Origin of the sequence: Pseudomonas sp. A2, assembly GCF_023100865.1 — a bacterium.
GTDB lineage: Bacteria > Pseudomonadota > Gammaproteobacteria > Pseudomonadales > Pseudomonadaceae > Aquipseudomonas > Aquipseudomonas asiatica.
The window spans coordinates 1-51421 of record NZ_CP039131.1 but is presented as its reverse complement, the minus strand read 5'-3'; the positions used below and the strand labels follow the sequence as shown (position 1 = coordinate 51421).

At 57.7% G+C, this 51421-nt stretch carries 36 protein-coding genes, 10 pseudogenes and 1 riboswitch; of the genes and pseudogenes, 23 read left to right on the top strand and 23 right to left on the bottom strand.

Going from position 1 to position 51421, the window contains the following annotated elements:
* Positions 1-24: 24 nt before the first annotated feature.
* Positions 25-875 (bottom strand): annotated as a pseudogene (gene murI, locus E5221_RS28785) (glutamate racemase).
* Positions 820-2660: pseudogene (gene btuB, locus E5221_RS28780) on the bottom strand (TonB-dependent vitamin B12 receptor BtuB). Before btuB ends, murI begins: the two co-directional pseudogenes overlap by 56 nt.
* Positions 2661-2724: 64 nt before the next feature.
* Positions 2725-2912, bottom strand: a riboswitch (cobalamin riboswitch).
* 114 nt (positions 2913-3026) lie between these two features.
* Here btuB and trmA point away from each other — a divergent pair.
* Positions 3027-4128: pseudogene (gene trmA / locus E5221_RS28775) on the top strand (tRNA (uridine(54)-C5)-methyltransferase TrmA).
* A gap of 52 nt (positions 4129-4180) precedes the next feature.
* Here the strand turns inward: trmA and E5221_RS28770 are convergent.
* Both E5221_RS28770 and fabR read right to left on the bottom strand, forming a co-directional pair.
* Positions 4181-4540: a YijD family membrane protein gene (locus E5221_RS28770; RefSeq protein ID WP_002883021.1), complete on the bottom strand. Its 360-nt coding sequence runs from the start codon at positions 4538-4540 to the stop codon at positions 4181-4183.
* Positions 4541-4555: 15 nt separating this feature from the next.
* Positions 4556-5191 (bottom strand): HTH-type transcriptional repressor FabR, encoded by a 636-nt coding sequence (gene fabR, locus E5221_RS28765; RefSeq protein WP_004151856.1) that lies wholly within the window; start codon positions 5189-5191, stop codon positions 4556-4558.
* Positions 5192-5387: 196 nt separating this feature from the next.
* On the opposite strand from fabR, the gene sthA reads away from it, so the two are divergent.
* Positions 5388-6788: a Si-specific NAD(P)(+) transhydrogenase gene (gene sthA, locus E5221_RS28760; protein WP_002883016.1), complete on the top strand. Its 1401-nt coding sequence runs from the start codon at positions 5388-5390 to the stop codon at positions 6786-6788.
* Here the strand turns inward: sthA and oxyR are convergent.
* The 4 genes and pseudogenes from oxyR to argC all read right to left on the bottom strand — a co-directional run bounded on the left by oxyR (position 6771) and on the right by argC (position 11213).
* Positions 6771-7689, bottom strand: a pseudogene (oxyR, locus tag E5221_RS28755) (DNA-binding transcriptional regulator OxyR). The gene sthA and the pseudogene oxyR overlap by 18 nt on opposite strands.
* A gap of 259 nt (positions 7690-7948) precedes the next feature.
* Positions 7949-9324, bottom strand: a pseudogene (gene argH / locus E5221_RS28750) (argininosuccinate lyase).
* A gap of 99 nt (positions 9325-9423) precedes the next feature.
* Positions 9424-10202 (bottom strand): annotated as a pseudogene (argB, locus tag E5221_RS28745) (acetylglutamate kinase).
* Between the two features lie 6 nt (positions 10203-10208).
* On the bottom strand, positions 10209-11213 hold the full coding sequence (gene argC, locus E5221_RS28740) for an N-acetyl-gamma-glutamyl-phosphate reductase (protein WP_004181637.1): 1005 nt from the start codon (positions 11211-11213) through the stop codon (positions 10209-10211).
* Positions 11214-11326: 113 nt separating this feature from the next.
* Here argC and argE point away from each other — a divergent pair, with 113 nt between their 5' ends.
* Together argE and ppc are read left to right on the top strand one after the other, a co-directional pair.
* On the top strand, positions 11327-12478 hold the full coding sequence (argE, locus tag E5221_RS28735; RefSeq protein WP_004177969.1) for an acetylornithine deacetylase: 1152 nt from the start codon (positions 11327-11329) through the stop codon (positions 12476-12478).
* Positions 12479-12736: 258 nt separating this feature from the next.
* Positions 12737-15388 carry a phosphoenolpyruvate carboxylase gene (gene ppc, locus E5221_RS28730; protein ID WP_004181636.1) on the top strand — a complete coding sequence of 884 codons (2652 nt, stop codon included), beginning with the start codon at positions 12737-12739 and terminating at the stop codon, positions 15386-15388.
* Positions 15389-15431: 43 nt separating this feature from the next.
* Here ppc and zinT read toward each other — a convergent pair.
* Positions 15432-16084: pseudogene (gene zinT / locus E5221_RS28725) on the bottom strand (metal-binding protein ZinT).
* 24 nt (positions 16085-16108) lie between these two features.
* Here zinT and E5221_RS28720 point away from each other — a divergent pair.
* The 3 genes and pseudogenes from E5221_RS28720 to E5221_RS28710 all read left to right on the top strand — a co-directional run bounded on the left by E5221_RS28720 (position 16109) and on the right by E5221_RS28710 (position 19122).
* A pseudogene (locus E5221_RS28720) lies at positions 16109-17096 on the top strand (AraC family transcriptional regulator).
* A 205-nt stretch (positions 17097-17301) separates the two neighbouring features.
* The gene (gene fsa, locus E5221_RS28715) at positions 17302-17964 is read left to right on the top strand and encodes a fructose-6-phosphate aldolase (RefSeq protein WP_004177977.1); all 663 of its coding nucleotides are present in this window, start codon (positions 17302-17304) and stop codon (positions 17962-17964) included.
* 54 nt (positions 17965-18018) lie between these two features.
* Positions 18019-19122: a glycerol dehydrogenase gene (locus tag E5221_RS28710; RefSeq protein WP_004146274.1), complete on the top strand. Its 1104-nt coding sequence runs from the start codon at positions 18019-18021 to the stop codon at positions 19120-19122.
* 63 nt (positions 19123-19185) lie between these two features.
* Here the strand turns inward: E5221_RS28710 and E5221_RS28705 are convergent, their stop codons facing one another.
* The 3 genes and pseudogenes from E5221_RS28705 to E5221_RS28695 all read right to left on the bottom strand — a co-directional run bounded on the left by E5221_RS28705 (position 19186) and on the right by E5221_RS28695 (position 22236).
* Positions 19186-20067: a DMT family transporter gene (locus E5221_RS28705; protein ID WP_004177983.1), complete on the bottom strand. Its 882-nt coding sequence runs from the start codon at positions 20065-20067 to the stop codon at positions 19186-19188.
* A 143-nt stretch (positions 20068-20210) separates the two neighbouring features.
* On the bottom strand, positions 20211-21098 hold the full coding sequence (metF, locus tag E5221_RS28700) for a methylenetetrahydrofolate reductase (protein ID WP_002882952.1): 888 nt from the start codon (positions 21096-21098) through the stop codon (positions 20211-20213).
* 228 nt (positions 21099-21326) lie between these two features.
* Positions 21327-22236, bottom strand: a pseudogene (locus E5221_RS28695) (LysR family transcriptional regulator).
* Positions 22237-22326: 90 nt separating this feature from the next.
* Between E5221_RS28695 and E5221_RS28690 the strand changes: the two are divergent.
* Positions 22327-22698, top strand: coding sequence for a carboxymuconolactone decarboxylase family protein (locus E5221_RS28690; protein ID WP_002882947.1), 372 nt, complete (start codon positions 22327-22329; stop codon positions 22696-22698).
* A gap of 37 nt (positions 22699-22735) precedes the next feature.
* Here the strand turns inward: E5221_RS28690 and E5221_RS28685 are convergent, their stop codons facing one another.
* Positions 22736-24292: a bifunctional UDP-sugar hydrolase/5'-nucleotidase gene (locus tag E5221_RS28685; RefSeq protein ID WP_004901757.1), complete on the bottom strand. Its 1557-nt coding sequence runs from the start codon at positions 24290-24292 to the stop codon at positions 22736-22738.
* 138 nt (positions 24293-24430) lie between these two features.
* On the opposite strand from E5221_RS28685, the gene E5221_RS28680 reads away from it, so the two are divergent.
* Positions 24431-25567, top strand: coding sequence for a hypothetical protein (locus E5221_RS28680; RefSeq protein ID WP_032448130.1), 1137 nt, complete (start codon positions 24431-24433; stop codon positions 25565-25567).
* Here the strand turns inward: E5221_RS28680 and E5221_RS28675 are convergent.
* Positions 25542-27974: a bifunctional aspartate kinase/homoserine dehydrogenase II gene (locus tag E5221_RS28675; protein ID WP_004901750.1), complete on the bottom strand. Its 2433-nt coding sequence runs from the start codon at positions 27972-27974 to the stop codon at positions 25542-25544. The two genes, E5221_RS28680 and E5221_RS28675, sit on opposite strands and share 26 nt — an antisense overlap.
* 2 nt (positions 27975-27976) lie before the next feature.
* Complete coding sequence (metB, locus tag E5221_RS28670) at positions 27977-29137, bottom strand: cystathionine gamma-synthase (RefSeq protein WP_004150388.1); 1161 nt, start codon at positions 29135-29137, stop codon at positions 27977-27979.
* A gap of 267 nt (positions 29138-29404) precedes the next feature.
* On the opposite strand from metB, the gene metJ reads away from it, so the two are divergent.
* Positions 29405-29722 carry a met regulon transcriptional regulator MetJ gene (gene metJ / locus E5221_RS28665; protein ID WP_002882924.1) on the top strand — a complete coding sequence of 106 codons (318 nt, stop codon included), beginning with the start codon at positions 29405-29407 and terminating at the stop codon, positions 29720-29722.
* Positions 29723-29823: 101 nt separating this feature from the next.
* Here the strand turns inward: metJ and rpmE are convergent, their stop codons facing one another.
* The gene (gene rpmE, locus E5221_RS28660; protein ID WP_002882922.1) at positions 29824-30036 is read right to left on the bottom strand and encodes a 50S ribosomal protein L31; all 213 of its coding nucleotides are present in this window, start codon (positions 30034-30036) and stop codon (positions 29824-29826) included.
* Between the two features lie 252 nt (positions 30037-30288).
* On the opposite strand from rpmE, the gene priA reads away from it, so the two are divergent.
* The 7 genes and pseudogenes from priA to rraA all read left to right on the top strand — a co-directional run bounded on the left by priA (position 30289) and on the right by rraA (position 38242).
* A complete protein-coding gene (priA, locus tag E5221_RS28655) occupies positions 30289-32484 on the top strand; it encodes a primosomal protein N' (protein ID WP_004901742.1) in 2196 nt (731 codons plus the stop codon).
* A gap of 150 nt (positions 32485-32634) precedes the next feature.
* A pseudogene (cytR, locus tag E5221_RS28650) lies at positions 32635-33664 on the top strand (DNA-binding transcriptional regulator CytR).
* 93 nt (positions 33665-33757) lie between these two features.
* Positions 33758-34708: a cell division protein FtsN gene (gene ftsN, locus E5221_RS28645; protein ID WP_004901737.1), complete on the top strand. Its 951-nt coding sequence runs from the start codon at positions 33758-33760 to the stop codon at positions 34706-34708.
* Positions 34709-34799: 91 nt separating this feature from the next.
* Complete coding sequence (hslV, locus tag E5221_RS28640; protein WP_002882918.1) at positions 34800-35330, top strand: ATP-dependent protease subunit HslV; 531 nt, start codon at positions 34800-34802, stop codon at positions 35328-35330.
* 9 nt (positions 35331-35339) lie between these two features.
* On the top strand, positions 35340-36674 hold the full coding sequence (hslU, locus tag E5221_RS28635) for an HslU--HslV peptidase ATPase subunit (protein WP_029884101.1): 1335 nt from the start codon (positions 35340-35342) through the stop codon (positions 36672-36674).
* A gap of 69 nt (positions 36675-36743) precedes the next feature.
* Entirely contained in the window at positions 36744-37664 is a 921-nt protein-coding gene (menA, locus tag E5221_RS28630; protein WP_002882914.1) for a 1,4-dihydroxy-2-naphthoate polyprenyltransferase, read from the top strand.
* A gap of 92 nt (positions 37665-37756) precedes the next feature.
* A complete protein-coding gene (gene rraA, locus E5221_RS28625) occupies positions 37757-38242 on the top strand; it encodes a ribonuclease E activity regulator RraA (RefSeq protein WP_002882913.1) in 486 nt (161 codons plus the stop codon).
* Positions 38243-38303: 61 nt separating this feature from the next.
* Here rraA and pfkA read toward each other — a convergent pair whose 3' ends face one another.
* From pfkA to cpxP, 3 genes are all read right to left on the bottom strand, one after another.
* Complete coding sequence (gene pfkA, locus E5221_RS28620; protein WP_002882911.1) at positions 38304-39266, bottom strand: 6-phosphofructokinase; 963 nt, start codon at positions 39264-39266, stop codon at positions 38304-38306.
* A 196-nt stretch (positions 39267-39462) separates the two neighbouring features.
* Entirely contained in the window at positions 39463-40365 is a 903-nt protein-coding gene (gene fieF, locus E5221_RS28615; protein ID WP_002882907.1) for a CDF family cation-efflux transporter FieF, read from the bottom strand.
* Between the two features lie 158 nt (positions 40366-40523).
* Positions 40524-41027: a cell-envelope stress modulator CpxP gene (cpxP, locus tag E5221_RS28610; protein WP_002882903.1), complete on the bottom strand. Its 504-nt coding sequence runs from the start codon at positions 41025-41027 to the stop codon at positions 40524-40526.
* A 149-nt stretch (positions 41028-41176) separates the two neighbouring features.
* On the opposite strand from cpxP, the gene cpxR reads away from it, so the two are divergent.
* Positions 41177-41875 carry an envelope stress response regulator transcription factor CpxR gene (gene cpxR, locus E5221_RS28605; protein ID WP_002882901.1) on the top strand — a complete coding sequence of 233 codons (699 nt, stop codon included), beginning with the start codon at positions 41177-41179 and terminating at the stop codon, positions 41873-41875.
* Positions 41872-43245, top strand: coding sequence for an envelope stress sensor histidine kinase CpxA (gene cpxA / locus E5221_RS28600; RefSeq protein WP_002882898.1), 1374 nt, complete (start codon positions 41872-41874; stop codon positions 43243-43245). The genes cpxR and cpxA overlap by 4 nt, the downstream gene beginning before the upstream one ends.
* Positions 43246-43312: 67 nt before the next feature.
* Here cpxA and yiiM read toward each other — a convergent pair whose 3' ends face one another.
* Together yiiM and sodA are read right to left on the bottom strand one after the other, a co-directional pair.
* On the bottom strand, positions 43313-43987 hold the full coding sequence (yiiM, locus tag E5221_RS28595) for a 6-hydroxyaminopurine reductase (RefSeq protein ID WP_002882896.1): 675 nt from the start codon (positions 43985-43987) through the stop codon (positions 43313-43315).
* A 72-nt stretch (positions 43988-44059) separates the two neighbouring features.
* Entirely contained in the window at positions 44060-44680 is a 621-nt protein-coding gene (gene sodA / locus E5221_RS28590) for a superoxide dismutase [Mn] (RefSeq protein WP_002882894.1), read from the bottom strand.
* A gap of 289 nt (positions 44681-44969) precedes the next feature.
* Between sodA and rhaT the strand changes: the two genes are divergently transcribed.
* Positions 44970-46004 (top strand): L-rhamnose/proton symporter RhaT, encoded by a 1035-nt coding sequence (gene rhaT, locus E5221_RS28585; protein ID WP_002882892.1) that lies wholly within the window; start codon positions 44970-44972, stop codon positions 46002-46004.
* Between the two features lie 32 nt (positions 46005-46036).
* On the opposite strand, the gene rhaR is transcribed toward rhaT, so the two are convergent.
* Both rhaR and rhaS read right to left on the bottom strand, forming a co-directional pair.
* Positions 46037-46882, bottom strand: a complete 846-nt coding sequence (gene rhaR, locus E5221_RS28580) for an HTH-type transcriptional activator RhaR (protein WP_002882891.1) — start codon at positions 46880-46882, stop codon at positions 46037-46039.
* Between the two features lie 73 nt (positions 46883-46955).
* Positions 46956-47792 (bottom strand): HTH-type transcriptional activator RhaS, encoded by an 837-nt coding sequence (rhaS, locus tag E5221_RS28575; protein ID WP_002882888.1) that lies wholly within the window; start codon positions 47790-47792, stop codon positions 46956-46958.
* 310 nt (positions 47793-48102) lie between these two features.
* Between rhaS and rhaB the strand changes: the two genes are divergently transcribed.
* From rhaB to rhaD, 3 genes are all read left to right on the top strand, one after another.
* Positions 48103-49569, top strand: coding sequence for a rhamnulokinase (gene rhaB, locus E5221_RS28570; protein WP_029884102.1), 1467 nt, complete (start codon positions 48103-48105; stop codon positions 49567-49569).
* Positions 49566-50825 carry an L-rhamnose isomerase gene (gene rhaA, locus E5221_RS28565; protein WP_004150375.1) on the top strand — a complete coding sequence of 420 codons (1260 nt, stop codon included), beginning with the start codon at positions 49566-49568 and terminating at the stop codon, positions 50823-50825. The genes rhaB and rhaA overlap by 4 nt, the downstream gene beginning before the upstream one ends.
* 149 nt (positions 50826-50974) lie before the next feature.
* A partial coding sequence (gene rhaD / locus E5221_RS28560; RefSeq protein WP_247847782.1) for a rhamnulose-1-phosphate aldolase occupies positions 50975-51421 on the top strand: 447 nt, incomplete at its 3' end.

Genomic DNA, 51421 nt, shown 5'->3' with positions numbered 1-51421 from the left:
GTCTCTTTTTTGTGCAAAACGCCCTTAGAGCGGTAATTTTTCCAGCGTCGAGAAGCCATAGCGACGCAGAACGGGTAAAAGCTGTTCTGTTTCTGCCGTCAGCGCCATGCAGAATGCTTTATTCTCGTCGCTGGACTTCGCATCCGGCGCTTCATGCTCTAACAGCCAGGCGGTGCGACGGGCAATCGCCGCGCCAGAATCGATCAGCCGCGTGCCTTCCGGCAGAACGCGCTGCAGCTCCTCCTGTAAAAGAGGAAAATGGTGCAGCCCAGCACCACCGTATCCGGCGGCTCCTGCATCCGCAGCCACGGGCGCAGGATACGGCGCAGCTCTTCTAACGGCACAGGCTCGCCGTGCAGCTTCGCTTCCGCCAGCTCCACCAGCTCCGCCGACCCCAGCATTTCAATCCGACATTCATTGGCAAAGCGGTCGATCAGCTCACGGGTATAAGGACGCTTTACGGTACCGCGCGTCGCCAGCAGGCCAACAATGCCGTTCGCCGTTAAACGGGCGGCGGGCTTGATCGCCGGCACCACGCCAACGACGGGGAAAGCGAACTTTTCACGCAGGGCAGGCAGGGAGACGGTACTGGCGGTATTGCAGGCGATCACCGCCAGCGCCAGGGGATAACGCTGCTGGACAGCGGTGACGATTTCCACAACGCGCTCAACGATAAACTCCTCGCTCTTCTCGCCATAGGGGAAGGCAACGTTATCGAAAGCATAGATGTAATGCAGATTCGGCAGCAGCTGCCGAATCTCATTATAAACCGACAACCCACCGACGCCGGAATCAAACACCAGCACGGTGGGACGTGGATCAGAAGGTGTAGCTGCCAGACAAGGTGTATTCCCGTCCTGCAGATTGGTAGCCATAAACTGTCTCGTAATCTTTATCGAACAGGTTGGCTATTTTACCACGAACTGTCAGGTGTGAGGTGACGGGATACGATAAACCGACATCCCAGAGGCTCAACCCACCCATATTGACGGTACGCGAGTTGTCGTAGTCATAATCGTAACGCTTGCCGATGTAGTGATACGTCACATCCCACCCCAGATCGTAGACCTGGCCGTTCAGCTCGTATTTCACCTGCTGCTTCGCCCGGCGATAGAGGGATCTTATTGGTTTCATCATCGCGAGGGTCAACATACTGCAGCGTCAGATGGTGCTCCACCGGCCCGGTGGTTATATTCCCCGTCCACTCGAGCCCCTTAATCGTTGCCGACTTGACGTTGTAATAGGCGTTGTTGTCGTAATCGATGAGGTTTTGAATCTCATAGCGATACGCGGAGAGGCGCCAGTCGACCGGCCCCGTTAACCCTTCAAGGCCCGCTTCCCATTGCTTCGACTCCTCTGGCTTCAGATTCGGGTTAGAGGCGATGCCAAAGCGTTCTGCGCCGTACTGCTGCCCGAGGGAGGGGGCGAGGAATCCTGTGCCGTACGAGAGCGTTGTCCGATAAACCGTCGATAAATTCCCAGCCTGCGGCCGTCTGCCAGGTACCGTGCCAGCCAAACTGCTCGTCATGATCCTCACGGCCGGAAGCTTCCAGCGTCACGCTGTCAATCTGCTGCTGTCCCGTCAGATAAAGACCGGTGGTGTCACGCTTATACACGTCGGTACTGGTCGTTCCGCTGGATTTCAGCTTCTCTTGTTTCCAGTCAACGCCGCCGCTCACTGCCCCATGGCCTACCACAACATTATTTCCCCACTGGATATAGCGCTGTTCCATATCATCCAGGGTGGTGCCCGCGGCATAGCGGCCAGCGTCGCTGCTGTAGTTGTAATCTTTGATGCGCTGATAGTTAGCAATCAGCTGGGAGGAGTAAATTCCGGAGTGGTAGTGCAGACCGGTATCCCAGGATTGGGTATAGGATTGATCTTCATCGTTTCCACCTGCGTAGCCCCAGTTACCCTGGTCATAGTCAGCGTTGGCGGAATAACCATAGCCGCGGAAGAACCCCGAGAAGTTGTCATCGAACTGATGCTGTACCCCGCCCCACAGCATTTTATTGCGGTAGCCGTCGCGATCGCTGTCGCCGCTGTAAGAGGAATTCGGCTGGACGTTAAACCCTTTGGTGGTCTGATAGGCGCCAGCAGCGGTAACCAACGTATCGCCAAACCGCTTGTTAAAGGCGCCGTCATAGGACTGATAGCCGTTCGTACCCGCGCCGGCGTTGATCTGCGAACGCTCAGCGTCGGTCATGGTGATGATGTTCACCACCCCGCCGATCGCTCCGGAGCCGTACACCGCGGAGCGCGGGCCGCGGATGTATTCCACCCGCTGGACCAGTGAGATAGGGATCTGACTGATATCTACGCCGTTGGAGATCCCAGGACGCGCCATCGGCACACCGTCGATCAGCACCAGCACGTGGCGAGCCTCCGTCCCCCGGACATACAGCGAAGCACTCTGCCCCATGCCGCCGTTGCGGGAAATATCAACCCCGGGAAGACGACGCATCACATCGTTTAAATCTTTGGACTGCCAGCGGTCGATATCATCGCGCGTCACAATGTCGGTCGGCGCCAGCACGGTATTGACCGGTTGTTGAAAACGGTTTGCTGTCACCACTAACGTATCTGAATTGCTATCCTGCGCCCAGCCGGAAAATGCCGTGACGGATAAGGCCGTCATCAGCGAAGCTTTTTTAATCATTGTAAAAGCATCCGAAACAGAAAAAGGATGCCGCAGGTTTTATCATTTGCTCGCGACGATAAAACCCAGTGCGACGTATTCCGGCAGGTCTTCGGGCTTGGAGGCTGTTTCAAGAAATAATGACTTCCCACGGCTAGCCGCAGTGTCTGCACCGAGTGCGCTCATTTCTCACCTTCCTTACCGCTGCGCGTCAGCCCCAGATTTCCACTGGGTTCCCTTTTAACTCACAGGACCGGTAGGCGAATGCTACAATTAGACTCATATAGATGTCCAGACTGCTAATTATATTTCCCGCCACATTCGAGGCTGGACATCCCCGGCGCTTTCCCTACAATCCCCGCGTACTTATTTTATTCAGGATGCATCATGACCCCCGAACACCTTCCTACCGAACAATACGAAGCGCAGCTGGCAGAAAAAGTCGTCCGTTTGCAAACCATGATGGCGCCTTTTGCCGCGCCGGTTCCGGAAGTGTTTCGTTCGCCGGTCAGCCACTACCGCATGCGCGCCGAGTTCCGTCTGTGGCACGATGGCGACGATCTGTACCATATTATTTTCGATCAGCAGACCCGGTCGCGGATTCGCGTTGACAGCTTCCCGGCCGCCAGCGCGCTGATCAATCAGCTGATGACCGCCATGTTGGAGGGCGTACGCAACAATCCCGTGCTACGCCAGAAGCTGTTCCAGATTGACTATCTGACCACCCTCAGCAACCAGGCGGTCGTGTCGCTGCTGTATCATAAAAAGCTGGACGATGCCTGGCGATGAGCAAGCGGAGGCGCTGCGTGACGCCCTGCGAGCCCAGGGGCTCAATGTGCATCTGATTGGGCGGGCGACCAAAACCAAAATCGAGCTCGATCAAGACTATATAGATGAACGCCTGCCGGTTGGCGGGCGGGAGATGATCTACCGTCAGGTGGAAAACAGCTTTACCCAACCGAACGCGGCCATGAACATTCAGATGCTGGAGTGGGCACTGGATGTCACCAAAGGGGCGACTGGCGACCTGCTGGAATTGTACTGCGGCAACGGTAACTTCTCGCTGGCGCTGGCACGTAATTTCGATCGCGTATTGGCCACCGAAATCGCCAAACCGTCGGTGGCGGCGGCGCAGTACAACATCGCCGCTAACCATATCGACAACGTGCAGATTATCCGCATGGCGGCGGAAGAGTTTACTCAGGCGATGAACGGGGTGCGGCAGTTCAACCGGCTGCAGGGTATCGATCTGCATAGCTATCAGTGCGAAACCATCTTCGTCGATCCACCGCGCAGCGGGCTGGACAGCGAGACGGAAAAAATGGTGCAGGCCTATCCGCGTATTTTGTACATTTCGTGCAACCCGGAAACGCTGTGTCGCAATCTGGAAACGCTAAGCCAGACGCACAACGTTACCCGGCTGGCGCTGTTCGACCAGTTCCCGTATACCCATCACATGGAGTGCGGCGTCCTGCTGACCCGCAAATAGGCCCAAAAAAACCGGCAACTGTCATATTGCCGGTTTTTTTACCACTGGCGGCTTACTCGGCTGCGGTATCTTTGCGGTTACGCATCTTGTAGCCGATCCAGAAGACCATCGCGACGGACAGAACGGCCGGGAAGAAGTTAGAACCGATATCCGGGTACTCCGCACGCACGACGGTGCTGTACAACAGCACCCCGAGAATAAAAAAGGCGGCGGCCAGGCCCGGTAGCCCAACGGGCATACTGCGATTCTGATAGCGCTGATGCAGACAGTAGACCGTCAGCAGCAGGGATAAAATGGGGAAGACGGAAAACGGAACTATCGAACTGAACAGCGCCGCAAAGGCGCCATTAATGGATAACCCGGCAATCAGCGCCAGCAGCAGCGTACCTTTATCTTGAACTGAGTGTTTCATTGCTCGTCCTTCACGTTATTCGGAATGATGTGACATTTTTTCTTGTTCACGGCGATACCAGTAATACGCGCCTTTCGAGATCATTCGAAGCTGCAGTACCAACCGTTCCTCCAGCTGCCGGCGCTGCTCAGGGCCGACATCCAGCGCTTCCGCGCCAGCGCTAAAAACGATGGTGACCATAGCTTCAGCCTGCGCTTCGGTAAAGGCGCGCGGCATATGGTTTTCGAGTTCTAAATAGTCGGCGAGTTCCGCAATAAAGTGCTGGATCTCGCGTGCGACGGCGGCGCGAAACGCCGCAGAAGTTCCCGAGCGCTCGCGCAGCAGCAGGCGGAAGGCGTTCGGGTTGTTACCGATAAATTCCATAAAGGTGGAGACCGAGGTGCGGATCACGCTGCCGCCTTTGGCTATCCGCTGGCGCGCCTGGCGCATCAGCTGGCGCAGCATCAGTCCGCTCTCATCGACCATCGTCAGGCCCAGCTCATCGACGTCGCGAAAATGACGATAAAAGGACGTCGGCGCGATCCCTGCTTCCCGTGCCACTTCACGCAAGCTCAGGCTGGCGAAACTCCGCTCAGCGCTAAGTTGACTGAATGCCGCTTCCACCAGCGAACGGCGGGTTTTTTCTTTTTGTTGTGCTCTTACGCCCATCACGATGTATGAATCCTTCCAATAGCCCTGCTGGCACTATACCAGAGATTAAAACTAATCGGTTTGCCCTGGATTGTGAATGATTGTTTACGAGCCGTTTCTGCTTTTATGCTGCAAAAAAGCACAACGATAATTGGGTTAAAGCGCAGCGAATGTTATCATCGTGTTTATTTTATGTATAAAACAGGTGAGTAATGCCATGTCACACTCTTGGGATTATGATGCAATAGTGATTGGTTCCGGTCCTGGCGGGGAAGGCGCCGCCATGGGACTGGTGAAACAGGGAGCACGCGTTGCCGTCATCGAGCGCTACCATAATGTCGGCGGCGGTTGCACCCACTGGGGCACCATCCCGTCGAAAGCCCTCCGCCATGCCGTCAGCCGTATTATCGAGTTTAACCAAAACCCCCTCTACAGCGACCACTCCCGCCTTCTTCGCTCTTCTTTCGCCGACATCCTTAACCATGCCGACAGCGTCATCAACCAGCAGACTCATATGCGCCAGGGATTCTATGAGCGCAACCACTGTGAAATTCTGCAGGGCAATGCCCACTTCGTGGATGAGCATACTCTGGCGCTGGAGTGCCATGACGGCACGGTCGAGACTGTGACCGCGGAGAAATTCGTTATCGCCTGCGGATCGCGCCCCTACCATCCGGCGGATGTCGATTTCCACCACCCGCGCATCTATGACAGCGATTCGATTCTCAGCCTGCAGCATGAGCCGCGCCATGTGATCATTTACGGCGCCGGGGTGATCGGTTGTGAATATGCGTCGATCTTCCGCGGCATGGAGGTGAAGGTCGATCTGATCAACACCCGCGATCGTCTGCTGGCCTTCCTCGATCAGGAGATGTCAGACTCGCTCTCTTATCACTTCTGGAACAGCGGCGTGGTTATTCGCCACAACGAGGAGTATGAGAAAATTGAAGGGGTGGATGACGGGGTGATCATGCACCTGAAGTCCGGCAAAAAGCTGAAGGCCGATTGCCTGCTGTACGCTAACGGCCGCACCGGCAACACCGACACCCTGGCGCTGGAAAATATCGGTCTGCAGACCGACAGCCGCGGTCAGCTGAAGGTCAACAGCATGTATCAGACCGCCCTCCCGCACATCTATGCGGTTGGCGATGTCATCGGCTATCCAAGCCTGGCTTCTGCCGCTTACGATCAGGGACGCATTGCCGCCCAGGCGCTGGTGAAAGGCGAAGCCTCAGCGCATCTGATTGAAGATATCCCGACCGGGATCTATACCATTCCGGAAATCAGCTCCGTCGGGAAAACCGAGCAGCAGCTGACGGCGATGAAAGTGCCGTATGAGGTGGGCCGCGCCCAGTTTAAACACCTGGCGCGGGCGCAAATCGTCGGTATGAGCGTTGGTACGCTGAAGATCCTGTTCCATCGGGAAACCAAGGAGATCCTTGGCATTCACTGCTTTGGCGAGCGCGCGGCCGAAATTATTCATATCGGCCAGGCGATCATGGAGCAGAAAGGCGGTGGCAACACCATTGAGTACTTCGTCAACACCACCTTTAACTACCCGACCATGGCGGAAGCGTACCGGGTTGCCGCGCTGAACGGCTTAAACCGCCTGTTTTAACGCCTTGTCGAAATGGCCATCCATCGTGCCGCGGATGGCCTCCGCCAGATGTTCATAGCGGCTGCGCAGCGGGGAGCCCTGGACGATAAACCAGACCGATGGTGCGTCTTGGCTCTGGCTTAATGCACGGCAGGTAGACTACGCCATCGCGTTTTCTCTCCTGCGGCACCGCCAGCGCCGGCAGCAGGGTAATGCCGCTGCCTGCCGCCACCATATTGCGCAGCGTTTCCAGGCTGGTCGCGCGGAAGTGGGTATCCTCATCCGCCCCCGCTTCAAAGCAGAAGCCCATCGCCTGATCGCGCAGACAGTGGCCATCCTCCAGCATCAGCAGCTTTTCACCGGCCAGATCCGACATCGGCACCCGATCGCGGTTCGCCCACGGATGATCTTCATAGATAGCCAGCATCATCGGCTCATCGAACAGCGGCACCTCGATAAAGGCCTCGCTCTCTTTGACCAGCGCCAGGATGGCGCAGTCGAGCTTACCGCTGTCGAGCTGAGCCAGCAGCTGATGGGTCTGCGCTTCGTGCAGATACATTTCCAGCTTCGGGAAGGTCTGATGCAGCATCGGAATGATGTGCGGCAGCAGGTACGGGCCAATTGTCGGGATCAGGCCGATATGCAGCGGCCCGGACATGGTTTCCCCTTGTTGGCTTGCCATTTCCTTGAGCACTTTTACTTCGCGTAACACGGTACGCGCCTGATCCACCAGCAACAGCCCCGCCTGGGTAAACAGAACCTTACGGCTGGTGCGCTCCAGCAGCATGACGCCAAGCTCATCCTCCAGCTTGCGGATCTGTCCGCTGAGCGTCGGTTGGCTCACATGGCATGAGTCAGCCGCCCGCCGGAAGTGGCGGTGTTCGGCGAGCGCTACCAGGTATTCAAGATCGCGAATATTCATTATTCATCCTCCATCGCCACGATAGTCCATGGCGATAGATAGCATAGCAACGAACGATTATCCCTATCAAGTTTTCTGTTCAATAATACGCCCATAAAGACGGTCTACCTGTGAAAATCACTGACCCGTCACACTGTTTCTCTACCCGAACAACTAAAGCCAACGTGAACTTTTGCGGACCTTGCGTCCGCTTTTTTTTTGCATAAAAAACCCGGCGTCGCTGGGCTTGGCCGGGTCAGGGAGGGCAGATATCTAAGGATTAGCTTAAACGAGCCTTCGCCTCGTTGATAGCCTGGGCTACCTGCTGCGGCGAGACGCCGCCTTTCGCTGCGCGTTTCTCGAGGCAGGACTGCAGCGACAGGATCGGATACACATCGTCCGCAATCACCTGGGCTGAATTTCTGCAGATCGGCCAGGGTCAGCGCTTCCAGCGGTTTCCCTTGCGCAATGGCTTCCACTACCGCTTCACCGACAATATGGTGCGCCTCGCGGAACGGTACGCCTTTCGCCACCAGATAATCCGCCAGCTCAGTGGCGTTGGCATAGCCCTGCTGCGCCGCTTCCGCACAGCGCGGGACGTTTTACCTGAATGCCGTCCAGCACCAGGGCCGCCATATGCAGGCAGTCGAGCCAGGTATCCAGGGCGTCGAAAAGCCCCTCTTTATCTTCCTGCATGTCTTTGTTGTAGGCCAGCGGCAGTCCTTTCAGCGTCATCATCATGCCGGTCAGCGCACCCTGCACGCGGCCGCATTTGCCACGGATAAGCTCCAGGGCGTCCGGGTTTTTCTTCTGCGGCATCAGCGAGGAGCCGGAGGTCACGCGGTCGGAAAGCTCGACGAAGTTCGCCTCGCCGGAGTTAAAGAAAATCAGATCTTCCGCAAAGCGCGACAGATGCACCATACCGATAGCCGCATCGGAAAGCAGCTCCAGCACATGATCGCGATCGGACACGCTGTCGAGGCTGTTGCGGGTGGCGGAGGCAAAGCCCAGCCAGCCGGCCAGCTGCTCGCGGTCGATCTCATACGCCGTCCCCGCCAGCGCGCCGCAGCCCAGCGGGCTGACGTCGAGGCGCTTCAGCGCGTCCTGCAGACGGCTTTCGTCACGCGCCAGCATTTCAACGTAGGCCAGACACCAGTGCGCGAAGGTCACCGGCTGGGCGCGCTGCAGGTGGGTGTACCCCGGCATTACCGCGTCCTGATTCTGCTGGGCGGTCTCCACCAGCGCGCTCTGCAGCTGGCGGTTCGCCGAGAGCAGTTCGACAACGGTATCTTTGCACCACAGTTTAAGATCGGTGGCGACCTGGTCGTTACGGCTGCGCCCGGTGTGCAGTTTCTTGCCCAGCTGGCCCACTTTATCGATCAGCTTGCCTTCCACCCAGCTGTGAATATCTTCGGCATCGCTGGCGAGGATTTGCTGCGGATTGGCGCGCACCTCTTCCAGCAGCACGTTCAGCGCTTCTTCAAGCTGCTGCTGTTCAGCGGCACTCAGAACGCCGACCGTTACCAGCGCTTTCGACCAGGCGACAGAGCCAACGATATCCTGCTCCGCCAGACGATAGTCGAAGCGCAACGAGTCGTTGAACTGTTTGAACCGTTGATCTGCTGCCTGTGTAAAACGCCCGCCCCAAAGTGCCATAACATGCTTCCTTTATTCGTTAGTTCCGCCGGCGGCATTGTGCCGCCCGGCCTACGGTCTTGTAAGCCCGGCAGACGACGCGCCGCCGGGCATGAAATCTTAAGCCAGAATACGTGTGCCGATCGGCGTGCCGTTAAATAACGCCGGCAGCTGCTCGGCGTGACGCCAGGAGGCGATATCCACCGGACGGACCCAGAGCACGTGCGGCGTCAAGGGCCGCATTCACTTTAACAATCATGCCGTCGGTGATAATCCCCTGCTCGATCAGCTGCTCCGCTTTCTCGGCGGTCATCTCGGCAATGCGCTGCCCTTTACCGTCGAGGATACCGCTAACGTCAGACAACAGGATCAGATCCGCCCCCAGGGTGGCCGCCAGCGCTGTCGCCGCCTGGTCAGCGTTGACGTTCATCAGCTGGCCCTTCATCGGTCACCCCGATAGAGCTCACCACCGGCAGGTAACCGCCGGCCAACAGGGTGTTGATCAGCGTCGGGGAGCCCGGCTGCGCCAGCCCGACATGGCCCAGCTCAGCATCCAGCTGCGTCACCTTCACGCTATCGCCATCGCCGAGGAACAGGCCTACCGAGGAAATACCATGTTTTTTCGCCCACGCCAGCAGCGTCTTGTTGGCGGTTCCCGCCAGCGCGCCGGTGATGATGTCGATTTGCTCAGCCGGCGTAACGCGCAGGCCATTTTTCTTCTGCACCGGCAGGTTGAGCTGCTTCATCAGCTCATCCACCACGCAGCCGCCGCCGTGGACGATAATCAGCGGACGCTGGTGCGCTTCACGGTAGTTAACCAGCGCGGTAAACAGGCGCTCCAGCGCTTCTTCGCTATCGAGTAATACGCCGCCAAGTTTGATAATTAATGGGTTCATCATCACACCTTAAATAAGAGACTGCGTCTCAGCGAAGCCGAAACGAATATTCGCGCACTGCACCGCCTGCGCTGCGGCGCCTTTCAGCAGGTTATCCTCTGCCGCGACGACGATGAGATGATCGTCCTGCACGGCAAAACCGATATCACAGAATGGCAGGCCTTCGACGCTTTTCAAAGCGGGCACGCCTTTATCATATAAACGTACCAGTGGTTTATCGGCGTAAGCCTGCTGGTAAACCGCCGCGATCTGCGCATGGCCGACGCCCGGCTTCAGGCGGCAGGTGATAGTTTCCAGGATGCCGCGCTTAAAATTACCCAGGTGCGGGGTAAAAATTACCTTTGCCCCGAGGTGGCTGGCAATCTCCGGCTGATGGCGATGGTTAAATATGCCGTACGGCTGCAGGCTAACTTCACAGAAGCTGTTGCCGATCGCGGCCTTACGACCCGCGCCGCTCACCCCGCTGGTAGCGTTGATTACCGGCCACTGGTTGAGATCCAGCAGATTGGCCTCAATCAGCGGCTTCAGCGACAGCTGCGCCGCCGTCGGATAGCAGCCTGGCACTGCGATTAACTGCGCGTCTTTAAGCGCATCCGCGCTCCACTCCGCCAGACCATACACCGCCTGTTTGAGCAGGTCGGGATGCTGATGAGTGAAACCGTAATATTTTTCGTAGAACGCCCCATCGTTAACGCGGAAGGCACCGGAGAGATCGAACACCACGCAGCCAGCGGCAAGGAACTGCGGCGCCAGATCGTGACTCACTTCGTGCGCGGTGGCGAGAAACACCACGTCCACGCCAGCGCTGAATTCGCTGATATCGGACATCGGCTGCAGCGGCATATCGACAATGCCTTTGAGCTGCGGATGCAGGTCGGAAATTAATTTTCCCGCATCATTGCTTTGCGCGGAGACCGTCAAAGCGGTTATGTTCATATGCGGATGACGATTGATATAGGTCACCAGCTCTGCGCCGGCATAACCACTGGCACCCACAATCAGCGTATTTAACATTGGAAGCGCATCTCCTTACATTCGATGGGTTTTCTTACGCTCAACGATATTGTATTTTTATTCACAATAAATGCATGAATATTGATACTATCACGACCCAAGGTGTGTCAACAATGAAAAACAATTTACCGCCCTTTATCGAGATTTACCGCGCGTTGATCGCCACACCGTCCATCAGCGCGACCGAAGAGGCTCTCGATCAAAGCAATGAGTCTTTAATCAATTTGCTGGCAGGCTGGTTCCGCGATCTCGGCTTCAATGTTGAGATACAGCCGGTGCCGGATACGCGCCATAAATTCAACCTGCTGGCCAGCACCGGACACGGCGCCGGCGGCCTGCTGCTCGCCGGGCATACCGATACCGTGCCGTTCGATGATGGCCGCTGGACGCGCGACCCGTTCACCCTCACCGAACACGATAACAAGCTCTACGGTCTCGGCACGGCCGATATGAAAGGCTTCTTCGCCTTTATTCTCGACGCCCTGCGCGATGTCGACGTCACCACGCTGAAAAAGCCGCTGTATATTCTGGCCACTGCCGACGAAGAGACCAGCATGGCCGGCGCGCGCTACTTTGCCGAAACCACCCGGCTGCGCCCGGACTGCGCCATCATCGGCGAGCCCACCTCCCTGCAGCCGATCCGCGCCCATAAAGGCCATATGTCCAACGCGATCCGTATTCAGGGCCAGTCCGGCCACTCCAGCGATCCGGCGCGCGGGGTCAACGCGATTGAGCTGATGCACGACGCCATCGGCCGGATTATGCAGTTGCGCGATCTGCTTAAAGAGCGCTATCACTTCGAGGCGTTTACGGTCCCTTACCCAACCCTCAACCTGGGCGCTATCCATGGCGGCGATGCCTCAAACCGTATCTGCGCCTGCTGTGAACTGCATATGGATATCCGCCCGCTGCCGGGGATGACCCTAAACGATCTTAATGGTCTGTTGGGCGAGGCGCTGGCCCCGGTCAGCGAACGCTGGCCGGGCCGCCTGACGGTCTCTGAGCTGCATCCGCCGATCCCCGGCTACGAGTGCCCGCCGGACCATAAGCTGGTGCAGGTGGTCGAGAAACTGCTTGGCGCGCAGACCGACGTGGTGAATTACTGCACCGAAGCGCCGTTTATCCAGACGCTGTGTCCGACGCTGGTTCTCGGCCCGGGCTCCATCAATCAGGCCCATCAGCCTGACGAGTATCTGGAGACGCGCTTTATCAAGCCGACCCGGGAGCTGATTAGCCAGGTGGTTCATCACTTCTGCTGGCACTAAAATCGCCCTCTTTTTCCGCCCCGTTCTCCCGGGGCGGAACGGTGACGATCGTCACATTTCCATAAGCGATACTTATCCAGCGCTCCCTGAATTAAATTTCGCAAATTACGGCGATTTACTCGTTTGCTGAAGCGATTTCGCAGTAATTGACGTGGGGGTATTTACGTGGCTTTATAAAAGACGGGTTGCTTATCCGTTGCTCACGTTCCAGCGCAGCGGATATAACAAAATAAAATGAGATGGGGTGTCTGGGGTAACATGAACGAACAATATTCCGCATTGCGTAGTAATGTCAGTATGCTCGGCAAGGTGCTGGGCGATACCATCAAGGATGCATTGGGAGAAAATATTCTTGATCGTGTCGAAACTATCCGTAAGTTGTCCAAATCTTCACGCGCCGGCAACGAAGCTAACCGCCAGGAGCTGCTGACCACGCTGCAGAATTTGTCAAACGACGAACTGCTGCCGGTGGCCCGTGCCTTCAGCCAGTTTCTGAATCTGGCCAACACCGCTGAGCAGTACCACAGCATTTCGGCCAATGGCGAAGCGGCCAGCAATCCGGAAGTCATTGCGCGTACCCTGAGAAAGCTCAAAGACCAACCCAATCTCAACGAAGAGACCATCAAACAAGCGGTGGAATCGCTGTCTCTGGAGCTGGTGTTAACCGCCCACCCGACCGAGATCACCCGCCGGACGCTGATCCATAAAATGGTGGAAGTGAACAACTGCCTTAAGCAGTTGGACAACAAAGATATCGCTGACTACGAGCACCATCAGCTAATGCGCCGTCTGCGCCAGCTGATCGCCCAGTCGTGGCATACCGATGAAATTCGTAAGCACCGCCCTTCCCCGGTCGATGAAGCCAAATGGGGCTTCGCGGTGGTGGAAAACAGCCTGTGGGAAGGGGTGCCTAACTATCTGCGCGAGCTGAACGAACAGCTGGAAGCCAACCTTGGCTATCAGCTGCCGGTGGACTTCGTCCCGGTGCGTTTCACCTCGTGGATGGGCGGCGACCGCGACGGCAACCCGAACGTGACTGCCGACATCACCCGCCACGTGCTGCTGCTCAGCCGCTGGAAAGCGACCGACCTGTTCCTCAAAGACGTGCAGGTGCTGATCTCCGAGCTGTCGATGGTGGAGTGTACCGACGAGCTGCGCGCCCTGGCTGGCGCCGAGGGCGCTCAGGAACCTTACCGTTATCTGATGAAAAAACTGCGCTCTCAACTGATGGAGACCCAGGCCTGGCTGGAAGCGCGTCTGAAAGGTCAGAAGCTGCCGAAACCGGCGGGACTGATCACTCAGAACGAGCAGCTGTGGGAGCCGCTGTACGCCTGCTATAAATCGCTGCAGGCCTGCGGCATGGGCATTATCGCCAACGGCGAGCTGCTCGACACCCTGCGCCGCGTGAAGTCTTTCGGCGTACCGCTGGTGCGTATTGATATTCGTCAGGAAAGCACCCGCCATACCGAAGCGCTGGGTGAAATGACCCGTTACCTCGGGATCGGCGACTACGAAAGCTGGTCGGAAGCCGACAAACAGGCTTTCCTGATCCGCGAACTGAATTCCAAACGTCCGCTGCTGCCGCGCCAGTGGGAGCCAAGCGAAGAGACGCGTGAAGTTCTCGACACCTGCAAGGTGATCGCCGAGGCGCCGCGCGGATCGATCGCCGCCTACGTGATCTCGATGGCGAAAACGCCGTCCGATGTGCTGGCGGTTCATCTCCTGCTGAAAGAAGCCGGGATTGGCTTTGCTCTGCCGGTGGCCCCGCTGTTCGAAACGCTGGATGACCTCAACAACGCCAACGACGTCATGACCCAGCTGCTGAATATCGACTGGTACCGCGGCTTTATCCAGGGCAAGCAGATGGTCATGATCGGCTACTCTGACTCCGCTAAAGATGCCGGCGTGATGGCCGCCTCCTGGGCGCAGTACCAGGCGCAGGACGCGCTGATCAAAACCTGCGAAAAAGCCGGTATTGAACTGACGCTGTTCCACGGTCGCGGCGGCTCTATCGGCCGCGGCGGCGCGCCGGCCCACGCCGCGCTGCTCTCGCAGCCGCCGGGAAGCCTGAAAGGCGGCCTGCGCGTTACCGAGCAGGGCGAGATGATCCGCTTTAAGTACGGCCTGCCGGAAGTCACCATCAGCAGCCTGTCGCTGTATACCAGCGCCATTCTGGAAGCCAACCTGCTGCCGCCGCCGGAGCCGAAAGCAGAATGGCGCGACATCATGGCCGAGCTGTCCGACGTGTCGTGCAAGATGTATCGCGGCTACGTGCGTGAAAACAAAGATTTCGTCCCTTACTTCCGCTCTGCGACCCCGGAGCAGGAGCTGGGCAAACTGCCGCTGGGTTCGCGTCCGGCAAAACGTCGTCCAACCGGCGGCGTCGAGTCGCTGCGCGCCATTCCGTGGATCTTCGCCTGGACCCAGAACCGCCTGATGCTGCCGGCCTGGCTGGGCGCTGGCGCTGCGCTGCAGAAGGTGGTCGAAGGTGGAAAACAGAGTGAACTGGAAGCCATGTGTCGCGACTGGCCGTTCTTCTCTACCCGCCTCGGCATGCTGGAGATGGTTTACTCGAAGGCCGACCTGTGGCTGGCGGAGTACTACGATCAGCGCCTGGTGAAGCCGGAGCTGTGGGCGCTGGGTTCCGAGCTGCGCAAGCTGCTGGCTGCCGATATCAACGTCGTGCTGGCCATCGCCAACGACTCCCATCTGATGGCCGACCTGCCGTGGATCGCCGAGTCTATCCAGCTGCGTAATATCTATACCGACCCGCTGAACGTCCTGCAGGCGGAACTGCTGCACCGTTCACGCCAGGCTGAAGAAGAGGGCAAGGACCCGGATCCGCGCGTTGAACAAGCGCTGATGGTCACCATCGCCGGCGTCGCCGCCGGTATGCGTAACACCGGTTAATCTATCTCTCCCCGGCCGCCCGGCCGGGGGTTTTCCGCCCGTTCTAGTGGTGCAGCATCTCATCAACGATCTGTTCTTTATGCAGCGCATACGGATAATAGGTCGGCCAGTTATCCATCTCTTTCAGCAACGCCTCCTGTGATTCATTGCCCATGAAAATATGGAAATGCTGTGATTTACGCGGGCCAATGATATGGTCGCTGAATTGCACAAATTTCGGCGCGTTGGCATCGCCCTGCTGGCACTCGAACAGATAACGCACGCCCTTCTTACCGGAGGCGTAATGCAGAATTTTATAGCCTGAATAGCGGTATTTGCAGCTATTGACGGTCTGGCCAACGTGGAACTCAATCACGTCATCTTCAATGCCAATCTGCTCCACATCGGTGGCGTAGCCCTTCTTATAATAGGCGCGATACTCCTCCACGCTCTTGCCGCCGGGCTTTTTCGCCTTCTGCTCCAGCACCGGATCGAGGTCGCCGTTGAGCAGATACGGGTTCACCGACTGCCAGACGCCCTCCCAGTCGCTCAGCGCGCGGTTCCTGCACATCTTTATCCGCAAAAATGCCTTCGCTGGCCTGACGCTCCTACTTCGGTTAACGCCGGTCCATGGCTATGGTTGCCGTGGGCGAACGCCTGGGCGCTGGCTAAAGCCATGCCGAATCCTAAGGCCAGCAGGGGGATCTTTCTGGTCATTACTCTCTCCTGAGTTTGCTATCAATGGCGACAAATTGTTACGATATAACATATCTTATCTGGGAGGCAAGAGCGACAGGCAAGCGCTTTTACCGCTGGAATAATGTCCGGTATGATGAAAAGGGTGATGCGCTGAACGGAAGAATGATGGACAACGATATCAATCAACTTATTGATGCATTGCTAAAAAAGCAGACCAGCCTCGGCCGGGTTTATTTCGCCGGCGAGACGCGCTTGCCTGCTGAGCCGGTAGGTGCAGGTGGATTTTCCCCGTCTGAATATTCTCCTTGATGGGCAGTTGCCCGACCAGGCCCTCGGCGATAACGCCCCGCTCCTTGAGGCCCATGACGTGCTCTATATCCCTGGCGATAGCTGGAACTGCCCGCAGTGGCAAGCGCCCTGCCTGCTGTTAAGCATCCTGTTCGCTAAGCAGCAGCTGGAGTGCTCGCTGCAGCACTGGAATGGCAAGGCGATAACTGTTGTCGACAAGCGGCAGGCGCTGCGCCGCGGGCCGCGCGTCGGATCATTTCTGCTGCAGGCGCTCAATGAACTCCGGATGCAACCGCAGGAGCAGCAAACCGCCCGCAGCATCGTCGTCAGCCTGCTCAGCCACTGCCATGATCTTCTCGGCAGCCAGGCGCAAACCTCCTCGCGCAGCCAGGCGTTGTTCGAAGCGATCCGCCAATATATGGACATCCATTATGCGGAACCGCTGAGCCGGGAATCGGTGGCCCAGGCGTTCTACCTCTCTCCCAACTATCTTTCCCATCTGTTCCAGAAATGTGGGCCAATGGGCTTCAATGAATATCTAAACCATATTCGTCTCGAACAGGCCCGTATGCTGCTGAAGGGCCACGATATGAAAGTGAAAGACATCGCCCACGCCTGCGGCTTCGCCGACAGCAACTACTTCTGCCGCCTGTTCCGCAAAACTACGGAACGCTCGCCGTCTGAATACCGCCGCCAGTACCATAGCCAGCTGACGGAAAAAGCATCCCCGGTAAAAAACTAGATTTTTGTGTGTTAAACCTGACTTTTGTGCGCGCTATAGTTACCTCCCATCCCAGCCAGCGCCGATAAATGTGATCTAAATCATCCTTAATCACGATGCGTACATTTATCCAGTTTTTGGCAAATTTGTCATCTGGCTATCCTTCGAACGAAAGCCGTATGCTTACCTCAACGACAGCACCGAATTAAGCATTGAGGAAAACACAATGGAACTCTATCTGGATACCGCCAACGTCGCCGAAGTGGAACGCCTGGCCCGCATCTACCCGCTGGCCGGGGTAACCACCAACCCGAGCATTATCGCCGCCGGTAAAGTCCCGGTCTGGGATGTGCTGCCGCGCCTGCAAAAAGCCGTCGGTCCGGAGGGCACCCTCTTCGCGCAGACCATGAGCCGCGACGCGCAGGGCATGGTGGAAGAGGCCAAACGTCTGAGCAATGCCGTGCCGGGCATTGTGGTCAAAATCCCGGTCACCGCCGAAGGGCTCGCCGCTATCAAACTGCTGAAGAAAGAAGGCATCCCGACCCTTGGTACCGCCGTCTACAGCGCTTCGCAAGGCCTGCTGGCCGCGCTGGCCGGCGCAAAGTACGTCGCGCCTTACGTTAACCGCGTCGACGCCCAGGGCGGGGACGGCATCCGCATGGTGCAGGAGCTGCAATCCCTGCTGGAAATGCATGCGCCCGAGAGCAAAGTTCTGGCGGCAAGCTTCAAAACGCCACGCCAGGCGCTGGATTGTCTGCTGGCTGGCTGCGAAGCAATCACCCTTCCACTAGATGTAGCGCAACAAATGCTCGGCACCCCTGCGGTAGAGTCAGCCATAGAGAAGTTTGAACAGGACTGGAATAACGCCTTTGGCACGCTGAATCTGTAACCGGATCCGCGAGCCGCCTGCGGGCGGCGTCACGGTCATCGAGGAGGAATCGAAATGGATCGCATTATTCAATCACCAGGCAAATATATCCAGGGCGCAGGCGCCATCAAGCGCCTCGGCGACTATCTGAAACCGCTGGCCGAGCGCTGGCTGGTGGTCGGTGATAAGTTCGTCCTGGGGTTTGCGGAAGAGATGCTGCGTAAAAGCCTGGCCGACGCTGGCCTGGCGGCTGAAATCGCGCCGTTTGGCGGTGAGTGTTCGCATAATGAAATCAACCGCCTACGCGATATCGCCGGCAACGCGAAGTGCACCGCCGTGCTGGGGATCGGCGGTGGCAAAACCCTGGATACCGCGAAAGCGCTGGCCCACTTTATGAATGTGCCGGTGGCGATCGCCCCCACCATCGCCTCCACCGATGCGCCGTGCAGCGCGCTGTCGGTGATATACACCGACGAAGGGGAATTCGACAGCTACCTGATGCTGCCGCGCAACCCCAACATGGTCATTGTCGATACGCAGATCGTTGCCGGCGCGCCGGCCCGCCTGCTGGCCGCCGGGATTGGCGATGCGCTGGCTACCTGGTTCGAAGCCCGCGCCTGCTCCCGTAGCGGCGCCACCACCATGGCGGGCGGGAAGTGCACCCAGGCGGCGCTGGCGCTGGCCGAGCTATGCTACAACACCTTACTCGAAGAGGGTGAAAAAGCGATGCTGGCCGCCGAACAGCACGTGGTCACCCCGGCGCTGGAGCGGGTGGTGGAAGCCAACACCTATCTGAGCGGCGTGGGTTTCGAAAGCGGTGGTCTCGCGGCGGCGCACGCGATTCATAACGGCATGACGGCCATCCCTGACGCCCATCACTATTATCACGGGGAAAAAGTGGCGTTCGGAACCCTGACGCAGCTGGTGCTGGAAAATGCGCCGGTGGACGAAATAGAGACCGTCGCCGCGCTGTGCCACAGCGTTGGGCTGCCGATCACCCTGGCGCAGCTGGATATCAAAGGTGATATCCCGACCAAAATGCGTCTGGTGGCGGAAGCCGCCTGCGCTGAAGGCGAAACCATTCACAATATGCCGGGCGGCGTTGATTCCGACCAGGTCTACGCCGCGCTGCTGGTGGCCGACCAGTATGGTCAGCGCTTCCTGCAGGAATGGGAATAAACCAGAGCAAAACACCCGGCGACAGCCGGGTGTTTTTTATGCATCTCTGCAGGCCGGAGCAGGCTATGCCCCTCGTCTCTTGATACTGATCATCGCCAACGCCAGTACTATCAACGCAATGCCACAACCTTCCACCTTTCCTGGATTTTCATGTAGTAGCCACCAGGAAAATAGCACGCCACAGACCGGTACGGCCAGCGTACTCAGACCGGCTATACTTGCCGGTAAATTACGCAGTACAAAAAGCCACAGACTCCAGGCCAGCGCCGTTGCAAGGATTGCGCTGTAAGCCAGGGCCCAGAAAACGTCGGGCTGCCAGTCTACCGCCCGTTGCGGGACGAGCCAGGCCACTACGCTCATTACTACGGCGGCATATAGCATCTGCCATGTCGTTAGCGCCAGCAAATCAACCTGCGGATACCGGGTATACATACGCTTCGCGACGATCGCACCTGCCCCCCAGCTCACGCCAGAGAGGATCGCCAGCAAGGCGCTTTTCAGGGAAGTAAAGTCGAGTTGCCAAGGCTGAAGTACGAGTATCAGGCCCACGCATGCCACCCCGATGGCGATATACTGCCATCGCCGCATGCGCTCACCTAAGAATAACGCGGCCATCACCACTACCCAGAATGGCATGGTATAACTCAGGATCGCCACTTTACCGGCGCCACCGCTCATTAGCGCCCACTGTGCCAGACCGACCATGCCGCAGGTTTGCAATAACGCGATCGCCAGGGTGTAGCCGAAAGGCGTCGGCTTGAGCGCTTTACCGCGGATCAACATCACTATCCATAGCACCACGGCGCCAAAAATACAGCGCAGCGCCGTGAAGTCAAAAGCGCCGATATAGCTCGTCACTTGCTTCATCGCGATCCAGCTAAAGCTCCAGATCAGCGTTAATAACGCCAACCCGCCAAACGCCAGTGGATCGCTCTTCCTTGCCATTGCATAACCCATCCCTGTCAATTATCAGGCTGGCACTATACGCGCTTTATCTTCTGCTCTCCCCTGACCTGTATCAGCGTTTTGGGCAAAAAAAAGCGATGGCGAATACCGGCTTCGCCATCGCACTAAACGTTAATGAAAACTCAGGCCGGGCGTACGCCCAGCGTATGGCAGATGGCGTAGCTCATCTCGGCGCGGTTCAGGGTGTAGAAGTGGAAATCCTTGACCCCTTCCCGGCTTAAGATCTTCACCATGTCCATGGCGATATTCGCCCCCACCAGTTGACGGGTTTCGGCGTCGTTATCCAGCCCTTCGAACATTTTTGACATCCACACCGGGATACGGACGTTGGTCATATCCGCAAACTTTTTCGCCTGTTTAAAGTTGGAGACCGGCAGGATACCGGGAATGATTTCCACGTCGATGCCTGCCGAGACGCAGCGATCGCGAAAACGCAGGTAGCTTTCCACATCGAAGAAGAACTGGGTGATCGCGCGGTTGGCCCCTGCTTCTACTTTGCGCTTCAGGTTCAGTAAATCCGCCTGCGCGCTTTTCGCCTCCGGATGCACTTCCGGATACGCGGCGACAGAGATATCAAAATCGCCTACCTCTTTCAGCAACGTCACCAGATCGGCGGCGTACATATCCGGTTTACCGCTGCCCGGCGGCAGGTCGCCGCGCAGGGCGACGATATGGCGGATACCGTTGTTCCAGTAATCCTGAGCGATAGTGCGCAACTCATCGCGGCTGGCATCGATACAGGTCAGGTGCGGCGCTGCTTCCAGACCGGTTCGCTCTTTAATGCCTTTGATGATGCTGTGGGTGCGATCGCGCTCGCCAGAGTTCGCGCCATAGGTTACCGAAACAAACTTCGGTTTCAGACTGCTCAGGCGATCGATGGATTTCCACAGGGTTTGCTCCATTTCACTGGTGCGCGGCGGAAAGAATTCAAAAGACACATTAATCTGGCCCTGGACTTCCGCCAGGCTCTGATTCAGGGCTTCCCGCTGATTGGCGTGAAAAAAGCTCATACCTTACCTCATCAATCGCATGTAATGGCTGTTATATTGCGAACTTCTATACGTTTAGACGTCCAGATGTAAAAATGACGGAAAAGCGCGCGGGCGTCAATAGAAAAATCTGCGTAAAGAGTGAGGAATAGGTCACCTACTTGAAAAAAGTTCATCTTCCGATCACCTGACCACGCACAGGAAGCGGCTCGGTGGGCAATATAAGGTGGCTCGCGAGTCAGCCTGAGACTAGCCAGTCGCCAGAATGCCATCCAGCAGAGAAAGCCATTGCTGCACGGACTCTGCCTGGTGAGGCGGATAAATCACCCCAAGGCTTAACGGCATCGCGTCGCCCTCAGCCACCGGGCAGAACGCCACCCCCTGACGCTGAATCGCGGAAAAGGACGCCGGCAGCAGGATCATGCCTTCCCCGCGCGCAATACGCGCCAGCAGCACATCATGCTCGGCCGGCTCTTCCACATACGTCGGGGCATAGCCAGCCCGGTCGAAAATACGGCGCGTGTAGTCAAAGAAACCAGGATTACGCTCGCGTTTAAACCAGAACAGCGGCCGATGATTGAGCGCGCTTAACGTCAGCCCTGGCCTGGCGGCTTCCGGCCAGGAGGCAGGTAATGCCGCAATGAGCGGCTCATGATACGGCAATGGGTGCAGGTGCAGCCCTTCAGTATTGAGCGGCAACGCGACCAGCGCCGCATCGAGTTTGCCTTTGCGTACCTGCTGAGCCAGCGCCGGTGAGGCGTGGCGGGGTGATATGCAACGCGCGGGTATGTTCGCTCAGCGCAGCCTCAACGGCGGCGAAAATGCCCTGTTCGAAGGCCGTCGTCACGCCCAGACGTAGAGCCTGCGGCGAGTGGGCGGCGAGCTCACTCAATGCCGCCAGCGTGCGTTCCTGGAGCGCCAGCAGAGGTTGAATCATCTCCAGCACCTCTTTACCCGCGTCGGTCAGGATCAGGCCTTTGCTATGGCGCTGAAACAGCGTCACCCCCAGCTGCGCTTCCAGATGGCGGATATGGCGGGTCAGCGGCGGCTGCGAGATAAATAACCGCTGCGCCGCCCGGCTGATGTTATTTTCCTCCGCTACCACTGCAAAGGCGCGCAGCAGGCGAATATCCAGGGAATGTAATCGCGAAGTTGTCATACTGAAAAGGTATCACGAAAGGGTATTACTCAAGTCCGGCACACTTCCCTACCCTTCCTCTTAACGCACCATCACAGAGAGGAAAAAACGATGTCCAGCGAACGTTACATCATCGGTCAGGAAATGCTTCAGCGGGTGGATGGTAAGGGCGGGGAAGCCGTCGTCGACAGCCTGCGGGATATCGCCCCCGATTTCGCCCGCTATCTGATTGAGTTCCCCTTCGGCGATATTTACGCCAGGCCAGGGCTCGATTTACGCAGCCGGGAAATCGCCACCATCGCCGCGCTCACGGCGTTGGGTAACGCCGAGCCACAGCTGAAAGTACACATTGCCGCAGGATTAAACGTCGGCCTGACGCAAGAGGAGATTACGGAAGCGATCATGCAGATGGCAGTCTATGCCGGATTCCCGGCGGCCCTCAACGGCCTGTTTGCCGCCAGGGCGGTATTTGCGGCCCACTGATCGCTTAAGGCCGGGCTGACTGCCCGGCCTTAAAAACTTATTTCTTCACATCGACAACGCGCTGCCCGTTAAGCTGCTCATCCGTTATCTTTTGCCCGGCTTTGAAATAGTCTACGACCGCATTTGAAACGTAATAGCCGCCGGAGGTATTACGCGCCTGCCCCTCGGTAAACGCGACAAAACCATCGCCGCCATCTGCAAGGAAGCTGTTGGTGGCAATATGGTAAACCGTCGTATCGTCAATCGGTTTACCGTTTAGCCTGAATAACACAACGCGCTGGCCCACAGGTTTGCTGCTGTCATACTTCATTTCCAGTCCCCGGGAGACCTGCAGCACGCCGTTGCTCAACCCGGCGCCATGCTCCATCAGGCTACGCAACTGCTTCCCGGTTAGATCCATGGTGACCAGCTCGTTGGGAAACGGGAAGGTGCTGATAACGGCGCCCATGCTCACCGCCCCGGCGGGGATCTCATTCCGGATCCCGCCCGAGTTGGTTAACGCCATCTGCGTACTCCTACCTGCTGCCAACAGCAAGGCGTCAGCGGCAAGATTGCCCAGCGGCGAAGAGACGCCATAAGCGCGGGTCAGTTCGACTGGTGATTGCGTGACAACCTGCTGCACCAGTTGATCAAGTTGCTTATTCCAGCCGTCGATGACCTGTTTTGTCTGCGGATCAGGCTTCCACTCATCGGCATAAAGCGTCTTCAGCTCAAAGTGCTTCACCGTGAATTGGTGCGGTTTCTCCTGATAATCCAGCACCAGTTTACCCACATCGATGCCGCCGCTATCGGTAGAAAGAATCAACGTATTACCCACTTTAATGGGCTCCGGTGTGCCAACGTGAGCATGGCCGGTAATTAAAACGTCCAGGCCTTTCACCTGACCCGCAGTCTGAATATCTTTATCCAGCGCACGACGCACATCGGTTCCCCCCTGGCTCGACTGACGCGCCGGGACGCCTTCATGGATCAGGGCCACGGTCAGATCCACTTTACCGTTAAGTTCATCGATATAATGCTGTAGCCATTTCACCTCATCACGCGCTTCGATACCCACTCGCGTCGCGGCAGAAACGGTGTCATTAAAAGCAAACACGCCGTGCAGGCCAATCACGCCAATTTTCACGCCATCTTTTTCGATAATGGTATAGGGCTTATCCCAGAACGATTTATCGCTGTTCTGATAAAAAATATTGCCCTGAACAATCGGGAATGTCGCCTGGCTAAGCTGAAGCAACGTATTATCCCAGCCGTGATCGAACTCATGATTACCGATAGTCACCGCATCGTAGGACATCGTATTCATAATATCGATTATCGCTTTGCCCTTCGTCAGGCTACTGATGTAAGGCCCGGTAAAATAATCTCCGGCATCAAAAAACCAGGTCGCGTTATTTTTCGCTTTTTCCTGTTTCACCATCGTCGTGATATTCGCCCAACCACCAATATCTCGTTTACCATCCGCTATCCATGGCACTTTATAAGGTTCGACATGGGCATGAAGATCGTTGGTATAAATGATGGTGACATCTTTGGCGCAGGCCCAGAAAGGCAAAGTTAACAGAAGTGCTGCGCTCATTGTTTTTAGTTTCATCGGAGTTCCTTTCAGAGTGATAAAGAACCGCTAAGTTACGTTCTGAAAGACTTTTTTATGTGAGAGCATTCACAGTTGTATGCAACCTGAGCAGGACAAAATTAACGACCTGTAAAAATCGTTGGTATTGACCTGCCAGTGGATACTCTCTTTACCATTAACGCCTGTAAAACCTTTGGCTGCCGCAATTTAGGTTTACCGTCTGCGGCTGAGTATCATTTCCCGAATTTTCGGCTGGGCTACCCGGCGCTCCACTGCGCAGCCTGCGGCAGCTATCCCCCCCTGTTTAACGAACGGGAATTCCGCCCCTGGCTGGCGGCTTATCTGACGGATCATGCCCGCCGCTACGGCTATTTTTGCCCGGTATGCTATCAGCGGGATATTATTCGCTACGGCCGCAATCCGCTGGGTACGCAACGCCTTCAGTGCCGCCACTGTAAAAAGGTCTGGACGCCAAAATTCCCACACATCGCCCCAATTGAAGCCCCACGACGTATTTGCAGCGTACCGTTGATAGCGCCATTCCAGGGTAATGCCGCCGGGCAAAAGCTCTACTTTTTATTAAGCTTTGATGCCGTGCGCGGTAATGTTATTCATCTTACCTCTAATTTCACTCCTTTCGCGGTAGGCGAATCATTACGCTATCACTGGCGCGGCGGACAAGCCGACAGGGAGGAGACTGACGATATTATTCAACGTATTTCTCTCACTGAAATGCGCTTTTTACAACGCAGTCAGTTCGATGAAATCCAGTACGGCAGCGCAATGCAAAAGCGCCATGCCCGCGGCAATATATTGCGCCCGGTTATCGCCGCGCACGGTCATTTCAAACTGCTCAGCCAGCGGTTTCCAGAGGTGAAAACGCACGTTATTGCGCATGAATGCTTTTTACGCGGCGCGGCGATCGTTGCCTGGGCGCCGCTTTTTCGTCAGCGGCAAGGCGATCTATGGTATGTGGAAGAAGAGATAAGGAACCCAGCCAGCCCGGCTCCGTGGCAGCTACAGGGGAAAACCCATCATGGCTGGTGGCAAAACTCATGGCAGCGTTGGACGCAGGAAGAGAATCAGAAAATGGTCTGCCGGCTTGCCGGCACTGCAGAAGAGAACGCCTTTCTACCAGACCTTGCGGCCAGCCGACGGTTTACAATATGGCTGAAAAACAGACCCGCGTTTGCGCAGAGCGCCCTGTATTCCGCAGGGCGCGTAACGCAAATAGTGGCCTCACTGGTTCAAGAGTATAACGCGACGCTTACAGCAGCTGCGCCAGGCGGTTAATATCCGACTGGATCGCCCCGGCGGTCACATCGCGCCCGGCGCCGGGCCCGCGGATCACCAGCGGGTTATCGCGATACCAGCGGCTTTCGATGGCAAACACGTTATCGCACGGCAGCAGCGCCGCCAGCGGGTGCTCTTCGCGTACCGCTTCCACACCGACGCGTGCTTTGCCGTTGGCATCAAAGCGCGCCACGTAGCGGAGCACCAGCCCCATCTCGCGGGCCGCTTCCAGACGCTGCAGCATCTGCTCGTTCAGCTCTTCGCCATTCTCAAAGAAGTGATCGACCGACCCCTCTTCACAGTGCGCCGGCACCAGTGATTCCACACGCACCTGATCCGGTTCGATGTCATAGCCCGCTTCCCGCGCGAGGATCACCAGCTTACGCATCACATCCTTACCGGACAGATCGACGCGCGGATCCGGCTCGGTCAGCCCCTGCTGCCACGCCTGATCCACCAGGTCGGTGAACGGCACGGTGCCATCAAACTGCAGGAACAGCCAGGAGAGCGTTCCCGAGAAGATACCGCTCAGGCCGAGAATAGTATCGCCGCTGTCAATCAGGTCGCGCACTGTATGGTTCACCGGCAAGCCGGCGCCCACGGTGGCGTTATATAGCCAGTGGCGCCCCGTTTTCTCAAACGCGTCGTGGATCTGACGATATTTATCACTGCTGCTGGCGCCCGCCAGCTTGTTGGCGCTAATGACGTGGAAGCCATGGCTGGCGAAATCAAGATACTGGTCGGCCAGTTGTTCGCTGGCGGTGACGTCCAGCACCACTAAATCATCATACGGGTGCGCGCGCATCCACAGGAACAGCGACTCTTCATCCTGCTCCACCGCTTCATCGTTGAAGAAAGCCAGCGCCCGACTGGCATCCAGCCCGTCGTAATTCAGCAGGCTGCGTTTACTGTCGACTACGCCGGCGAGAATAAACTCGAAACCGGTACGCGCCGAGAGCGTAGTTTGTTCACGGGCGAAAAGCTCCAGCCAGCGGGAACCAATGTTCCCTTTGCCGAACAGCATCAGGCCAATACGCTTTTCGGCGCGAAACAAGGACTGATGCAGCCCCTGGATCAGGCTTTCCGTCGGCCCGGCGCGTAGCACCGCCACCAGACTGATCCCCTCTTCAGACTGCCAGGTGAACTCCACCGGCTGCCCTTTGAGCTGCTGCCAGAAACGGTGGCAGTGCAGCGGGTTACGGGTGACTCCCGCGCCCACCATCGCCACCAGCGCCAGCTTCTGACGCAGACGCAGCTCGCCCGGCAGACCGGCTTCATCGAGCAATTTCAGCGCGCTGTCGGCCACCTCGGAGGTATAGCAGAACTGCAGCAGCTTACGGTCGGCATGGACGCCAACGGCTAACGGGCGCAGCTGGGCGCGTTTGAGCAGAGCGTCCAGCTCTTTATGCGCCAGTTTGAAATCGTGACCGGCCGGCACCTGGAACTCCACCAGGCAGACGTCGTCATGGCTGGTGACAATCCGTGCGCCGGTACCGGAGGCCAGCACGCGCTCAATGCGCGTGGAACCCTGTTCCGGCGTGTAGCTGCAGCGTAACTGCAGATCGATATCACTGGCGGAAACCGGCTGTAGCGTACGGGCATGGAGCACCGGCGCGGCCAGGCGCGCCAGCTCGCTGGCTTCGTCCAGACGCAGCAGCGGCAGCAGGCAGGCGTCTTTCACCTTGCGCGGATCCGCGCTGTACACCCCGGCAACGTCGCTCCAGATAGTGACCCGGGAGGCACCCGCCAGCGCGCCGATCTGGGTGGCAGAGTAGTCAGACCCGTTACGGCCCAGCAGGACGGTTTCGCCGGCCTGGTTACGGGAGATAAAGCCGGTCACCACCAGACGTTTGTTAGGATGCTGCGCCATCAGCTGCTGCAGCAGCGGATAGGATAATCCTTCATCCACCTGAGGCTGCGCGGCGCGTTCCGCGCGCAGGAACGCGCGCGCGTCCAGCCAGGCGGCTTCCATACCCAGCTGATTGAGAACCGCCGCCATCAGGCGCGCGGACCACACTTCCCCATGGCCGACTACTTCCGCATAGACCGCTTCGGAAACCCCGCCGTCCAGCAGACCAGCCAGACGCTCAAGGTCGTGGATAAAGGCGGCTATCAACGTATCCGCCGCCGCAGGCTCCAGCAGACTGCCAATCAGCTCGGTGTGATAGCGGCGAAGCGACTGCTGAACCTGATGCGCAGCAAGGCGATCGCTCTGGCTAAGCTTAAGCCAGCTGATCAGCTGGTTGGTGGTGCTGCCAGCGGCGGAGACGACCATCATATCCCCCGCCTGCGAATACTCCTTCATGATCCCCGCGACGCGCAGGTAACATTTCGCATCCGCTAAACTACTCCCACCAAATTTGTGCAGCTGACGACCCTTCGCCCCTGCCTGCGCAATCACACTCATCTTTATTCCTCGTTTGCTGCCCGGAAGCCATTTTCCAGGTCGGCAATTAAATCTTCACCATCTTCAATACCGGTCGATATACGCAGGAGCGTTTCTGAAATTCCGGCGGCGGCACGCGCTTCAGGCGCCATGCCGGCATGCGTCATCGTTGCCGCATGGGAAATCAGGCTTTCAACGCCCCCCAGCGATTCCGCCAGTGTAAACAGCGACAGCCCGCTCAGAAAACGGCGCAGCGTCTGCTCGTCACCGTCAAGCTCGAAGCTTAACATTGCGCCAAAACCTTTTTGCTGACGCGCCGCAATTTCATGCCCCTGGTTTTCCGGCAGCGATGGATGATACAGCTTTTTCACCAGCGGCTGGGTTTTCAGATACTCAACGATCGCCAGGGCATTTCGCTGCGCCACTTCCATCCGTGGAGACAGCGTCCGCAGCCCGCGCAACAGCAGATAGCTGTCGAAGGCGCTGCCGGTGACGCCAATATTATTCGCCCACCATGCCAGTTCGGTGACAGTTGCCGGATCTTTGGCAATCACCACCCCGGCCACCACATCGGAGTGACCATTGAGGTATTTGGTACAGGAATGCAGCACCAGATCGGCGCCCAGCGCCAGCGGGTTTTGCAACGCCGGGCTCAGGAAGGTGTTGTCCACCACGCTAATTGCCCCGGCCTCACGCGCCAGACCACAGATTTTCGCAATATCCACCACCCGCAGCAATGGATTACTTGGGCTTTCCACCAACACCAGCTTCGGTTTTTCCGCCAGCGCCGCCCGCAGCGCCTGCTCATCGCTTTGATCGACAAACTGGACGCGATAGCAGCCGCGCTTCGCCAGGCTGTCGAACAGACGGTAGCTGCCGCCGTAGCAGTCGTGCGGCGCCACCAGCAGATCGCCAGGTTTAAGGAACACCGTCGTCACCAGCAGGATCGCCGACATTCCGGTATTGGTCAGCACCGCGCCGGCGCCGCCCTCCAGCTCCGCTAAGGCGCGCTGCACCACATCGCGCGTCGGATTGCCACGACGGGAGTAGTCGTGGGCGCGCGGTTCATTAAAGCCGGTGAAGTTATAGGTACTGGAGAGGTGAATCGGCGGGACAACGCAACCGTACTGCTCGTCGTCATTTAAACCGCTACGCACTGCGATGGTGGCCTGTTTACGCGTCATGTTGGGAAGTTCCTGGGCTGAATCGGTGAAAAGTCAGGCTCCAGAGTAATCATTGTCACAATAGACGTCAATACATCTGGACATCTAAACTTCTTTGCGTATAGATTGAGCAAAGTGCAAATAGCCGTTAAAATTATATGCATTAGCGCACGTCGTCGGCGGCTTATCTCATGTCAGAAAGCCCGCGCATACGGTAAACTACGCGCAATTATAGCCCGGGCGGAATATTCTGGCCCTTCACTAATAAACAGAGGATTAAGGTATCTCATGGCTGAATGGAGCGGCGAATATATCAGCCCATACGCTGAGCACGGTAAGAAGAGTGAACAAGTAAAGAAAATTACGGTTTCCATTCCTCTGAAGGTGTTAAAAATCCTCACCGATGAACGCACGCGTCGTCAGGTGAATAACCTGCGTCACGCGACCAACAGCGAGCTGCTGTGCGAAGCGTTTCTGCATGCCTTTACCGGACAACCGTTGCCTAACGATGAAGACCTGCGTAAAGAGCGCAGCGATGAGATCCCGGAAGCGGCGAAAGCGATTATGCGTGAACTGGGAATCGACCCGGATACGTGGGAATACTGAGACGATAAAAAGGGCGGAATAATCTTCCGCCCTTTTTTCTTTCCCGCCCAGGCAGGCGGGAGAGACAAAAAAGCCGCCCTGAGGCGGCTTCTTCTGGCAACTTACTTGCTGCCCGGGATGCTGAAGCGCTTGTTGAAGCGGTCAACACGGCCACCGGTAGCAACATCACGCTGTTTGCCGGTGAAGAACGGGTGGCATTTGCCGCACACGTCGAGGTTCAGGTCGTGACCAACGGTGGAGCGGATTTTCATGACATTACCGCAAGAACAGGTAGCAGTAATTTCGTCGTAATTTGGGTGAATACCTTTTTTCATGGGAGAACCTCAGTTAAGGCCGCGTCGCTCTTCCAGCCCTAACGCCAGACACCACGCGATATTAGTAATTTCCCGTCGCCTTCTACGCTGCTGACAGCGTGAAGCACGCGGTAATGGTCAATCTTCAATGCGATATAAAGCGCATCAAAGGCGGCGAATCATACAGAATTTGACCAGCATATGCAAACTGATCCGCGCCGCCTTATCGTAATGTGTATACTATCCCGCCAGATTTCAAGTCAGGAAGATGACATGTCCGTCGCCCACGTTGCCCTACCCGTTCCGCTACCGCGCACTTTTGACTACCTGCTGCCTGAAGGCATGGCGGTCAAAGCGGGCTGTCGGGTGCGGGTGCCGTTCGGCAAACAGGAGCGGATCGGCATTGTCGCGGCGGTGAGCGAGCGCAGCGAACTGCCGCTGGATGAGCTAAAACCGGTCGCCGAAGCGCTGGACGACGAGCCGGCCTTCTCCACGACTGTCTGGCGACTGCTGATGTGGGCGGCTGAGTATTACCATCACCCGATCGGCGATGTGCTGTTCCATGCATTACCCGTTATGCTGCGCCAGGGCAAACCCGCCAGCGCCACGCCGCTGTGGTACTGGTTCGCCACCGAGCAGGGGCAGGTTGTCGACCTTAACGGTCTGAAACGCTCCCGGAAGCAGCAGCAGGCGCTGGCGGCGCTGCGCCAGGGCAAAATCTGGCGTCATCAGGTTGGCGAACTGGAATTCAATGAAGCGGCGCTGCAGGCGCTGCGCGGCAAAGGGCTGGCGGAGCTGGCCTGCGAAGCGCCCGCCCTCACCGACTGGCGCAGCGCGTATTCGGTTGCCGGCGAACGCCTGCGCCTGAATACCGAGCAGGCCACCGCCGTCGGGGCGATCCACAGCGCCGCCGATCGTTTCTCCGCCTGGCTGCTGGCGGGTATTACCGGCTCCGGGAAAACGGAAGTCTATTTGAGCGTGCTGGAGAATGTGCTGGCGCAGGGGCGCCAGGCGCTGGTGATGGTGCCGGAGATCGGCCTGACGCCGCAAACCATCGCCCGATTTCGCCAGCGCTTTAACGCGCCGGTGGAAGTGCTGCACTCCGGGCTCAATGACAGCGAACGTCTCTCGGCCTGGCTGAAGGCGAAAAATGGCGAAGCGGCCATTGTGATCGGCACCCGCTCCTCGCTGTTTACCCCATTTAAAGATCTCGGCGTCATCGTCATCGACGAAGAGCATGACAGCTCCTACAAGCAGCAGGAAGGCTGGCGCTACCATGCCCGCGACCTGGCGGTATGGCGCGCCCACAGCGAGCAGATCCCGATAATTCTCGGCTCGGCGACGCCGGCGCTGGAGACTCTGCATAACGTCCGCCAGGGTAAATATCGCCAGTTAACCTTAAGCAAACGCGCGGGCAATGCGCGCCCGGCCCAGCAGCACGTGCTCGATCTCAAAGGGCAACCGCTGCAGGCGGGCCTGTCTCCCGCGCTGATTAGCCGTATGCGCCAGCACCTGCAAGCGGATAACCAGGTGATCCTGTTTCTTAACCGCCGCGGCTTTGCGCCAGCGCTGCTGTGCCACGATTGCGGCTGGATAGCGGAATGCCCGCGCTGCGACAGTTACTATACGTTGCACCAGGCGCAGCACCATCTGCGCTGCCACCATTGCGACAGCCAGCGCCCAATCCCGCGCCAGTGTCCTTCCTGCGGCTCCACGCATCTGGTGCCGGTAGGGATCGGCACCGAGCAGCTGGAGCAGGCCCTGGCGCCGCTGTTCCCTGAGGTGCCTATCTCGCGTATCGACCGCGATACCACCAGCCGCAAAGGAGCGCTGGAGGAGCATCTCGCCGCCGTCCATCGCGGCGGGGCGCGTATTCTGATTGGCACCCAAATGCTGGCCAAAGGGCACCACTTCCCGGACGTCACCCTCGTCTCCCTGCTGGATGTCGACGGGGCGCTGTTTTCCGCTGATTTCCGCTCCGCAGAGCGTTTCGCTCAGCTTTATACCCAGGTCTCCGGACGAGCGGGCCGGGCAGGAAAACAGGGCGAGGTCATTCTTCAAACCCACCATCCGGAACACCCTCTACTGCAGACCCTGCTGTATAAAGGCTACGACGCCTTTGCCGAACAGGCGCTGGCAGAGCGGCAGACGATGCAGCTGCCGCCGTGGACCAGCCATGTGCTGATTCGTGCGGAAGACCATAACAACCAGCAGGCGCCGCTGTTTTTACAACAGCTGCGCAATCTGCTGCAGGCCAGCCCGCTGGCCGACGAAAAGCTATGGGTGCTCGGTCCGGTTCCGGCGCTGGCGCCAAAGCGCGGCGGCCGCTGGCGCTGGCAAATATTGCTGCAGCATCCTTCGCGGGTGCGTCTGCAACATATCGTTAGCGGTACGCTGGCGCTGATCAATACGCTTCCGGAGGCGAGAAAAGTGAAGTGGGTGCTGGATGTCGATCCGATTGAAGGATAAGCCTTCTCTTGCGAGCCGGATCGAAAAATTTAACAAGCATCACGTTTTTCATGAAAATTCTGTAACTCACTGCCGCGACTATCTGATAAAAATGATGCAGCAGTTAGCGCCCAAGGGAAATGCCAGCGCCATTCAGCGAGGAGAAACCAGGTGAAGCCCAAAAAACAAGTGGTTGCCGCCACCATGAAAGACGTCGCCCTCAAGGCAAACGTTTCCACGGCAACCGTGTCCCGAGCGTTGATGAACCCTGATAAGGTGTCGCAAGCCACCCGTAACCGGGTCGAGCAGGCGGCGCTGGAAGTCGGCTATTTACCGCAGTCGCTCGGACGCAATATGAAGCGCAACGAATCGCGGAACGATCCTCGTGATCGTCCCGGATATCTGCGATCCCTTCTTTAGTGAAGTGATCCGCGGTATTGAAGTCACTGCCGCCGAGCACGGCTATCTGGTGTTAATCGGCGATTGCGCCCACCAGAATCAGAAAGAAAAAACCTTTATCGACCTTATCATCACCAAGCAGATCGACGGCATGGTGCTGCTCAGCTCGCGCCTGCCGTTTGACGCCAGCGTGGAAGAGCAGCGCAATTTGCCGCCAATGGTCATGTCGAATGAGTTTGCGCCGGAGCTGGAGCTGCCCACCGTCCATATCGATAACCTGACGGCGGCCTTTAACGCGGTAAATTATCTCCACGAGCTGGGACATCAGCGTATCGGCTGTATCGCCGGCCCGGAAGATATGCCGTTGTGCCATTATCGCCTGCAGGGTTATGTGCAGGCGCTGCGCCGCAGCGGTATCACCGTCGATCCGCACTATATTGCTCGCGGCAACTTTACCTTCGAAGCCGGCGCCAATGCGCTGGAGCAGCTGCTGGCGCAGCCGGTGCCGCCCACGGCGGTCTTTTGCCATAGCGATGTGATGGCGCTGGGCGCCTTATCGCTGGCAAAACGTCGCGGTCTGAAAGTGCCGGACGACCTGTCAATTGTCGGCTTCGATAACATCGCGTTGTCTGAATTTTGCGATCCGCCGTTGACCACGGTTTCACAGCCACGGTTTGATATCGGCCGTGAAGGAATGCTGCTATTACTGGAGCAAATGCAGGGGCATAACGTGAACAGCGGCTCGCGTCTGCTCGATTGCGAACTGATTGTTCGCGGCAGTACGCAAAAAATCAGACGATAACCATCAGGCTTTCGGGCCTGCTCTTCTGGTCAAAGGCCCGCCGCTTAAGTAACATGGCGGGCTGACGAACGAATATAAGACAGCGAAACGATAGTGGCACAACGAGATTATGTACGCCGCAGCCAACCGGCTTCTTCGCGGCGCAAAAAGAGCACGACCCGAAGCTCAAGGAATAAGCAAAGCAGCCTTCCGGCGATTTCACCGGCGATGGTGGCGATCGCGGCGGCTGTGCTGGTGGCCTTTATCGGTGGCCTCTATTTCATTACGCATCATAAGAAAGAAGAAGCGGAAGCGATGCAAAATCGCCAGGCCGCCGGCAACGGCTTGCCGCCCAAACCGGAAGAGCGCTGGCGCTATATTAAAGAGCTGGAAAGCCGCCAGCCTGGCGTCCGCGCGCCGACCGAACCGACCGCCGGTGGCGAAGTCATGAAACCGGAACAGCTGACCGACGAGCAGCGCCAGCTGCTCGCCCAGATGCAGGCCGATATGCGCCAGCAGCCGACCCAGCTGACCGAAGTGCCATGGAACGAACAAACGCCGGCGCAGCGCCAGCAGACGCTTCAGCGTCAGCGTTTAGCGCAGCAACAGCAGCAGGCGCAGCAGCAACAGTGGGCGCAGACTCAGGCGCAGACCGTCCAACAGCAGCCGAAGCCGGTTCAGCAGCAACAGCCGAAGCAGACCGCGTCAAACCAGCAGCCGTACCAGGATCTGCTGCAGACGCCAGCGCATACCAATACCACGCAGCCGCGTACCCAGGCCGCGGCGCCGGTAGCTCGGGTGGAAGAAGCGCCGAAAACCACTGCCGAGAAGAAAGACGATCGTAGCTGGATGATCCAGTGCGGCTCTTTTAAAGGCGCCGAGCAGGCCGAAACCGTCCGCGCTCAGCTGGCTTTCGAAGGGTTTGCTTCGCACATTACCACTAACAACGGCTGGAACCGCGTGGTTATTGGCCCGTTGAAAGGCAAAGAAAGCGCCAACGAGATGATCACCCGCCTGAAGATGGCTGGACACGCGAACTGCATTCGTCTCGCCGCCAGGGGTTGAAACCCTCAAAATCCCCCCCATCTATAATTGCATTCGGCCCCGCGGACAGCGCGGGGCCCCTGTTCCGCTTTTGCAACCAAGGGGTCTGCTCGTGACTACAATTGTAAGTGTTCGCCGTAACGGCCATGTTGTTATTGCCGGTGATGGCCAGGCCACGCTGGGCAACACCGTGATGAAGGGCAATGTGAAGAAAGTGCGTCGTCTGTACAACGACAAAGTGATTGCCGGTTTCGCTGGCGGCACCGCCGACGCCTTCACGCTGTTCGAACTGTTTGAACGTAAACTGGAAATGCACCAGGGCCATCTGGTGAAGGCCGCCGTTGAGCTGGCCAAAGACTGGCGAACTGACCGGATGTTGCGCAAACTGGAAGCGCTGCTGGCCGTCGCGGACGAAAACGCGTCGCTTATCATCACCGGTAACGGTGACGTGGTACAGCCGGAAAACGATTTGATTGCTATCGGCTCCGGCGGTCCTTACGCCCAGGCCGCGGCCCGCGCGCTGTTGGAAAATACCGATATGGGCGCGCGCGACATCGCCGAGAAAGCGTTGGATATTGCAGGTGATATCTGCATCTATACCAACCATTTCCACACCATCGAAGAATTACCTTCTAAAGCGTAAGGATCTCCCATGTCTGAAATGACCCCACGCGAAATTGTCAGCGAACTGGACAAACACATTATCGGTCAGGACGCCGCCAAGCGTTCTGTTGCTATCGCCCTGCGTAACCGCTGGCGTCGGATGCAGCTTAACGAAGAGCTGCGTCATGAAGTCACGCCGAAAAACATTCTGATGATCGGCCCAACCGGCGTCGGTAAAACCGAAATCGCCCGTCGTCTGGCAAAACTGGCCAACGCGCCGTTTATCAAAGTTGAAGCGACGAAGTTCACCGAAGTGGGCTATGTCGGTAAAGAAGTGGACTCCATCATCCGCGATTTGACCGATGCGGCGATCAAAATGGTTCGCATGCAGTCCATCGATAAGAACCGTTACCGCGCGGAAGAGCTGGCGGAAGAGCGCGTGCTTGACGTGCTGATCCCACCGGCGAAGAACAACTGGGGCCAGACTGAGCCGTCGCAGGAACCGTCTGCAGCGCGCCAGGCGTTCCGTAAAAAACTGCGTGAAGGCCAGCTGGACGATAAAGAGATTGAAATCGATCTCGCTGCGGCGCCGATGGGCGTTGAAATCATGTCCCCTCCGGGCATGGAAGAGATGACCAGCCAGCTGCAGTCTATGTTCCAGAACCTCGGCGGTCAGAAGCAGAAACCGCGTAAGCTGAAAATCAAAGACGCGATGAAGCTTCTGATTGAAGAAGAAGCGGCCAAACTGGTCAATCCGGAAGAGCTGAAGCAGGAAGCCATCGACGCTGTAGAGCAGCACGGTATCGTCTTTATCGACGAAATCGACAAAATCTGTAAGCGCGGCGGCAACACCTCCGGCCCGGACGTCTCCCGCGAAGGCGTACAGCGCGACCTGCTGCCGCTGGTGGAAGGCTGCACCGTCTCCACCAAACATGGGATGGTCAAGACCGACCACATCCTGTTTATCGCCTCCGGCGCATTCCAGGTGGCCAGCCCATCCGATCTGATCCCGGAACTGCAGGGGCGTCTGCCGATCCGCGTTGAGCTGAAGGCGCTGACCACCCACGACTTCGAGCGCATCCTGACCGAGCCGAATGCCTCCATCACCGTGCAGTACAAGGCGCTGATGGCGACCGAAGGGGTGAACATCGAATTCACCGAAGACGGCATCAAGCGCATCGCCCAGGCCGCATGGCAGGTAAACGAAACCACCGAGAACATCGGTGCGCGTCGCCTGCACACCGTGCTGGAGCGCCTGGTGGAAGATATCTCCTATGATGCCAGCGAGATGAACGGCCAGACCATCACTATTGATGCCGAATATGTGAGTAAACACCTGGATGTTCTGGTGGCAGATGAAGATCTGAGCCGTTTTATCCTATAATCCGGTGCAATGCATTTTCATCACTGTTGATGGGGGCTATCGCCCCCATTTTTATTGGCTAGAATAACTATGACTGATATCAGCCGTTCACAGGCGTGGCTGGAAAGCCTGCGTCCTAAAACGTTACCGCTGGCATTTGCCGCGATTATTGTTGGCACCGTCCTTGCCTGGGAGCAGGGCCATTTTGATCCCTGGGTTGCCCTGCTGGCGCTGATCACCGCCGGCTTGCTGCAAATTCTTTCCAACCTCGCCAATGACTACGGCGACGCGGTTAAGGGGAGCGATAAACCGGATCGCATCGGGCCGCTGCGCGGGATGCAGAAAGGGGTGATTACCCCCCAGCAGATGAAGCGCGCTCTGATCGTCACCGTCGTACTCATCTGCCTGTTTGGTCTGGCGCTGCTGTGCGCCGCCTGGCAGAGCGTCGGCGATTTCATCGGCTTCCTCGCCCTGGGAGGCCTGTCTATCGTGGCCGCCATCACCTACACGGTGGGCACCCGTCCGTATGGATATATTGGTCTGGGTGATATCTCAGTACTCGTTTTCTTCGGCTGGCTGAGCGTCCTCGGCAGCTGGTATCTGCAAGCCCATAATGTGGAAGCGGCCATTTTTCTGCCGGCGACAGCCTGCGGTCTGCTGGCGACCGCCGTGCTGAACATCAATAATCTGCGCGATATCGACAGCGACCGGCAGAACGGGAAGAACACCCTCGCCGTGCGCCTGGGCCCGGTCAATGCCCGCCGCTATCATGCCTGCCTGCTGCTCGGCGCCCTGCTGTGTCTGGCGCTGTTTAACCTGCTGGCGCTGCATTCAGCCTGGGGCTGGCTGTTTATTCTCGCCACGCCGCTGCTGGTGAAACAGGCGCGCTACGTCCTGCGCGAATCCGATCCGCTGGCGATGCGGCCAATGCTCGAAAAGACGGTCAAAGGGGCTTTACTAACCAACCTGCTGTTTGTTATCGGAATTATTGCCAGTAAGCTGATGGCTTAACTGACAAATATCAATTAACAATTGATGATTTTGCCAACAATGCGATTCGCGGGATATACTAAAAACTCTCGCAGCAACTGAACGTTAAGCCTATGAAATACGATACTTCCGAGCTTTGTGACATCTACCAGGAAGATGTCAACGTCGTGGAACCGCTGTTCTCTAACTTTGGAGGACGGTCGTCGTTTGGTGGACAGATCATTACGGTTAAATGTTTCGAGGATAACGGGTTGCTCTACGATCTGCTCGAGCAGAATGGCCGTGGTCATATTCTCCTGATCGACGGCGGCGGCTCAGTACGACGCGCGTTAATTGACGCTGACCTGGCGCGTCTGGCCGTCCAGAATGAATGGGAAGGGTTGGTGGTCTATGGCGCGGTGCGCCAGGTTGACGACCTTGAGGAGCTGGACATTGGTATTCAGGCGCTGGCGGCTATTCCGGTCGGCGCGGCTGGCGAAGGCATCGGCGAAAGCGACGTGCGCGTCAATTTCGGCGGGGTGACTTTCTTCTCCGGCGACCATCTGTATGCCGATAACACCGGGATGATCCTGTCGGAAGACCCGCTGGATATCGAATAAACCTTCCGCCATAAAAAAGGCCTTCTCCATGAGAAGGCCTTTTGTTTATCCGGCGCGTAACTTAGTACAGTTTCTTCGCGCAATCCAGCCAGTCGTTCTTGAACGGACGCTTCATGTTCTCGATGGCATCGATGATGTCGTGGTGCACCAGCTTCTCGTTCTGGATGCCGACGCAACGGCCGCCATGGCCCTGTAGCAGCAGCTCAATCGCATAGGCGCCCATGCGGGAAGCCAGGATGCGGTCGTAAGGAACCGGGGAACCGCCGCGCTGAATGTGGCCGAGGACGGTGGCGCGAGTTTCACGGCCAGTCTCTTTCTCGATGTAGCTTGCCAGCTCGTCAACGTCGCACATGTGCTCGGTGATGGCCACGATAGCGTGTTTTTTCCCTTTCGCGATACCGGCTTTGATTTCTGCCACCAGATCGTCACGGGTATATTCCACTTCAGGCACCATGATAAACTCACAGCCGCCGGCAATCGCCGCCGCCAGGGTCAGGTCGCCACAGTAACGGCCCATCACTTCCACCACGGAGATACGCTGGTGCGAAGAGGAGGTGTCGCGCAAACGGTCAATCGCTTCCACCACGGTGCTCAGGGCAGTAAAGAAGCCGATGGTGTAGTCAGTGCCTTTGATATCGTTGTCGATAGTGCCCGGCAGGCCGATGCATGGGAAGCCCATCTCGGTCAGGCGCATCGCCCCCATATAGGAACCGTCACCGCCGATAACCACCAGCGCGTCCAGGCCGCGCTTCTTCATGTTTTCGATAGCCACAGCGCGGATGTGTTCTTCGCGGAATTCCGGGAAGCGAGCGGAGCCCAGGAAGGTGCCGCCGCGGTTGATCATGTCGGAAACGCTGTAACGGTCGAGCTGAACCATACGGTCTTCATACAATCCGAGGTAACCGTCATAGATTCCAAAAACTTCCAGACCTTCCGTTAATGCCGCGCGCACAACGCCACGAATTGCTGCGTTCATGCCCGGCGCATCACCGCCACTTGTCAACACACCGATTTTCTTAATCATGACTACCTCTGAACTTAGGAAGCAAAAAATAATTCTGTTGCCTGAAGCGCTCCCTCACCAGGAGTGCACGACGCTAATGACAATAGTATATCAAACGCCTCAAGCTGAATTGATTCAGGTCAGACCAAACGGCGGTAATTTATACAAAAAATGCCGATCTGCCCCACATTTTTACATCGAGTTTACAGACTATAACCTAACGCTCAAAAAAGCCCTGCTGCGCCGCTGGCACCACAGAGCTGGGATCCTGATGGATAATGACATCGGACCCCGGGAAACGGCGCAGAATCGCCTGCTCCACCTGGTCTGCAATCACGTGGGCTTGCACCAGCGGGAGGTTATCTTCCATTTCCAAATGAATCTGAATAAAGCGGGTCGGCCCTGACTGCCGCGTTCGTAGATCGTGCGCCCCGCGGATGCCGGGCCATGCGGTCACGATGGTGATAATGTCCTGACGCTCCTCGTCAGGCAAGGCGCGGTCGAGTAGTGACTGAACCGCCTCATAGCCCATCCGCAGCGCGCTATATAAAATATAGATGCCAATCCCCAGGGCAAACAACGCGTCGGCGCGATGCCAGCCGTACCAGGAGAGGCCCAGCGCCACCAGAATGGCGCCGTTCATCATAACATCAGACTGATAATGAAGCATATCCGCCCGCACCGCCTGGCTCTGGGTTTTTCGCACCACCCAGCGCTGGAAAGTCACCAGCGCCAGCGTACTAACGAGGGCGATCAATGTGACGACGACCCCGACGCCGGCGGCCTGCAGCGGCTCCGGACGCACCAGGTGCTGAATGCCGGTGAGAAACAGGAACAGCGCCGAGCCGGAGATAAACATGCTTTGCGCCAGCGCCGCCAGCGACTCCGCTTTGCCATGACCAAAGGTATGTTCTTCATCAGCAGGCTGTAGCGAATAGCGAACCACCAGCAGGTTGGTCAGCGAGGCGGCAATGTCCACCAGCGAATCCACCAGCGCAGCCAGAATACTGACAGAACCGGTATACCACCACGCAAAAATTTTGATCAAAAGTAACGCGGAGGCCATAGCCGTCGCGGCGATAGCGGCGCGACTGACCAACCGGCCATAAGATTGATTCATATAGGCTCCTTCTCCTGCAATGCGCTTAGTATAACCCGAACTTGTGACGCTCACGGGATAGGCGAAGGAGTTGATTTACCGTAAAAAGGGCAAAAAAAACCCCCACATCATGTGGGGGAAGACAGGGATGGTGTCTATGGCAAGGAAAACAGGGTTTGTTACTGGGGTTGCAGGGTGTTGCTACTACTCGAAAGCATCATCGCTGAGCCTTTCTGCATCCTTGCAACCTCACGCAACTGATCCATACGCTGCTGGTGCTTAGCATTTAAAACCGCTTGCTGCTCTGGCGTAAGCAGGTGGTACATCTGGTTGCGAACCTTAGCCATCTCGACCTGGCGGGCAACCTGTTCCTGCGCCATCTTTTCTGCCTGAGCGCGCACAGCGTTTTCATCAAAATTTTCTGCGGTGACAAGGCGATGCATTGTCTCCATTTCGCTAACATTAACGGGGAGCCTGTCGTGGCGTGCCCGTTGCATAAGATCCCGTAACTGCTGACGTTGCTGCTCGGTTAAACTTATGCCGTCAAACATATGGCTTTGGCTACCGCGCTGTCCCCCGTCGTCTCCGGGGAGCCAGTTAACGCTGGTAACGACTTCAGCGGCCTGGCTATATGCACTTAGCGCCAGCGTTGAGGCCATGACGGCAGCGATAACATTGCGCATCACATACTCCCAAAACGTTTGTGTCGCGATTCAACGAGAGACAGTCTACGATTCAGGCTGCAAACATGCGTCAGGGGGTGTAAAACAACGTAAAGTCATGGATTAGCGGGCCTTGATGACGTAATTTCTGCCTCGGAGGTATTTAAACAATGAATAAAATCCTGTTAGTTGATGATGACCGGGAGCTCACCTCCCTGTTAAAAGAGCTGCTCGATATGGAAGGTTTTAACGTGCTGGTGGCCCATGATGGGGAACAGGCGCTGGCCCTTCTGGACGACAGCGTTGATTTATTGCTGCTCGACGTGATGATGCCGAAGAAAAACGGTATTGATACGCTGAAAGAGCTGCGTCAGACACACCAGACTCCGGTTATCATGCTAACAGCGCGCGGAAGCGAGCTGGATCGCGTTCTCGGCCTCGAGCTGGGCGCGGATGACTATTTGCCTAAGCCATTCAACGATCGCGAGCTGGTGGCCCGTATACGCGCGATTCTGCGCCGTTCCCACTGGAGCGAGCAGCAGCAGACGACCGAAGCCGGCTCACCAACCCTGGAAGTGGATGCCTTAAGCCTCAATCCGGGCCGCCAGGAAGCCAATTTCGATGGCCAGACGCTGGAGCTCACCGGCACCGAGTTCACCCTGCTCTATCTGTTAGCGCAGCATCTCGGTCAGGTAGTCTCCCGTGAGCATTTAAGCCAGGAAGTGTTAGGCAAGCGCCTGACGCCGTTCGACCGCGCCATCGATATGCATATTTCCAACCTGCGGCGTAAGCTGCCGGAGCGCAAAGATGGCCATCCGTGGTTTAAAACGCTGCGTGGCCGCGGGTATCTGATGGTTTCCGCTTCATGATTGGAAGTTTGACTGCACGCATCTTCGCCATCTTCTGGCTCACGCTGGCGCTGGTGTTGATGCTGGTGCTGATGTTGCCCAAACTGGATTCCCGGCAGATGACCGAGCTGCTGGAAAGCGAGCAGCGTCAGGGCATCATGATCGAGCAGCACGTCGAGGCCGAGCTGGCCAACGATCCGCCAAACGACCTGATGTGGTGGCGTCGTTTGTTTCGCGCCATCGATAAATGGGCGCCTCCGGGACAACGCCTGCTGCTGGTGACCAGCGAAGGCCGCGTGATCGGCGCAGAACGCAACGAAATGCAGATCATTCGTAACTTTATCGGCCAGGCCGATAACGCCGATCATCCGCAGAAAAAACGCTATGGCCGCCTGGAAATGGTGGGCCCGTTTTCCGTCCGGGACGGGGAGGATAACTATCAGCTCTATCTGATTCGTCCCGCCAGCACCTCACAATCCGACTTTATCAACCTGCTGTTTGACCGGCCGCTGCTGCTGCTGATCGTCACGATGCTGGTCAGCGCCCCGCTGCTGCTGTGGCTGGCGTGGAGCCTGGCGAAACCGGCGCGTAAGCTGAAAAATGCCGCCGATGAAGTCGCCCAGGGCAACCTGCGCCAGCATCCGGAGCTGGAAGCCGGGCCGCAGGAGTTTTTAGCCGCTGGCGCCAGTTTTAACCAGATGGTGACGGCCCTGGAGCGGATGATGACCAGCCAGCAGCGGCTGCTGTCCGATATCTCGCACGAGCTGCGCACGCCGCTTACGCGCCTGCAATTAGGTACCGCCCTGCTGCGCCGCCGCAGCGGAGAGAGCAAGGAGCTGGAGCGTATCGAAACCGAAGCGCACCGGCTGGACAGCATGATCAACGACCTGCTGGTGATGTCGCGCAATCAGGCGAAAAACGCCCTGGTCAGCGAGACGGTGAAAGCCAATCAGCTATGGAACGAAGTGTTGGACAATGCGGCGTTTGAAGCCGAGCAGATGGGGAAATCTTTCACCGTTGAGTATCCGCCGGGCCCATGGCCGCTGTACGGTAACCCCAATGCGCTGGAAAGCGCGCTGGAGAATATCGTGCGCAACGCCCTGCGCTACTCGCATACGAAAATTTCCGTCAGCTTCTCGGTGGATAAAGACGGGATTACGGTTAACGTCGATGACGACGGCCCGGGAGTCAGCCCGGAGGATCGCGAACAGATTTTCCGGCCATTCTACCGGACCGACGAGGCGCGCGACCGCGAGTCCGGCGGCACCGGCCTGGGGCTGGCGATTGTCGAAACCGCTATTCAGCAGCACCGCGGCTGGGTGAAGGCCGACGACAGCCCGCTGGGTGGTCTGCGTTTAACAATCTGGCTGCCGCTGTATAAACGAACCTGACGCCGACCCGGCCTGCGCTGTGCGGCGCTGCGCCGGGAGCATCCCCGGGAATACTTAATATGGGGGATTATTTCCCCCATAATCTCCGCGAACTATCCTCTATCTTGCCGCTTAAACGCCGTTTCTGCATCGTTCGGCTCCAGCTAACAGACAGGCCCGCTGCCGACAGTAAGCGGTGGTACTGATCATCATCAAACGGCATCTGCCAGGCAATCGCCCCGGCCTCATGAACGCTGACATCACTCAGCCGGGAAACCAGCTCGAGCGGCGCATCGCTGGAAACTTGCCCTCCGGCAATCACCCGGTACAGCCAGCCGGTTTTTCCGCTGTTTTGCATCAGCTGCGCCATATCATTGATCGCAAAATGAAAGTTGAGCTTGAAGCACGGCGATCGCGGCTGGGTGACCTGGATCAGCGCCTCGCCCCAGCGAAAGATATCGCCGATATAAACGTTTTGCTCGGTAAGCCCGGTGGTGGAGAGGTTTTCGCCGAACGCCGGCGCGCAGAACCGCTCGGCCTGCTGGGGGAAGTCACGGATCCAGTCGGCATAGTGTTCGCGCGGATAATGACACAGCGCGCGGTCCGGCCCGCCGTGGATTTTCTTCTCCGCCTGCTGGTCCCCATCGAGACCGAGATCGCCGAGCTGCAATTCTCCGTCGACCTGGATTTTGTCGATCGCGCTGGGGCGACTGCCCGCGTAGTCCCTGATTTTGCCGACAAAGACATTCACCGGATAATGCATGGCTGCTCTCCTTGCTACAGATATAAAAAAAGCGAGTCATCAGACTCGCTTCTCTTTTAGCGCAATGCAACCTTATTTTTTGGCGGCAAAACGCGCTGCAGCTTCGTCCCAGTTCACTACGTCCCAGAAGGCTTTGATGTAGTCCGGGCGGCGGTTCTGGAATTTCAGGTAGTAAGCGTGTTCCCAGACGTCCAGGCCGATAATCGGGAAGCCGGAAGCGCCGGAAATGGCTTCGCCCATCAGCGGGGAATCCTGGTTGGCGGTGGAGACAACGGCCAGTTTGTCACCTTTCAGGACCAGCCACGCCCAGCCGGAGCCGAAACGGGTAGCAGCGGCTTTTTCGAATTCCGCTTTGAAGTTCTCCACGGAACCGAAATCGCGCTCGATAGCCGCTTTCAGGTCGCCCTGCAGGGTGGTACCGGTTTTCAGGCCTTTCCAGAACAGGCTGTGGTTCGCGTGGCCGCCGGCGTTGTTACGCAGTACGGTTTTTTTGTCAGCCGGCAGCTGATCCAGCTTGGTAATCAGCTCTTCAGCGGACAGGTTAGCGAACTCCGGCAGGCTTTCCAGCGCGGCGTTGGCATTGTTCACGTAGGTCTGGTGGTGTTTAGTGTGATGGATCTCCATCGTCTGCTTGTCGAAGTGCGGTTCCAGAGCATCGTAAGCGTAAGGCAGGGATGGCAGGGTATAGCTCATAATCATCTCCATTATTGTCGAGCGGCTCAAGTGTTAACGCCGCGTAAGCAGTTTGTCCATTATAGTTAATTAAATGGTATTGAAAATGCTTATCAATGCCGTATTTTTCATATGGATATAACCAGAAGAAATACCCGTCGTTTTGTGATGTAGAACAACTAATTAAGCCCATGGTTGCCAGGGTTCGCCATCCTGTGGCAACGTCCTGAAGGCGGCCAAAGCGGCCAATTTTTACACTCATCCCATCGGAAGCCGCCGTCTCCGATAAAAAAAGATGAGGATAAAATCAATGAACCACGCGATTACGATGGGTATTTTTTGGCATTTGATAGGGGCCGCCAGTGCCGCCTGTTTCTATGCCCCGTTCAAGAAAGTAAAACACTGGTCGTGGGAAACCATGTGGTCGGTCGGGGGGATCGTCTCCTGGCTGATTCTGCCCTGGGCCATCAGCGCCACGCTGTTACCCGACTTCTGGGCCTACTACCGCTCTTTTAGCGCCTCCACGCTGCTGCCGGTCTTTCTGTTCGGCGCCATGTGGGGCATTGGTAATATCAACTATGGCCTGACCATGCGCTATCTTGGCATGTCGATGGGGATTGGCATCGCCATTGGCATCACGCTGATTGTCGGCACGCTGATGACGCCGATTATTAACGGTCAGTTTGCAGTGCTGATGCACACCCAGGGCGGTCAAATGACGCTGCTCGGCGTGCTGGTGGCGGTGATTGGCGTCGGCATCGTCACCCGCGCAGGCCAGCTGAAAGAGCGCAAAATGGGCATCAAAGCCGAAGAGTTCAATCTGAAGAAAGGGCTTCTGCTGGCGGTAATGTGCGGTATCTTCTCCGCAGGGATGTCGTTCGCGATGAACGCCGCCAAACCGATGCATGATGCCGCCGCGGCGCTCGGCGTCGACCCGCTGTACGCAGCGCTGCCAAGCTACGTGGTGATTATGGGCGGCGGGGCGCTGGTTAACCTTGGCTTCTGCTTTATTCGTCTGGCGAAAGTGAAGAACCTGTCAGTTAAAGCCGATTTCTCGCTGGCCAAACCGCTTATCATCAGCAACCTTCTGCTCTCCGCCCTCGGCGGTCTGATGTGGTACCTCCAGTTCTTCTTCTATGCCTGGGGCCACGCCAGCATTCCGGCGCAGTATGATTATATGAGCTGGATGCTGCACATGAGTTTCTACGTGCTGTGCGGCGGTGTGGTGGGTCTGGTGCTGAAGGAGTGGAACAATGCCGGCCGCCGTCCGGTGAGCGTCCTGAGCCTCGGCTGCGTGGTGATTATCATCGCCGCCAATATCGTCGGTCTGGGAATGGCCAGTTAATCACCGGATCATCTGCCTGACAACGACGCTCTTCAGGCGGCGGCGCGACTGCGCTGCCGCCATTGCCCCGGCGACATGCCGATTTCCCGGCTAAAAACCACCGAAAAGTAGTTACTGTCCTCAAAGCCGCACTGCATGGCGATATCGCCGATTAAGCGCTCGGTATGCTGCAGCAGATACTGCGCATGGCAGATCCGCAGCTGGCGTAAATAGTGATTGATGGTCATCCCGGTTTGCTGGCGAAACTGCTGGCGAAGCGCCCGCTCGCTGCCGCCCTCCTGCTCGCAGAAACGCTCCAGAACAAAGGGGCGGCTAAGGCTGGCCGCCAGCGCGGCCAGCAGTTTGTCCAGCAGCGCTTCGCGCTGCGTCGCCGCGGGATCATCCGTCGCGTAGCGATGGCGCTGCAGCGTCAGCGCCAGCTGGGCAAAAAGCAGTTCGGCCATCGCATTTCCCTGCGCGTCGCGCCGGGCGCACTCATGCTCAAGCTGGCTAATCACCTGGCGCGCCTGCGCCATACCTGTGCTGCCCATGCGCCAGTGGGGCTTCCACGGCGTGCCGAAGAGGCCAGGGATCGCCCCGGCCCAGTCAAAATTGAGCTGCAGCCGCTCCGGGCAATAGATGATGTTCTGCAGAACCAGATCGTTAACGGAAGCATAGGAGTGTTTATCTTCGGCGCGAATGTAGAACAGATCGCCGCGGGTAATGCGCCAGGGGCGATCGTTAAGGACGTGCAGCCCGTTGCCTCGCCACACCAGCACCAGCTCGCAGAACTCATGGGTATGTTCGGCAAAGACATTTTGCGGGTAGCGGTCTGCCACCGCCACTGCCTGTGTGGCGGAAGGGAAAAACTCCTCTTTACGTAAAATCAGACCGGCCACGGCTCACACTCCAAACGCGGATAACGGCGCATTATTCGCGTTTTTAGTCTGCAATACGTTGACTCTTCTCGCGTTACTGAAGAATGGCGTCGCGCCCCTGACGGATATCGCGCGGCGACCAGTCGAACTCCCGGCGAAAAAGCGTCGAAAAGTGGTTACTGTCGCCGAAGCCGCAGCGATAAGCGATATCAGTCACGCTTTCATCGCTGTGGCGCAGCAGGTGGCGGGCTTTCATCAGGCGCACCCGATTAAGATAGCGCTGTGGCGTCAGACCGGTCTGCTGCTTTAGCTGGCGGTGCAGCGTACGCAGCGACAGCGAAAACTGCGCCGCCACCTCCTCCCAGCAGATCTCCTGCGCAAAATGGTCTTCGAGCCAGGCCAACAGCTGATTCAGCCGCGCATCGTTGTTGGTGGCCTCTTCCGCAAGGCTGCTTTTACGTAACAGCACCAGCAGCTGCATAAACAGGATCTCACGGCTGGCGACGGCATGAGTATCCGTATCGCTCCCCACGGCCTCGATCTGCGCCACGATATGCCGCACCTGTTGCAGGACGGTTTGATTCACCCGCCAGTGCGAGGGGTAGTTTCCTTCCTGTTCCTGGGGCAGTAGTTGACTGACCCCGGCGAGAAAGCGAAACGCATCCGGCGCGCGATAGAGCACATTGGTCAGACACAGATTATCCGTGTGCTCGTAAAGATGGCGGTCGTGATCGCGGATAAAACAGACCGAACCGCCGCCGATGGTATAGGGCTGGCCATTGAAGACGTGAATACCCGATCCCTGCTCCACGATAACTATTTCATGAAAATCATGGTGATGTTCCGGAAAGGCCGACTGAGGGAGGCGGGGTTCAATAGCCACCGTCGAGATCCCGGCCTTAAAGAAATCCGTACTGTGCAATATGGTCATGATGCCACCCTCGTAATGAGAAAAATTATCAGTCACCGGCTGATAGTAATGAAGGGTTGGCTATCCGGCCTTCAATTTTTGACCGCGAAATTCGTAAATCCTGCCGCTTTTTCAAGAATCAGCCGGAAAGATGCGGAACTGCGGAGGCCATCACATCCTCCTAGCCATCCCCTAAAACCGCAAACTGTGATGTCCCTCACGGTCACCTTTGCTTTCTTGCCAGCGGCCAGTTTTGGCTGTCCGTAGCGAGAAGGTGTCAGTAAACGGCCTTTTTTAGACTGCGGACAATGATTTTAAGAAGGATCGTTTCATGAGTATTCGTCATTGTGTCGCTGTCGATTTAGGCGCCTCCAGCGGGCGGGTGATGCTCGCCAGCTATCAGCCCGGGCCGCGCGCCCTGACGCTGCGCGAAATTCATCGCTTCACCAATAGTCTGCAGAAAGTAGACGGCTTCGACTGCTGGGATGTAGATAGCCTGGAAGGCGAGATCCGCCGCGGGCTGGAGAAAGTGTGTGAGCAGGGCATTCTGATAGACAGTATCGGCATCGATACCTGGGGGGTAGATTATGTCCTGCTGGATAAGCAGGGTCAGCGCGTCGGGCTGCCGATCTCCTATCGTGACGACCGCACCCAGGGCCTGCTGCGTCACGCTGAAGCGCAGCTGGGCCGGGCGGAAATCTATCGCCGCAGCGGCATTCAGTTTCTGCCGTTTAATACGCTTTATCAGCTGCGCGCGCTGGTGGAGCAGCAGCCGGAGCTGGTCAGTCAGGCTGCCCATGCCCTGCTGATCCCCGACTATTTCAGCTTCCGCCTGACCGGCAATCTGAACTGGGAATATACCAACGCCACCACCACCCAGCTGGTCAATATTAACAGCGATAGCTGGGATGAGACGCTGCTGAACTGGACCGGCGCGCCGTTGGCGTGGTTCGGAAAGCCGACCCACCCCGGCAATGTGATAGGCCACTGGATCTGCCCGCAGGGTAACCGTATTCCGGTAGTCGCTGTCGCCAGCCACGACACCGCCAGCGCGGTGATCGCCTCCCCGCTGGCCGACCGCCATGCCGCCTATCTCTCCTCCGGCACCTGGTCGCTGATGGGGTTTGAAAGCCTGACGCCGTACACCTGCGACGCGGCGCTGCAGACCAATATCACCAACGAAGGCGGAGCCGAAGGCCGCTATCGGGTGCTGAAAAATATCATGGGCCTGTGGCTGCTGCAGCGGGTGCTAAAAGAGCAAAACGTCAGCGACCTGCAGGGGCTGATCGCCCGCACCGCCGCGCTACCGGCGTGCCGCTTCATAATTGACTGCAACGATGACCGCTTTATCAACCCGGCCAGTATGAGCGCCGAGATCCAGGCCGCCTGTCGCGACGCCGGGCAGCCGGTTCCTGAAAGCGATGCCGAACTGGCGCGCTGCATTTTCGACAGCCTGGCGCTGCTCTACGCCCGGGTGCTTAACGAGCTGGCGGCGCTGCGCGGCCACCCCTTCAGCCAGCTGCATATCGTCGGCGGCGGCAGTCAGAACACGCTGCTCAACCAGCTGTGCGCTGACGCCTGCGGGATCGCCGTCGTGGCCGGCCCGATAGAGGCCTCTACCCTCGGCAATATCGGCATCCAGTTAATGACCCTCGACGAGCTGGCCAATGTCGATGAGTTTCGTCAGGTAGTGCGCGGCAACGCGGCGCTCACCACTTTTACCCCCAATCCTGATAGTGAAATTGCCCGTTTCGTGGCGCAGTTTCAGCCACAACAGACCAAGGAGCTTTGCGCATGACCACTCAACTTGAACAAGCCTGGGAAATTGCTAAGCAGCGCTACGCCGCCGTCGGCGTGGATGTCGAGGAGGCCCTGCGCCAGCTGGACCGTCTGCCCGTCTCCATGCACTGCTGGCAGGGTGACGACGTCGCCGGTTTCGAAAACCCAGCGGGAAGCCTGACAGGCGGCATCCAGGCGACCGGCAACTACCCGGGCAAAGCGCGCAATGCAGAAGAACTCCGCGCCGACCTTGAGCAGGCGCTGAGCCTGATCCCGGGGCCAAAGCGTCTCAATCTGCACGCTATTTACCTGGAATCCGACGCGCCGGTAGCGCGCAATGAGATTAAGCCGGAGCACTTTAAAAACTGGGTTACGTGGGCGAAAGCCAACAAACTGGGGCTGGATTTCAACCCCTCCTGCTTCTCGCATCCGCTGAGCGCCGACGGCTTTACCCTGTCGCACGCCAACGATGAGATTCGCCAGTTCTGGATCGACCACTGCAAAGCCAGCCGCCGCGTATCCGCTTATTTTGGCGAACAGCTGGGCACGCCGTCGGTGATGAATATCTGGGTGCCGGACGGCATGAAGGATATAACCGTTGACCGCTTCGCCCCGCGCCAGCGGCTGCTGAACGCCCTGGATGAGGTGATCAGCGAGAAGCTCGACCCGGCGCACCATATCGACGCCGTGGAGAGCAAGCTGTTCGGCATCGGCGCCGAAAGCTACACCGTCGGCTCCAACGAGTTCTATATGGGTTACGCCACCAGCCGTCAGACGGCGCTGTGCCTCGATGCCGGCCACTTCCATCCGACGGAAGTGATCTCCGACAAGATCTCCGCCGCCATGCTCTACATCCCGCGCCTGCTGCTGCACGTCAGCCGCCCGGTGCGCTGGGACAGCGACCACGTGGTGCTGCTGGATGATGAAACCCAGGCCATCGCCAGCGAAATCATTCGCCATAACCTGTTTGACCGCGTGCACATCGGCCTCGACTTCTTCGATGCCTCCATCAACCGCATCGCGGCCTGGGTGATTGGCACCCGCAATATGAAAAAAGCGCTGCTGCGCGCCCTGCTGGAACCGACCGCCCAGCTGCGCCAGCTGGAGAACGACGGCGATTACACCGCCCGCCTGGCGCTGCTCGAAGAGCAAAAATCGCTGCCGTGGCAGGCCATCTGGGAGATGTACTGTCAGCGTCACGACACGCCGGCGGGCAGCCAGTGGCTGGACAGCGTACGGGCTTATGAGAATGCGGTTCTGAGCCAGCGCGGGTAATGCACGGGCTTCCCCGGGTCGCGGCTGACGCCTTACCCGGGCTACGAACCGGTAGCCCGGATAAGCCGTTTACGGCGCAATCCGGGGGCACGCACATATTTAGGGTGAGGGGGTCAACCCCGCACCGAATCAACAGGAAAGACAAGACTATGCAGACCATTATCGACGCCTGGTTCGTCCAGGGCATGATCAAAGCCACCTCCGACGCCTGGCTGAAAGGCTGGGACGAACGCAACGGCGGCAACCTGACGCTGCGTCTGGATGAAGCGGATATCGAACCTTACGCGGCGGATTTCCACGCCAAACCGCGCTATATCGCCCTCAGCCAGCCGATGCCAACCCTGGCCAACCAGCCGTTTATCGTCACCGGCTCCGGCAAATTCTTCCGTAACGTCCAGCTCGACCCGGCCGCTAACCTCGGCGTGGTGAAGGTCGACAGCGACGGCGCGGGATACCATATCCTGTGGGGCCTGACGGAGGATGCCGTCCCGACCTCCGAGCTGCCGGCACACTTCCTGTCGCACAGCGAGCGCATCAAACTGACCGGCGGCAAAGACCGGGTGATCATGCACTGCCATGCCACCAACCTGATCGCC

Excerpts from the sequence above, each read along its gene's own strand:
- E5221_RS28675 (WP_004901750.1), bottom strand. The coding sequence starts at position 27,974 with ATGAGTGTGATTGCGCAGGCAGGGGCGAAGGGTCGTCAGCTGCACAAA.
- rraA (WP_002882913.1), top strand. The coding sequence starts at position 37,757 with ATGAAATACGATACTTCCGAGCTTTGTGACATCTACCAGGAAGATGTC.
- sodA (WP_002882894.1), bottom strand. The coding sequence starts at position 44,680 with ATGAGCTATACCCTGCCATCCCTGCCTTACGCTTACGATGCTCTGGAA.
- metJ (WP_002882924.1), top strand. The coding sequence starts at position 29,405 with ATGGCTGAATGGAGCGGCGAATATATCAGCCCATACGCTGAGCACGGT.
- cpxA (WP_002882898.1), top strand. The coding sequence starts at position 41,872 with ATGATTGGAAGTTTGACTGCACGCATCTTCGCCATCTTCTGGCTCACG.
- E5221_RS28685 (WP_004901757.1), bottom strand. The coding sequence starts at position 24,292 with ATGAAACTAAAAACAATGAGCGCAGCACTTCTGTTAACTTTGCCTTTC.
- metF (WP_002882952.1), bottom strand. The coding sequence starts at position 21,098 with ATGAGCTTTTTTCACGCCAATCAGCGGGAAGCCCTGAATCAGAGCCTG.
- rhaB (WP_029884102.1), top strand. The coding sequence starts at position 48,103 with ATGAGTATTCGTCATTGTGTCGCTGTCGATTTAGGCGCCTCCAGCGGG.
- fieF (WP_002882907.1), bottom strand. The coding sequence starts at position 40,365 with ATGAATCAATCTTATGGCCGGTTGGTCAGTCGCGCCGCTATCGCCGCG.
- ppc (WP_004181636.1), top strand. The coding sequence starts at position 12,737 with ATGAACGAACAATATTCCGCATTGCGTAGTAATGTCAGTATGCTCGGC.
- pfkA (WP_002882911.1), bottom strand. The coding sequence starts at position 39,266 with ATGATTAAGAAAATCGGTGTGTTGACAAGTGGCGGTGATGCGCCGGGC.
- metB (WP_004150388.1), bottom strand. The coding sequence starts at position 29,137 with ATGACGCGTAAACAGGCCACCATCGCAGTGCGTAGCGGTTTAAATGAC.
- argE (WP_004177969.1), top strand. The coding sequence starts at position 11,327 with ATGAAAAACAATTTACCGCCCTTTATCGAGATTTACCGCGCGTTGATC.
- cpxR (WP_002882901.1), top strand. The coding sequence starts at position 41,177 with ATGAATAAAATCCTGTTAGTTGATGATGACCGGGAGCTCACCTCCCTG.
- rhaT (WP_002882892.1), top strand. The coding sequence starts at position 44,970 with ATGAACCACGCGATTACGATGGGTATTTTTTGGCATTTGATAGGGGCC.
- rpmE (WP_002882922.1), bottom strand. The coding sequence starts at position 30,036 with ATGAAAAAAGGTATTCACCCAAATTACGACGAAATTACTGCTACCTGT.
- sthA (WP_002883016.1), top strand. The coding sequence starts at position 5,388 with ATGTCACACTCTTGGGATTATGATGCAATAGTGATTGGTTCCGGTCCT.
- menA (WP_002882914.1), top strand. The coding sequence starts at position 36,744 with ATGACTGATATCAGCCGTTCACAGGCGTGGCTGGAAAGCCTGCGTCCT.
- fsa (WP_004177977.1), top strand. The coding sequence starts at position 17,302 with ATGGAACTCTATCTGGATACCGCCAACGTCGCCGAAGTGGAACGCCTG.
- E5221_RS28690 (WP_002882947.1), top strand. The coding sequence starts at position 22,327 with ATGTCCAGCGAACGTTACATCATCGGTCAGGAAATGCTTCAGCGGGTG.
- E5221_RS28710 (WP_004146274.1), top strand. The coding sequence starts at position 18,019 with ATGGATCGCATTATTCAATCACCAGGCAAATATATCCAGGGCGCAGGC.
- rhaS (WP_002882888.1), bottom strand. The coding sequence starts at position 47,792 with ATGACCATATTGCACAGTACGGATTTCTTTAAGGCCGGGATCTCGACG.
- E5221_RS28770 (WP_002883021.1), bottom strand. The coding sequence starts at position 4,540 with ATGAAACACTCAGTTCAAGATAAAGGTACGCTGCTGCTGGCGCTGATT.
- E5221_RS28705 (WP_004177983.1), bottom strand. The coding sequence starts at position 20,067 with ATGGCAAGGAAGAGCGATCCACTGGCGTTTGGCGGGTTGGCGTTATTA.
- cpxP (WP_002882903.1), bottom strand. The coding sequence starts at position 41,027 with ATGCGCAATGTTATCGCTGCCGTCATGGCCTCAACGCTGGCGCTAAGT.
- hslU (WP_029884101.1), top strand. The coding sequence starts at position 35,340 with ATGTCTGAAATGACCCCACGCGAAATTGTCAGCGAACTGGACAAACAC.
- yiiM (WP_002882896.1), bottom strand. The coding sequence starts at position 43,987 with ATGCATTATCCGGTGAATGTCTTTGTCGGCAAAATCAGGGACTACGCG.
- rhaA (WP_004150375.1), top strand. The coding sequence starts at position 49,566 with ATGACCACTCAACTTGAACAAGCCTGGGAAATTGCTAAGCAGCGCTAC.
- priA (WP_004901742.1), top strand. The coding sequence starts at position 30,289 with ATGTCCGTCGCCCACGTTGCCCTACCCGTTCCGCTACCGCGCACTTTT.
- argC (WP_004181637.1), bottom strand. The coding sequence starts at position 11,213 with ATGTTAAATACGCTGATTGTGGGTGCCAGTGGTTATGCCGGCGCAGAG.